Below are 53,516 nucleotides of genomic sequence, written 5' to 3'. Positions count from 1 at the left end.
ATAAATTTTAAACTGTAATATAATCATTTAAATATGCAATATTTTCAATCATTAAAATTGCTTTTATACAGTTTTGCATAAATGCCATCTTTATTTAATAAATCTGAATGAGAACCTTTTTCAATAATTTTTCCTTCATTCATAACTAATATTTCATCTGCATTTTCAATAGTTGATAACCGATGAGCGATAACGATAGATGTTCGCCCTCTTTGTAGTTCTTCTAAGGCTTTTTGTATTGCTCGTTCTGACTCCGTATCTAGGGCTGATGTAGCTTCATCTAAAATAAGAATTGGCGTATCTCGTAATAAAGCTCTTGCTATTGCAATACGTTGGCGTTGACCTCCAGATAATAATACTCCACTCTCTCCGACTATAGTATCAAAACCCTTTTCTAATCCTTTTATAAAATCATAGGCATAAGCTTTTTTAGCTGCTTCTTCTATTTGATCCTGAGAATATTCGCCTACTCTCCCATAAGCAATATTATTAGCCACAGTATCATTAAATAGATGAACATTTTGCGATACTAGTCCAATTTGATTACGCAAGCTATATAAAGTTAAGTCTTGAATATCATAATTATCGATTAAAATTTCACCTTCTTTTACATCATAAAACCGGGTGAGTAGACTTGCAATAGTCGTTTTCCCTGATCCAGATCGTCCAACCAAAGCAATAGTTTTATATGGTTCTACAACAAAATTTATATCTTGTAAAGCTGGCTCTTGTCTAGTTTCATAAGTAAAATTAACGTTCTTAAATTCAATATTCCCTTTGACGCGATCAATGTTAATTTTCCCATTATCTTTCTCGATTGGTTGCTCGAAAATAGCAAACAACGTTTGGCAAGCTGCCATCCCTTTTTGGAAGTCAGCATTAACACTAGTTAAACTTTTTATCGGTTGCATTAACGCAACAAGTGAAGAAAAAACAACAGTAAATTGTCCAGGAGTAATATTAAGATCAGGATTACTAGCCATTAATAGCACAAAAGCAATAGCAAATGAGATTATCAATTGCACAATAGGTGTTGATAGAGCCGAAATAGACACAAGCCGCATGGAGTCACGCCTAAATTTATTACTTACATTATCAAAGTGTCTTGACTCCTCATCTTGGGCTCCAAAGAGAATAATTTCGCGATGCCCCTTTAACATTTGCTCAACTGACATAGTAACATTACCCATTGAGTTCTGCATATTTTTAGCTAATTTTCTAAACTTTATAGAAATAAAAGTAATTAAACCGATAACAACAGGCGTAATGATGATCAACGACAAAGATAGCTGCCAGCTATTGGTAAACATGGTATAAAACAAGCCACAAATAAACGCAGATTCACGTACTATCGTTATTAATGCATCAGATGATGAAGATGCAACTTGATCGGTATCATAAGTAATTCGCGATAATAATCTTCCCGTAGAGTTTTGATCATAATAACTTACTGGAGCATCAACAAAATGATTAAAAAGGCGTTGCCGAATTTTAAGGACAACTTTAGTTGAAATTAACGATAAAAAGAAAGCATATCCATAATTTGCAACACCTCGCAATAAAACTAACCCTAAGATATATAAAGGTGCCATCATTAAAAAATGCTGATCGTTTTCCACAAATCCTTTATCAAGCAATGGTTGCAATAAAGCGATAAGAGAAGTATCTGCAAAAGCGCTAAGGATAAGTAATATAACAGATACAAAAAGAATAAATTTGTGTTTAGCAATATAAGGCCATAATTTCAAAAAAGTTCGCCAAGTTGAAGAATCTCGATCAATTTTATTGATTAATTGATTATTATCTTTTTTCATAATGTATCTTTTAGTTAAGTATTAAATTGTAATTGATGCATTTTGGCATAAAGACCATTTTGTGATAATAAGGTTTCATGAGTGCCTTCCTCAATTATTTGGCCTTCATCAATAACTAAAATACGATCTGCTCGTTCAATTGTTGATAATCGATGTGCAATAATAATAGAAGTACGGTTTTTTTGTAAATGTTCTATTGCTTTTTGAACTAATCGCTCTGACTCATTATCTAAAGCTGATGTCGCTTCATCCAAAATCAAAATTGGATTATCACGCAGTAGTACTCTAGCAATGGCGATTCGTTGACGTTGCCCACCCGACAATAAAACACCATTATCTCCAATTTCAGTATCCAAACCATGTTCTAATTTTTCAATAAATTCCATAGCATTGGCTTGTTTAGCTGCATTTATAATATCTTGTTGGCTATATCTATCTTTCGCACCATAAGCGATATTATCAGCTATCGTTCCATTAAATAAATGGACTTGCTGGGAAACATAGCCAATTTGATTACGTAATGATTTAAGAGTGTACTTTTTAATATCTATAGAATCCAATAATATTTCACCTATTGAAACATCATAAAATCTTGGTAACAAGCTAGCTATAGTTGATTTACCAGCCCCTGAGCGTCCTACTAGAGCAACCGTTTCACCTTCTTTAATTTTAAAACTAATATTATTTAAAGATGGGGATGAATTGGTTGGATAAGTATAAGTAACTTTTTCAAATTCAATGCGGCCTTTTGCTCTTTTTAATTCAATAGTACCATTATCCTCTTCTACAGCCGAATTTAAAAGACCAAAAAGCGACTCACAAGCAACAGAGCCTTTTTGCAATTCAAGATGCACACTTGTTAACTCTCTTAAAGGGCGCATTACTGCGACCATAGCTGAAAAAACGACAGTGAATGAACCTGGTGTAATATCTAGTGTTTGACTAGCAACAAGGAATAATATAAACCCTAAGGCCAATGTTGCTACTAATTGAATTATTGGTGTTGATAAACCAGAAACGAGGATAATTTTTAAAATACCTCGCCTAAAAATTTTATTAATTGAATAAAAATTATCTTTTTCATATTTCTGAGCATTAAAAATCAAAATTTCTTTATGTCCTTTTAACATTTCATCGGCAGCAATCGTAATAGTCCCTATTCCTTTTTGTATTGAAACAAGCGCATGTCGAAATTTTTTTGCTATAAATTGAGCAATAAAAATGACTAATGGCACGACAACAATTAAAACAGAAGCAAGCTTCCAATTCCCATAAAACATTACTGCACATAAACCAATAGCATAAGCTATTTCTCTAACTAATATAATAAGTGCATCTGATGATGCTTTTGATAATAACTGAGTATTATAGGTTATTACCGTAACCAATTCTCCAACAGGATTTTTGTCGAGAAAGCTAACAGGGCTTTTTACTAAATGGTCGAATATTAATTGCCGAAATTTAGTCACTACTTTTCCCGATAACCAAGATAGACAATAAGTAGAACAATAATTTGATAAGCCACGTAACGCAATTAGCCCAATAATACCAATTGAAAAAAGAATCAATAGTTCATAATTTTTATTCATCAATCCATTGTCTAATAAAGGTTTTGTTAATGAAATTAAAGTTGCATCCGTTGCAGCATTGAATAAAAGGGCTATAATTGCAACAATTAATGCCTTTTTATGTGGGTAAATAAACGGCCATAATTGTTTTATGGTTTTTAATGAGCTATATTTATTTGACATAAGGAAGAAAAAAGTTAATTGGGTATTGGATTATACTATATATCAGCTTAGATTTTAAAATTTTATTACAATTCTTTTTCAGCTAGAAAAAATTTATTTTATATATATAATGATAAATTCTTGAAAAAGCTTTAATTCTCTAGTTTATTAAAATATTCTTATTTTAATAATAAAACAATAACTGAATTTATTCAGGAATGACGCAATAGGAAATAAGCAATGTATTTCAATTCAGATAATATTATAAAGAGAAAAATAAGATTTACAGCCAGTGATAACGTTAAACCATTAAACATTGCATATGGAATTGATAAAAATTTTTTCTTGGGTTGCGCAATTTCAATTACGTCTATTTTATTAACCAACACTAATTTAGGTGTTAGTTTCCATATATTTACAAATTACACTAGCGATGATATTGAAAACAAATTAGAAGAGCTTGCAAATAAATATAATACAAATATAACAATTTATTTAGTGGATGACCATAATTTATCTAACCTGCCTACAACTAAAAATTGGACAATTGCAACCTATTTTAGATTTATAGTAGCTGATTATTTTTATAAAAAAACAGATAAAATTCTTTATCTGGATGCTGACATTATATGCAAAGGATCTTTACAAGAATTGGTTACATTACAGTTTGACAATAATATTGCTTATGTAGTGACAGAAAAAGATCCAATATGGTGGAATAAATGTGCAATCAGACTCAATGAGCATAAATTATCATCAGGTTATTTTAATGCGGGATTCTTACTGATTAATCTCGAAAAATGGAAAGAATTTAATATAAATGTAAAAGCTTTAAAGTTACTTTCCGATTCAGATCTATCAAAAAATTTTACCCATTTAGATCAAGATGTATTAAATCTATTATTACGAGAAAAAGTTAAATACCTTGATAGGAAATATAACCAACAAGTGAGTATTAATTACGAATTAAAATACAAAACAAAATTAAAAAGCTATACCTCTATTACCGATAAGACAATATTGATCCATTATATTGGTCCATCAAAACCTTGGCATAAATGGGCTAAAGAATACGATTGCTCTAAGTATTTCCTTAAAGCTAAGTCAAGCTCTCCTTGGAAACTGACGCCTTTATTACCACCAACAACATCTAAGCAAATAAGGTATTGTGCAAAACATAGATTACACCAAAAAAAAATATTTTCAGGTTTAATTTGTTATCTAGTGTATTTTTTTAAAAAAATACACTAGATAACAAAAAATAATAGTATTATATAAAAGCGTCTCTAATAGTATTTAACATTACATCTGCACTATACTCATACAGAATCTCTAAAGGAACAGGTGAAAATTCAGACGCCAAAAACTCACCGATATTGGCGATATTTTGATAATCGAGAATAAAAATTTGCTCGGGTGAATAAAAATCATATTTCTTTATAGAGCTATTAGTGGTAATTAATTTTTTATTAAATAAAATAGCTTCAATAGCTCTTAAAGTCACTCCAGTTTGACCAATTTGCCCAATTTCTAAAATTATATCACTATTTTTTACTCTTTCTATATTGTCAAAATAACTGATTTTATTTCCTAATTTATAATGCTCGGATTTGTTCATAGAAAAAGCAATTTGATTTGAGCTATAATCAATTAAATTAAAGTCAGTTTTATAACCATTTTTATGCAATATAGGTGCAATATTATTAATAATCCTCACCCTATCGTCCCTATATTCACCTATAAAAAAACAAATTTTCATACTATTACCGAAATGATTTGGCTCACACCTTAATTTTTGCATTTCTGAATAAGTGAACGGTAAAAATTGGTTTAAATATGTAAAGCTATATTTACGACAATCCTCAAAATCAAAACTATAAATCTTATCAAAATGTGGAGTAATTTTATCTATATAATCTTCATCTTGACAAAGCCATTTTTTTTGATTTTTCATACTCTTGTTTAACGTTTCTATAGTATCGCGCAATACTAGAATTCGATGGCATTGAAGATTTTTAACCAAGTCAATAAATCCAGAAACAGCAAAGCCACTACATAATAAAATGTCATCGGTCTTTAATGTTCTTAATTTCATAAATTGATGAAATTTAATAAACCACTGCCTAGGGAGTTTCTTTCTTTCTAATATAAAATTAATATCCCTAAAATGCTTCATTAATTTGTTAAAAAGCACAACGTCATATTCATATTTTAAAATACCCACCATATACTTTTCATAATCAGCATTCCATTCAGCAAAATAAACAGTCATCAAATAACCTAAATAGATTTAATTTTAGAAATACAAGAAATTAATTGTTCTCTCCAATTTGAGCCAGATAAATCATATTTTTTCAATTTTTCCATGCTCATGACCGAATATAGTGGTCTTTTAGCTTTAGTAGGAAAAGATATAGAATTGATTGGGTAAACATCAGGCACCTGAAGCAATAACTTTTGTTTTAATGCTACATCAAATATCTCTTTCGCAAATAAAAACCATGATATAGATTTATCTCCACAATAATGATAAATGCCTCCGTCGGCATTTTTTTTAAGTAATTTAATAACTACTTTAGCAATATCTCCTGCATAAGTTGGGTTGCCAATCTGATCATCCACAACAGACAGCTTTGTATTTTCACTTGCTAACTTCAACATAGTTTTAACAAAGTTATTACCGTACTCGCTAAATACCCAAGAAGTTCTAATAATAATCGCTGATGAATTATTAGCTAAAATAGCGAGTTCACCTTTGCGTTTTGTTTCCCCATATACATTAATCGGATTAGTTTTATCATTTTCCTCGTAAGGATAATTTTTGGTCCCATCAAATACATAATCGGTTGAAATATGAACTAGTTTTGCATTGCATTTTTTAGCAACAATAGCCAAATTTTCAGAAGCAACAACATTAACCTGATAAGCTAAATTATAATCATCTTCTGCTTTGTCAACTGCTGTAAAAGCTGCTGTATTAACAATACAATCAGGTTTATACGTAGAGATATAATCCTCAACAGCTAAGTTATCAGTTATATCCAATACCTTACGATCAGTAGCAAATAACTCCCAATCTTTAGGAAATATATTTTTAAAACAGTGTCCCAATTGACCATTGGCTCCAGTTAATAAAACTTTCATTAGCTATTTATAACTCCTTTAAAGTTTTACCTAATTTGTCTTTATCGGATAATATAGGATTTGATATTGGCCAACTTATATTTACAGTTGGGTCATTCCAAAATAAACATTCTTCGGATGACGGATCATAATAACTGGTACATTTATATTCAAAATCAGCTATATCTGACATTACCAAAAAACCATGTGCTAGACCTGGAGGTATCCATAATTGAGTTTTATTATCTTCCGATAAAATCACACCTACCCATTTTCCATAAGTTGGCGAGTCTTTACGGATGTCGACAGCCACATCAAATACTTCACCTCGAACAACTCTAACAAGCTTTCCCTGAGGGTTTTCTTTTTGAAAATGCAGGCCTCTTAACACCCCTTTTTGTGAACGAGAGTGGTTATCTTGTACAAAGTTAAGTTCAATCCCTAACATTTTTTGATAACGCTTCTGCTCAAAGGTTTCTAAAAAAAACCCCCTGTGATCACCAAAAACTATAGGTTGAACTATTTTCACATCAAGAATATCTGTTTGGATCACTTTCATTATAATACCTATGACTCAATTAACTTAGCTAAATACTTTCCATATAATGTTTTACCTAAATTGGCTGATTCCTTACGCACTTGTTCCATACTTAACCAACTATTCCTAAATGCGATTTCTTCTAAACAAGCTACTTTTAAACCTTGTCTTTTTTCTATTACTTGAACAAATGATGAGGCTTCAAGTAAGCTATCATGGGTTCCCGTGTCGAGCCAAGCAAAGCCTCTTCCAAGTATCTCAACATTTAATAATCCCGCATCTAAATACATCTGATTAAGAGTGGTTATTTCTAGCTCTCCTCTTTCTGATGGCTTAACTTTTTTGGCCATTTCAACAACATTTTCATCATAAAAATACAAGCCTGTAACAGCCCAATCAGATTTTGGTTTAATGGGTTTTTCTTCAATGGAAAGCGCTTTAAAGTTTTTATCAAAATCAACCACACCAAAACGTTCTGGATCCATTACCTGATAACCGAAAATAGTTGCACCTTCTTTTTGAGCCACAACTTTTTCTAGTTTTTTCCCAAAACTTTCACCAAAAAATAAATTATCACCTAAAATTAGAGCACAACGTTGCTTTTGAATAAACTCTTCGCCAATTAAGAAAGCTTGAGCTAAACCTTCAGGTTTCGGTTGTTCCGCGTAACTAAGCTTAATTCCAAATCGTGAGCCATCCCCTAATAATCGTTGAAACATGGGTAAATCATCTGGCGTTGTAATAACTAAAATATCGCGAATTCCAGCCAACATAAGTACAGATAACGGGTAATATATCATTGGTTTATCATAAATTGGTAATAACTGTTTCGAGATACCTCTTGTTATTGGGTAAAGGCGGGTTCCTGAACCACCTGCAAGCACAATTCCTTTCATAAATATACCTTATTTAATAATACTTTGCTTCGTTCGTATATATGAGCCATCCTTAATATGCTCACACCAACTTTTGTTATTCAAATACCAATTTACAGTCTTACGCATTCCACTTTCAAATGTTTCTTGTGGTTTCCAACCTAAATCTTTAAAAATTTTGGAAGCATCAATAGCATAACGTTGATCATGCCCTGGGCGATCTGTAACATAAGTAATAAGTTCCTTATAAGAACTAATACCATTTGGTTTATTTGGAGCTAACTCCTCAAGTAATTCACAAACCATATTTACTACATCAATATTTTTTTGTTCATTATGTCCACCAATATTGTAAGTTTCACCAACTTTCGCCTTGGTTGCTACCAGATAAAGGGCTCTAGCATGATCTTCAACATACAACCAATCTCTTACTTGCTGACCATCGCCGTATATAGGTAACTGTTTACCTTCGAGAGCATTAAGAATTGTTAATGGAATAAGTTTTTCAGGAAAATGATAAGGACCATAGTTATTTGAACAATTGGTAACAATAGTAGGTAAACCAAAAGTTCTATGCCATGCGCGCACTAAATGATCACTAGAAGCTTTTGATGCTGAATAAGGACTACTTGGAGAATAAGAAGTTTTTTCCGTAAATAAGCCATTAGTTCCATGCAAATCACCGTAGACTTCGTCCGTTGAAATATGGTGAAAACGGAATGTAGATTGTTTACTTTTATCTAATGTTTTCCAATACGCCAAAGCAGCTTCCAATAAAACATAGGTACCTATTATATTGGTTTCTATAAATGCAGAAGGGTTATCAATCGAACGATCAACATGGCTTTCAGCGGCCAAATGCATAATAATATCTGGACCAAAATCAGTTATAGTAAAGTCAAGAGATTTTCGATCACAAATGTCAATTTGTTTAAAATAGAATCTACCATTTGTTGATACATTAACTAACGACTCCAAATTTCCCGCATAAGTTAATTTATCAACGACCAATACTTCATCCTCTGTGTGATTAATGGCATACCTAACAACAGCAGATCCGATGAATCCAGCGCCTCCAGTAATTAAAATTTTCATAAAATCCCCGCAGAACAATTTAGCTAATAACTTATATAATATATTTAAATTGCTTGATATGCATCCATTTTTAGTGGAAAATTAATGAACAGCTATTTTATTAAACTATAAATCATACTATAATTCATATAAGAATATAATTATATAGTGAAAAAACACAATGATTAAGAGAATAACCTCACATACGGCCTTAAAAGTTAAATTCCTAGGAATTACAATATACAAAAGAACATTCACTCCTAATGAGCAATTTTTCTTTAAAAAATTGCTCATAATCGAAAGGAACGATACACATAAAGTAATTAAGCTGCTAGGCATTAAGATAGCTTCTAGAAAAAGACCGATAAAAAAGAATATACTTAGTATGAATGCTGACATAACTAAAACAGAACAAATCTCTTCTGACCTGCCGAATTCTTTATGGTTAACACCTAAATCCCCACTAGATCATTCGTGGGAAAGCCTCAAATCAGCTAAATATACAACTAAAACCCGATGTGTTGTAATACTACCAGTTTACAAAGGTTTAGACGAAACTTTATGTTCGATTTACCATGCATTGAAAAGCAGAGTAACAGATCAATATAGTTTATTGATTATTAATGATGCTGGCCCTGATGAAAAACTAAATGCAAAGTTAGAAGAATTAGCTACAAAAGGATTGTTTGATTACCACTTAAATAAGCTAAATTTAGGTTTTGTTAAAACAATAAATTATGCAATTACTAATTTATCTCATGATCTAGATGTGATATTGCTTAATTCAGATGCTTTTGTTTTTGAAGGTTGGTTTGAACGGATGATCCAGTATGCAGATCAAGATGAGTCAATTGCAACAATAACACCTATGTCAAATAATGCTACAATTTGCAGCTATCCTTTTACATGTCAAGATAACAATAAAAATCTTGAAATTTCACCTGCAGAATTGGATAGATTAGCCTCTAATATAAATAAAGGGATATATATCGAAACCCCAACTGGTGTAGGCTTCTGTTTTTATATGAGAAGAAAAGTAATCGATAAAATAGGTATGCTTGATGATAATGCTTTTAAAGTTGGATACGGAGAAGAAAATGATTTTTGTATGAGAGCTATCCATGCAGGTTTTAAAAATATTATTATTGGCGATGTGTTTGTATATCATGTAGGATCGGTTTCTTTCTCTGCTACTAAAGCTGAAAATATGAAAAAAGGGGAAAATGCATTAAAATTAAAACACCCTAACTATCTTAATTTAGTTCATAATTTTATAAATGTAGATCCCGTTTTTATATTGCGACGTAATCTGGACATAGCAAGGTTGAAGTTAAAAACTGGACAAAAGGAAAGTATTGTAATTGTTTCTCATGCATGGGATGGGGGAATTAATACATATCTAGAGAGGGTTGTAAATCAATATACTAATAGAGGAATTAATTGTATTTTATTAAAAGTTCACGATAAAAAATTATATTCCATTTACTCTCATGAAAACGATCAATTTAATCTTTGTAATTTAAAAAACTTATCGTTAAGTTGTGATTTTAGCTTTTTAGATCTATTTTTTAAAACCATTCAACCAACTTTAATACATATTAATAGCTTTGCTGGTCTTGATTGGCATCACCACGAGAAACTCTTGTCTTATTTTTCTTCATCTGATTGGAATTGCAAATTCATTATTCATGATTATGCCTGTATGTCATATGATTATAAATTGCTAAAACCCGAATATACCTATGAAAGCGTACCTTCCCTAGCTCGAAGAAACCAATGGTATAATGTAAAAAATGTTCCTCTTGATTACGATATAAGTATTACAGATGCCTATGCGCGACATAAAGCATATGAACATTTTTTAAAAAAATGTATTAAGATTGAATCACCATCTCATCGAACTAGAGATATAGTACTAATGGATTTTCCTGATTTAAACATTGATGTTGTTCCACATGAGGATATAATTGGTAATATTTTACCAGCCGAGAGAAAAAAAGATAAAAACAAAATAAAAATTGCTTCAATTGGTGCTCTTAGTATTGAAAAGGGATCTCAATTATTAGCTACATTAGCGGTTGACTCAAAAAATAGGGATTTAAATTTATCTTACTTTTTAGTCGGGTTTAGTAACCCAGGTGATCAGCATGTGATGGAAACAAATGGCGTTACAGTTACTGGAAAATATGAAAATGATAAAGAATGCATTAATAAAATTAGAGAAATCTCCCCAGATTTAATAATATTACCAAGTATATGGGAAGAAACGTTTTCATATACTCTATCAATCGCTTTAGCGCTAAAAATACCTACGTTAGTTTTTAATATTGGTGCTCAAGCTGAAAGAACAGAAAACATTAATTGGGTCGTAAAATTAGATCCATTATTAATGAATAACCCAAGAGGCATTTCTGATTTAGTCGTTAATCTAAATATTGATAAACTATGGAAAGAAGCCAGAAAAAAATAAATTTTAATTGGCTATTTTATGGCTGAAAACACTAGAAAAATCTTATAACCAATCTTTTAAAATGATTTACTAACTTCTTAAAAGATTGGTTTGCTAATTCAAAGTTAATACACATTTTTGTTATATAACTTTTTTATTCTTCTTGCTAATTTTTTCAGAAATGTATTCTTATATTTCAAATATCGGCTTTCTAATTTATTATAAGATCTTAACAACGCATCATACTTTTCCAAGTTAATACTGTTATCTGATAATAAACGAGCATTGTGAATTAAAAGATTGTCAATTGTAGATGTTGATTCATTAAATTTTCCTAAAATAATATTATTTTCTGAAATTAATTGTTCATTATTAGATGTTAATTGGCTAAATCTTGAAATAAGCTCGTTATGGGCCATTGTTAATTTATTGAATTTCTCCAAAACAATGTTGTTTTCTAAAATCAATTGTTCGTTATTAGATGTTAATTCGCTCAATCTTGAAATAAGCTCATTATGGACCATTGTTAATTTATTAAATTTCTCCAAAACAATATTATTTTCTGAAATCAATTTTTCATTATTAGACGATAATTCATTGATTCTTAAACTGGTATCATTATATTTTATAGATAATTGGTTATATGCATTATAGTATTGTTTAATAGACTTAACTATTTCTGATTCGGATTTTATTTTTTGGCAATCATCTGAACTTATAACTCTTGAAGTAATATTTAATTTGGATGCTTTAATTATATCCTTTATATAGAAATCTAAACAATATTTAGCTGAAACTTCATCTCTAATTTTATGAATTTCCTCTTTAGCTCTTTCGTATCCAACAAGTATTTCTTCAATTATCTGACATTCGGAAATTTTTCTTAGACAACATCTTCCAGAATAGTTAAAATCCTCAGCCTTTTTATAGTTATTTATCAATAACCACCCTATTCCACCAAAATGGTCATAACAATAAACGGGCGTATCCCCCACAATAGCATATTGAACTGTTTTTCCAATAGTAATAACAGCATCAGAATCTTCAATCATTTTAGGTGTTAAACGCTCTGTATTCCCTCTGACGCCAATATTCACTACATTTAATGAATATTTATTTTTTAGTATTTCCATAGCATTAAGGATTTCTTCTGGAGGATGGTTGCTGACTAGCAGTATATTTTTTAAAGTTTTCCCAGCTGTGTTTTTTTCACGAAAAAATTCAGATGGAGATGCATTAAATAAAATATCACTAATATTAGTCGGTAAACCAAAATTACATAATTGGTTAAACGTTTCTTTACTATTAGCAAAAATTTTATTGGCAAGTAATCTCTCAGTATATAAACCCAAAGTTTCTAAATGCTCGTAAGGAGATAAATGAGCGAATATAAAATATGTTTTATTATTAAAACTGTCAATATGGTGATTAACAAGAATCGGCAACACCTGATGTTGAGCCCAAACTATATCATAATCGAAAGGGTTGGGTAAATCGTCAGTGGTTAATAAGTTGATGCTAGAATTTCGAACAATATCAGAAAATGGGGAACCAATATAATTTGCAACAATATCAACTAAATAATTATTTTTCTTGAAAGCTTCGGCGATTTCTAATGCTACCATTTCAGAACCACCAATACTCGCCATATGATTAGTACATATTAATGCTTTTAACATAAACTATAACCACTCCAATTAGCTATATCCATCCATAAATAAAAACTAAAGCTTGATATTCATAATATCATATTACCATCGTAAAAAATAGGCAAATACCACTATAGTTCCCCCTAAGCTAGTACAGTAGCAAAGTAGAAAATTTTCTATGTTTAAAAGTGGCATGCCTACACTTTTAATACCAAAAATAAGGCTATGAATTCATTTTATATTCAATTGGTGACTTGTAAGTTAAAGACGAACCAATCTACCTCTTGCTCGCTACGATTATCTTGAGCGATAAACTCACCAATAGTTTGATATTTCTTCCATCTAATGCAGATTTAGTGAGGCCATACAAAACTACAATATTCACTCATTTTTAGCTTTTAGATACAGCATTACCATCTGTTTTTTTAAACTCATAAAAAGCTGCGTTCTTCTCTTCTTGAAATGTAATTTGTCATTATTGACTTCTTTTGTTTATCATAACAATACAATGACTTAATAAAACTAGTACTAATTAGTTGTAATCCATCCAGCGTTTCTATTATGATTTTATATCATAAAATTGGCATTTATCTGTTTTTTGGCGAGATCACTTCTAACATTATTTAGCAAAATCACCGCCCTATCCCATAATCCCTCAACTTATTAGCAATAGCCGTATGCGACACGCCGAGCCGTTTAGCGAGTTTTCGGGAGCTTGGGTATTGGTCATAAAGTTTTAATAAGATTTCTTTTTCAAACTGCTTGGTTATTTCATCCAGAGTTTTATTTTCGATATTGTTCACCCATGATACTTGTGATTTAGGTGCTGGCAATACGATATTTTTAACCGTTAATATTGGGGTAGTTAATTGGGCTAATGCAGAGTATAGGATATTTTTAAGTTGTCTTACATTGCCTGGCCATGAATAGTGAACAAAGTAGTCAATAAGGTCATTATCGATCGCAGGTGGTATGAACCCTTGTTTATTGGCAAATTCATTAACAAAGATATGCATAAGTGGCAAAATATCATCTTTACGTTCTTGCAATGAGGGTAAATTGAGCGACAGTACATTAAGTCGGTAGTAGAGATCTTTTCTAAATTTACCTTGTTCGACTAAATCAGCTAAATCGACTTTTGTTGCACAAATAATTCTTACATCGACATAGACTTCATTATCGTCACCTACTCGCCGAAAGTAACCATCATTAATAAAACGTAATAATTTGGTTTGCATTTGAAAAGACATTTCATCAATGCCATCAAGCAATACTGAACCACCATTAGCTTGCTCAAAAAAACCTTTTTTACTTTCAATCGCCCCTGGGTAAGCGCCTGCTGCGTGCCCGTATAATTCACTTTCTACTACCTCATCAGGCATAGCTGCACAATTTAATGCTAGAAAGGTTTGATCGCCGCGAGGGCTATATTGGTGACAAGCATTAGCTAGTAAGTCTTTACCAGTACCTGTTTCGCCTGATATTAATAAAGGTTCACTTTGCATAGAAAAAGCTTTAGCTTGTGCAATAAGTTTTTGCATAACTAAACTTTGAGTGGCAAAGATATCGAAAGCATGGTGCCCGACGACTTTGATTTTCGACAATCGTTTTTTTAAGTAAGCAATTGGTTGCACAACAAAGACTGTTTTAGATGGATCAACCATTTTTTGCAATAAAAAGTGCTGAGAATTTAAAACGATGATTGCATCATCTTGTTCATTTATATTTATTGTATTATCAAAATTAAATGTTTTTTGATAATCAAAAGGTTGATTTAATACTAAAACGTTATGAGGAAATAATGCTTTAGCCGTATCATTATACGCAACTAGAAGTTGGTTATTATCAATTTCAATCATTGCTGCTTGCATATTCTTCCCACTTTTCACTAAGTTTTTTTAAATTATCACGTCGATGTTGCCACTGAGAGTTGTTTTTTAATTCAGCATAAGTGATTTTTGTATTAGTTAATAGATGTTTCGCTTTATTTGATATTAATGGATGAATCTTATTTAGCTCTGCTAATCTTTCTAAAATGGCAATAGTGCCTTGTCGATTATTACAAGCTAACAGTAGATCACAGCCTGCCGCTAATGCTGCTTGGGCTCGCTCGGCATAGCCTCCCATTATTGCTGCACCTTTCATCGATAAATCATCGGAAAAAATCACCCCCTCAAAACGTAATTGCTCACGCAGCACTGTTTTAAGCCAATAAGGTGAACCACTAGCGGGCAGATCATTAAAAGCAGGATAGATAACATGAGCAGGCATAATGGCATCGAGTTTTTTATCAGCGATCAATTTGGCAAAAATTTGCATATCGTGTTCAATGAGTGATTTTTCACGATGATCAATAGGTGTTTCTTTATGCGAGTCAGCAAGCACATGACCATGCCCAGGAAAATGTTTACCGGTTGTTTTCATTCCTGCAGCATGCATACCATCAATCATAGCAGCAGCAACTTGATAGGCGATATTGGCATCTTGATGAAATGAACGAGTGCCGATAGCAAGACAATGATGACCTAAGTCTAAAACGGGCGCATAGCTAAGATCGATATCAAAAGCAATAAGTTCCATTGCAAGTACCCAACCCGCATCAAAAGCTAACGATTTAGCTTGCTCAAGCTCATTAAGAGCCGCAAAAGATTGCGCAGGTGGAATAGCAGTAAAACCATCACGAAAACGTTGAACGCGCCCACCTTCATGATCAACCGAGATTAATAAACGCTGTGTAGAAACTGCCCGAATCTGTTTTATCAATTCTCTTAATTGAGTTTGATCCTGATAATTGCGACTAAATAAAATCACCCCACCAACCAACGGGTTTTGTAATAATGCCTTATCTTCTTCGGTTAATGATTTACCTTCAACATCAATCAGCAATGGTCCCATTATTTGTTATCCTCAATAACTTGATTTGATCCCTCGTTAATATTGGGTTGTTTAGAAAAATCTTTAGAGGTAGATCTAGCTAGAATTTCTCCACTTTGTGTTGAAATTAATTCCATTGCAAGATCTGCTCCATGGCTTTCATCAGGCACTTTATAGATAGTGGTGAAAAGAACATAGTTGGCATTTATTGACTTAGCCAACCCAATCATCTTACCGCGAGAAACTAACTTATCATCAGCTGAAATACCCAGCGTTTGTTTAGCTTGATTTATGACCTGTTTATTAACCACTGTGAACGTGTTTTGTTTATGCATTAATTGGTGTAAAGCTTCATCAATTTGATTGCTTGCAAGATAATCACCGCTACGATTTTGAATATCGCTAATTAAAATAAGCTTATTATCAGAACTTGCAAGTGATGTATTAGCCAACTTATTGATAAAAGGCGATAAGATTAAATGCCAATCCGTTTGTTTAACAATTTGAGGAGGCATTTCAATGACCGCCGTATCGCTAGACTGCGTTTCATCTACTGGCGGTTTCACTTCCACTTTTGGGGTATTGCTAATAAGATGACAGCCAGTTAACGCAAAAATTAATGCACTAGTAACAAATATACCTTTGAACTGTTTCATATAATGATTAACCTATTAATCGCCCTAAATTTTTACCGCCCAATAGATGCATATGAATATGAAAGACCTCTTGCCCTGCATCTTTGTTGCAATTCATGATTAAACGATATCCGCTTTCATCAATACCTTCTTGCTTTGCAATTTTAGCAGCAACGGTCACCATATGCCCTAATATCACTTCATCTTGTTCAGTAACATCATTAATAGTTGGAATAAGTTTGTTGGGAATAATTAAAATATGCTTCGGCGCTTGAGGAGAAATATCACGAAATGCCGTCACTTTATCATCTTGAAAAACAATATCAGCAGGGATTTCTTTTCGAATAATTTTACTAAAAATAGTTTCCTTCAAAATAATTTCTTGAGCCATCAAATTCTCCTTACTATGCATATACCTACAATTAACATTTTACATACTCAAGCATAACATATTTTAACAATAAAAATGTATAGAAATCGTTACATTTTAAAATGCATTTTACACCCTAAAAACCGTTCAGAAAACCTATTGATTTTATTTGAGTTTTTATTGTGAGTTATATTTTAATATCTCCTATAATTTGAAATACGCAAATGCAGAAGGGCTTGCTTATAACAATCAAAGTAAGTATTAAAACCACTTGGCATATTCATTTGTCAAATATAATAAGTTGATATATAATGCCACGTCGATTTCAACCGCCTATTTTCATGTTCCTTGCTTTCAATGGGTTGCGGTTGCCCCGACAGAAAGCTGATTAATCCGTAGGGAGCGATAATGCGTCATTACGAAATAGTATTTATGGTTCACCCAGATCAGAGTGAACAAGTACCTGGTATGATTGAACGTTATACTGGTACATTAACCACTGATGGTGGTAAAATCCATCGTTTAGAAGATTGGGGTCGTCGTCAATTAGCCTATCCTATCGAAAAACTGCACAAAGCACATTATGTGTTAATGAATGTTGAAGCAACTCAAGAAGCTGTTAATGAACTTGAAGATAACTTCCGCTTCAATGATGCAGTGATTCGCAGTTTAATTATGCGCACCAAACACGCTGTAACTGAAACTTCACCTATGTTAAAAGCTAAAGAAGAACGTCGTAGTTCTGAAGAAGATTTTAACGAAGTAAACATGGACGATGATTCCGACGAATAATCGTTTAGTGTTATCGGGTATTGTAAAAAAAACACCGATAAGAAAAGTCAGTCCAAGTGGAATTTCGCACTGCCAATTTTATTTAGAACATGTTTCTAAACAAATCGAAGCAGAGCTCACAAGGCAAGCATGGTGCATAATGCCCGTAATTGCTAGTGGACAACAAGAGTTAAGTTACATAAAAAAAGGCAGCAAAATTTTAGTCAGTGGATTTATAAGCACCCACACTAAACGTAACCAAACAAGCCAACTTGTATTACATGCTGACCAGATTAAACTATTAGGAGAATAGCCAAATGGCACGTTATTTCCGTCGTCGCAAATTCTGCCGTTTTACTGCAGAAGGCGTTAAAGAAATTGATTATAAAGATGTTTCTTTATTAAAAAGCTATATCACAGAAAGTGGTAAAATTGTACCAAGCCGTATTACTGGTACTAGCGCAAAATATCAACGTCAATTAGCTCGCGCAATCAAACGCGCTCGTTACTTGGCATTATTACCATATACTGACAACCATCAGTAATTAGCAACAGAGGGAACATATAATGCAAATTATTCTACTCGATAAAGTTGCTAATTTAGGCAGCTTAGGTGATCAAGTTAATGTAAAAGCGGGTTATGCTCGTAACTATTTGATTCCACAAGGTAAAGCAGTAGCAGCGACTAAAAAGAATATTGAATTCTTTGAAGCTCGTCGTGCTGAATTAGAAGCAAAACTTGCTGAGACATTAAAAGCCGCTGAAGCGCGCGTTGCTGAAATTAATGCTCTAGGTAAAGTAACTATCGCTTCTAAAGCTGGTGATGAAGGCAAACTATTTGGTTCAATTGGTACTCGTGATATCGCTGATGCAGTTAAAGCTCGCGGTATTCAAGTATCGAAAAGCGAAGTTCGCTTACCAAATGGTGTATTACGCACAACAGGTGAATACGAAGTATTTTTCCAAGTACATAGTGAAGCTTTTGCTAAACTGACTGTTGAAGTTATTTCTGAACAATAATAACTCAACTTAAATAAAAAAACCCGTTTAATCTAAACGGGTTTTTTTATTATCTATTTTTCAGTGGCAGTGGCAATGATAAAAATAAAATTGAATATTTATTATATACATCAACATGAAAAATATTTTTATCTTACAACCATTGATTTACCTCTACCACGGATATCTGATACTGCTTCAGGTTTTTTATCTGTGATTTTTATCGCCTGAATATCACCGCTAAAATCTTGCTGCTCAAAGTGGTAGCCCATTTGCTTGAGTTTATCTTTTAAATCCTCTGGTACTTTGTTTTGAAAGCGTTCAATAAAAATAAGATTAGTTGGTAATAATTGATGATGATAACGAGGTGCATCCATTGCTGCTTTTAATGACATATGATTATCAAAAACATTAGTTACAACTTGAAAGATGGAGGTAAAAATTCTTGAACCACCTGGCGTACCAATAACCATTGCAACATCATTATTTTTAATAAAAATACTTGGTGTCATAGAAGATAAAGGACGCTTATTAGGCTCTATGGCATTTGCATCTTTGCTCACTACACCAAACTGATTAGCAACACCTGGCTTACTACTAAAATCATCCATCTCATTATTGAGTATAATACCTGTACCCTCAATCACAACCGCAGATCCAAACCAACCATTGAGAGTGTAAGTATTAGATGCAGCATTACCCCATTTATCTACAATAGAAAAATGCGTTGTCTGTAACTTTTCATGGTTGTTGTCCAAACCAGGTTTAACTTGTTCGGTAATAGAAATCGCTTTTGGGTTAACTTGTTTTGCTCTTTCTGCCAAATAATTAGCGTCAATCAGTTTAGCAACAGGGACCGAGATAAAATCAGGATCGCCCATATATTCTGCTCGATCAGCAAACACACGTTTTTCTATTTCTGCTAATAAGTGAATATATTGAGGTGAATTGACCTTAACATTCTTAAAATCATTCGCTAAATTTTGCTTCATTAATAATAGTTGAATTAAACCTACACCGCCTGAACTTGGTGGTGGTGCCGTTACAATTTGCATATCTTGCCAGTTAGCAACTAACGGTTCTCGCCATTTAGCTTGGTAATTAGCTAAATCATTTTCAGTAATTAAACCTGCATTTTCTTGCATCTGTTTTGCAATTAATTTAGCCGTTTCACCTTTATAAAAACCGTCACTACCTTGATCGGCAATACGCATTAATACCTTGCCAAGCTCGGGTTGCTTAAATAGTTTTCCTTCTTGCATAGAACCAAAGTATTGCTTAAAGTGGCCATTAGCCGGCGCTAGTGATTCTACTTCATGATACCGTTTAACGAGTAGTTTATCTACGGTAAACCCTTCATTGGCAAATCGTATAGCTGGCGCCATAACTTCTTTCCAAGATAATTTACCAAAACGTTGATGCACAGCCCACATACCAGCAACCGTACCTGGTACGCCTGAGGCTTTGTAGGAATATAGACTTAAATTCGGGATCACATTTTTATGATCATCAAGGTACATATCTCGATCAGCCTTATTTGGGGCAATTTCTCTATAATCGATAAAATAAGGCTTGCCCTCCATCCAAAGCGTCATAAAACCGCCACCACCAATATTACCCGCTTCAGGATAGGTAACAGCCAGAGTAAATGCTGTAGCTACAGCAGCATCAGCGGCATTTCCCCCTTTTTCTAATATCTCTTGCGCAGCTAGCGCGCCATAATAATCTGGGGAGGCAACGGCTCCAGCCTCAAATTTTTGTTTTAAATTGTCTACAGCAAATACTGGGCTTATCACTAAAAAAATAACAAGGCTACAATACGTTATCAGCCTGCGTTTAAGATAGAACATGTTGTACCTCCTAATAAAATATGATTTATTCGCCCCACTTAACACAAAATCGCATAAAAAAATAGGAAAAATTATGCAATATTTGGTTAAGGGGAATTATCAATATAGCATAGAAAATAAAAATGTTGAGTAAATATTGATCATATAGAAATTTCTATACTTGACTTTGTGATGATTTTCTTATTAATTTCTAATCAAGCCTGCTTAGATAATTTTGATTTGCCTATTTTTTGTAAAAAAGATTCAGGAATCTATGCCGTTTCAATTATGGTGAGGATTCAATACATGATTAAAAGAAAATACTTTCTTATTCATCACTTTTAGAATTGGATTTCGTGTAATTAGCTCAAAATAATTAAAAAAGAGTGTAGCAAACTAAATGGCATACACCCTTTAATATAAACTAATTAAAACTAAGCTGTTTGAGCTTGATTTGCTGATTTACCTTGTTCATCTTTATAAAGTTTATTGTCATATAGTTTGACAAAAGGAATATAAATTAGCAGAGCTAAAATGGCCGACACGACCGCAATAACAGCAGCTTTATAATCACCACCCGTACCAATAAATGCACCTATGCCCATTGGTGATGGCCATGGAATTAATGCAATGATTGGATGGATAAAACCCGTATTAATTGCAAAATAACCTAATGTTCCACACGCCATCGGCGCTAAGAAAAATGGAAATGCCAAGTAAGGATTATATACAATCGGCATACCAAAAATAATAGGTTCGTTGATATTGAATATTGCAGGCACTGCTGAAGCTCGTCCCAAGATTTTTAGTTGGCTAGACTTAGCGCAAAAAGCAATAAAGAATGTCATTAATAAGGTAGAGCCCGAACCGCCTAAAATCACTAATGAATTATTAAATTCCCCAGCAAAAGGAATATGTTCACCACCAAGTGCATTTTCGTTCATATTAGCTAACATAATTGGGGTGATAAATGCGCCAATAATAGTAGCGCCATGGATCCCAACAACCCATAACGCATGGATTAAAAAGAGAATGACCATAACACCTAGCCAACTTTTGGTTAAATTGGTCACAAAAGCAAATGGCACAGCAATAATATTAAAAATATCAGTACCAAAATAGATAAAAACGCCATTAATAATGATCACAAAAAACGCAATAATAAACGTTGGAATCAGCGCAGTAAAAGACCGCGAAACACCTAGCGGTACAGTTTCTGGCATTTTCACAACCCAATTTCGCCTAACACATAAAAAATAAAGATGAGTTGCCAAAATTGCCATTACGATTGCAATAAATATACCCGATGTACCTAAGCGGAAGATAAAAGGTTTTAAACGTAGCCCATTAAAGACTAAATTACTTTCATCATTAAGTAATGTAATCACGCCTTTTTGCATAACTAATTCAGGCAAAGTCATGAAAAAAGCAAAAATAGATAACATAGCGCCGTTAAGAGGGTTAACTTTAAGACCAGTTTCTTCTTCTTCGATTTTAGTCAGTTCATAACCAACAACAAAGTTAAAATAAAGAGCTAAAATGCCGATAGTTGCTGTGTTGGCAATCATATAAAGATCGCTCACTCTAAAAAAAGTATTTTCAAAAAAGCCTTCTAACCCTGTAAATGTCATTGGTAAGGTATTGAATACTAAAAACATAGATCCCACAATTGAGAAAGGCACTGAAGCCATCCCCGCGGCCATTACTGCTCGAACAATTTTAAATTGCGATACTTTAGCCATTGGCGCCATTAAAAATTTCTGTAAAATTACAAATCCCGTATTCATTTTGTTATCCTCATCTAATTAATGACCTGTTGGTAAGCTTGAATTCTTTGGAAAGATTTATCCTTATTAAGCTCAATCTTTTTTATTTTTTTAAGCAGTAAAAAATTAATTAATAAACTTGCTGTTAACACTATCATTACGCTATTTAAGACATATTGAGTGTTTTTAAAAAACGGAAAGAATAGATGAAATAAGGATGTATTTACCGAAATCAGCAAAACAATACAAATTATCGATAGTGTAGAATAAAGCGCCTTTGCATACGGTAAACGATTATTATGAATTCGATAAAGTTTAATCTGCTCATACATCGTTAATATCGCTAGCACAAGGATCGATAGTGGCAAAAAGGCCACAATAGATAATGATCCACTTAAAAATACAAACCAATACAGATTGATAAATAAAAAAAATGCCGTGCTATAACGAATAGCTAAAAAGCGATTAAAATAGAGGTTGGTTAGGCTCGTTTTTTGGTGCATTTCTAATTTTTTAGTTGTCATATGATGGATTCCCCCCCTAATTTGACTGCTAAGCGGTGGTTTTGCTCATACAAATGAGCCATCTCAAGTGCAATTTCGCGCATTGTCATTGTTGTCATTAAGTGATCTTGCGCATGTACCATAATAATTTCCATGGTGATTTTTGTACCGTTAGCATAATTTTGTAGTAACTCTGTTTGTGAGTAGTGAGCTTGTAAAATATCTTCATTCGCTTCGTCAAGAAGCTGGTTTGCGGTAATAAAATCGGCTTGTCTCATTGCCTTAAATGCATCATGAATTTTAGTTTTAGCATTACCGCTATATAAAATAATATTAAAAGCGATAAGTTGAATATCTTCTGAGCTCATTTCATCGTTCATTACTATGCTCCTTTTTCAATAAGTTGGATAAAAAGCCGTTTAAATTGGCCATAGTTATGCGTTTTCAACAGTTTTGATTGCATTGCTAAATCATCAATTAAATTAATAATGGCTTTAGTTATCATCGCTAAAGTTGAATTTTGATAAATAGAAGGGGAAATCATAAAAACAAAGCGAACCTGTGGGTAATTATCATCCCAAAATAATCCATCAGGGATCATCGCAACGCCAATTTTAGATAATTTCCCTACAGGAATTGCAGGGTGTGGCACCACTATCGCTTGGCTAAAAAAGATATCACCTAATAGCATACGATTTTGCATTTGCTTTATCATTTGTTGCTTATAATTGCTATCTTCATTTAACGCTAAAAGATCAAGTAAAGAATCTAAAATATGTTCTTTGCTTTGAGGTTGTCGGCATGGGTAGAAATAATCTGCAAATAAATCATCAATAATTTGCTCAATATCAATAAAATGATTGCAAGATTTTTGTGTTGCGAACATTGGAATTTGCATTCTACGCTCAGAGACAGGCATATTTCGTGACGCAAGATAACGGCGAATTTTTTGTACATCATCATCCGTTAAGAATACAGAAGCATGAAAAACAGGCACTTTAAATACTTGCGCGGATAAATCAACGGACGAAATAATAAAATCGACCTTATTTAACGTTTCTGGTTCAATTTCATAATATCCTTGTGTCGCAACAATTTTGATTCGTTCATCAAACTCACATTCAACTCGATTTTTTAGTAGCTGGGCACTGCCAAGCCCCGTTGCACAAATAATTAGCACTTTGGCTTTTTGTTCATTTTTTAATTTTTCAATCGAAGCTAAAAAGTGCAAAGTCAAGTAGCCCCACTCATCATCGTGAATCGTAAATTGATTAAGCTGAGGTAGCTGGCTAAGGTAGTTTTTAACTAATTCAAATAATTCTGGTGAATTAGCTTTAATTTCATTAAGTAATGGATTTTCTAATTTAATATTTTGTTGTAAACGAACGATCATCGGTTTTAAATGTTGAATAACGCCGTTTTTCAATTGTTCGTCATTTAAAAATAAATGCCCTGTCTGCTGCTCAATTTCGATTAATATATTAGTCACAGATAAATATAATTCGCAATCCACATCATTATGAGTAACATTTGATTTACTCATCAAATGTAAAGTTAAATACATTTGTTCTTGTTTGGGAAAACAAAAACCAATTACTTTTTCGACTCTATTGATAATTTTCTTAGCAACTTGATATTCCAATGTATTTTTTGTCGATTGTGGCATATCAAGATTTTGAATAGAAAGCCCTGATTGTAAACGTTTAATGCTGAGTGATAGATGTAACACGATATTTTGCATCATAACATCAGATAATTTTATCTTTGCCTCACGACATTCATCTAAAATAATAATGGTTAAGGAATCAAAGCTAATTACATCACTAAACTTGTTCAAATAAGTAAGGTGTTGTAAAAAATTAATTGATTCTTCATGAAAAAAATAACTTAAAATAAAATGCCTTTTAGCTTTTTCTTCGCCTTCAACATAAAATAAGGATCGGTTTTTTTTGACAGTAAGTCCATAAGGTTGAAGCTGGTGTTTGATTTCTAAAATATCTTTATTTAGTTGAGAAGAGCTAATAAATAATTGTTCTGATAACGCCTCTATATCAATTTTTTGGCTTTCTAATAATAATAGATTAAGAATATGGTGCTTTCTTTGACATGCTTCTCGGCAGTTTGCTTGCTCTTCGTTACGATCAAATAAATGATGTTCAATTAAAAATAGGTTGAAAGCCGTTCTATCTTTAATTTGTAATTGATAACCATAACCTTGTTTACTAACAATAGTTCCGCCATTGTTTTCAATCAACGGTTTTAAGTCCTTAAGGTAAGTACGAACAGTTCGATCTGATAATGATAATTCACTTGCCAGCAATGCGCTGCTTTTGAATAGATTTTTAGAGCGAACCATTAAACTAATTAGATCTCGTTGTTTGTTCTTAATCACAATCATCCGTACCTGTGACAGCTAAAACTAGGCTGTTAATCATAGTGTAGTTGCTCTGATATGTTAGATAAGCACACATCAAGCAAGTTAATAAGGCGCTGCCATGTCTGGTAATCTAATGACAACGCCAAGCCATTTTTCTAAAACAAAGGCTTATTTTGGGCTATTTGATATTGTCTTCGGTTAACTTAGCCAATTGCTCAATACCCGACGGTATAGGGATATAGGCCTGAAAAGGAATACTTACTACAGGCTTACCCACTTCATCACCCAAATTTTTCAACTTATCAAACATCATCATCGTTTGTGGACTGATTAAAAATAATGAGAAATCACTATTTTTAATCATATTGCTTCCTTCGGTTGCCGATACTGCATCAACCGAAATAGCTTTATCTTTACTAGCAAAATATTCTGTTACTTTTTTAGCCATTAATGATGATGACATTCCTGCTGCACAAATAATTAATGCTTTTTTCATGGTTTTTCCTCAACGCAATTATGATCCCTTAATAAAACTTTTATAGAGCTTCTGCTTTTATAGAGCTTCTATAAGTTTCTATAAAACTTCACCGTTTGAAGCAATGACATTCTTAAACCAAGCAAATGAATCTTTTCGGCTACGCTTTAAGGTTCCATTACCTTTATTATCTTTATCCACATAAATAAACCCATACCGTTTTTCCATTTCACCAGTGCCCGCCGAAACCAAATCAATACATCCCCAAGGGGTGTAGCCCATTAAATCAACGCCATCTTCTTCAACAGCAATCTTCATTTGTTTGATATGTTCTTTCAAATATTCAATACGATAAGTATCATGAATGCTACCATCTGCCTCGACTTTATCATATGCACCAAACCCATTTTCAACAATAAACAATGGCAATCGGTACATATCTGTTAACCAATTTAAGGTATAACGTAATCCTTCAGGATCAATTTGCCAGCCCCAATCAGATTTTTTAACGTATTGATTACCAATCAGATCCTTTTTTTCGTCATAGTTATAGCTGTTATCATTTTCCTTTTTCCTAATAGCATTGGACATGTAATAGCTAAAGCCAATATAGTCAACCGTGCCTTTAGTAAGTACTTCAAGATCCTGCGCTGTAATATCAAGCTCAAAACCATTGCGTTGCCAATATTTTTTAATATGATTTGGATACTCACCATGCACATGAACATCAGCAAAGAAGTATTTACGTTCCATCGCTTTTTGTGCCATCAAAATATCACCTGGTTTACAAGTTTCAGGGTAGATTGGTATTACCGCCAACATACATCCAATTTTAAAATCAGGGTTAATGGCATGACCGATTTGTACTGCTTTAGCACTAGCAACTAATTCATAATGGGCAGCTTGATACATAATCTGTTCGCGATTATCGCCTGCTTTATAGTAAATACCAGAATTAGTAAATGGTGCAAAATCTTCATTAAAATTAGCTTGATTATTAATTTCGTTAAAAGTCATCCAATATTTGACTTTATTTTTATAACGATCAAAACATACTTCAGCAAAGCGAACAAAAAAGTCGATCAATTGACGATTACGAAATCCGCCATATTCAGTGACAAGATAATAAGGCAACTCAAAATGAGAAAGGGTTACAACAGGCTCTATATTATATTTCAGACATTCATCAAATAGATCATCATAAAATTTTAAGCCCTCTTCATTAGGAGCAAGCTCATCTCCGTTTGGAAAGATACGTGTCCAAGCTATCGAAGTTCGAAAACATTTAAATCCCATTTCGGCAAATAGCTTAATATCTTCTTTATAGTGATGATAAAAATCAATTGCATCGTGGTTAGGATAATATTCTCCTTCAATAATGCCTTCGGTGATCTTACGATAACTTTTAGGCGACCCCACCGTCATCACATCAGCAACACTAATACCTTTACCACCCGCTTGCCAAGCCCCTTCTAATTGGTGAGCAGCAACTGCACCTCCCCACAAAAAATCTTTTGGTAACCCGTTATTTTTCATAATCAAATACCTACATTTATTAATAATTCAAATTTAGTATAAGAAGAAAAAAATAGAATTACTAACCAACTTTTTCCGTATTGATCAGGAAAAAGATAAATACATTGTGAAAAATTTTACTTAATAACATTATTAAACAATAATTTTATGCGACTAGTTACACACATTTAGTGTGTAACTAGCTTAGTGCATGATATCAAGAATATAGGCATGATGTGCCAGAGAGAAAAGCAAACTGGTCATGATAAAAATCAGTCAGAAAACTCATTGATTTTATTGAAGTTTTTATTTTAACAACAAATAACATTACTTCTTTTACTACAAACCTATCTTATGATGCAAGGCCCAATACATTAAATAAATACATTAAATGGGTAGTTTAATCCAGAAAAAACAATACAACCTTATAACGCATTTATATAGGTGGATGCTGCTAATATTTTGACTAGGATGAGATATTTTTTACAGGTGCATTTTGATACCAAATCCTTTTCTTACATAATTCACCCAATTCGGCATCTACTGTTATGACTTACTTTCTAAGCGCTGCCTGTCGCATTCTTGTTCCATAAGCTTGATAGTGATAATACCTCACCCACTTTAGCACTGAGCGCTTTGTTGTTTTTTCCAGATAAATTAGAATTAAGAATTAAATCGATCTCGTAGTATATCCATACTTTCCAGTAGCAAAAAGATAACATCATGGAAATAAACACTAATTAGGATAGCCTATCCAAGCAATAATTTTGTGGAATTTAATGATTTATCGAAATGCGACAAACACAGCTACACTAACTTTTAGCTATATAATTAGCTTTTCAATAAGCAATATATCATCACAAATTCTTTTCTGCTCAATCAATGAGAAAGGGTATATAGGTCAGTATATCGATAAAAATAGTAGATTTTCTCACTAATCGGGCAGAAAAAATTAAAGATGTTTAGTTTTATGGTTCAACTTAAATTATTTAGCAACCCAGTTACCCTCTTCATCTTTATGATAGGTCTTTTCAACAGCCGCCCAAGCTACTTTGAAGGCAATCGTTTCTGGATCACTATGATCACGCCTTTTGTGGGGATCTTGATATTCTTTTATTGCACTATTAAATGCTTCTTTAAAAATATCTTGCGCATGCGTTGGCAAAACATGACGCACAGAAGCTGGCAAATCATCACGAGTTTGATACGGCATATAGGTTTCCTCCATAAATTAATCTTTTATGGTTAAAAATTCCAAATAGCAATCGCAGACATCATTTGCAAAACAACTTATAAGCGTCAAATTTATGCCTTTTTAGAAAGAAACACAAGCATTATTAATAGCTAATAAACAGTATATTTTCTTTTCAGTTTTCCAAAATTAATATATAGCACTAAAATAAACACATATTTTATTGGAAAAAAATAAAAAAAAATGTAAAGTGTCAAATTATTAAACTAATAATAACATTAAGGAAAAAAGATGCAGAAAAAATTCTTAACAATATTTATTGCTGGGCTTTTAATGATTGGTTGCAATGATCAATCAGAAAGTAAAACCGCTCAGTCGACCACAGTTTCCGAAGCAAAAACTTCAGAAAAAACTTCAGAAAATACTTCACAACAAATAGCAGCAAAAGCGAATAAAGGTAATCTGTGGTTAAGTGTTTTTAACACCAATTTTACTTTAGCCGAGCAACAGTTAACAAACAGAGTTTCCTTGCCATCTACACTGATTAATCTTGATAAGGAAGTTGACAGATATTTAAAACAATTTCAAGACAAAAATGGTAACATCGATTACAATCGCATAAAAAATGATCCAATAAAACGTATAGGTCTTTTTGTCGGTTCCAATCCTTCTCCTGAAGATCTTGATGATTATAAGCAATTGATTAATAAATTAATAGCAATCAAACCAGAACTTCCCGAGCTTGATAATGCTGGCAAAGTCTTAGGTGATAAATTTGTTGAGTTAGGCTTAGCTTATGACAAAGCTGCTAAATATTATACAACGAATGAATATAAGTTAGATGAACTGGCTAAATTACCTGAACTATTCAACAATCTAGAAAATGCCTATAATCAATATATTGAAGCAGAAGATATTGCTTTTATCGCTTACGATAAATTATATAAAGAGATCCACGCATTTCAAAAAGCAGAAATTAAAAATCAAGGATTAATGCTTCACTACAATTGTATTGAATTCATAGATATATCTGAAGAAGTTGTAGCATTAATTAATCGAAATTTTGCTGAAAATAATGACTTTAAAAATCTTGATAAATCAATAATTGAACCAAAAATTGAACAACTAGAATCTATAGCCAATGAATTAATTGCCAATAAAGGCAAAACTGACTTGATCAAAAAACAAGCTTTGAACAATATTTATTATGATAAGTTTGCCGATACATTACCTCAATTGGTTAATCAAATGAAAGTTGTTTTAAAAGAGTTACAGACTGCCAAGATAGAAAATGAAGTCAAGTCTTTGAATGGTACACTTGACCATGTTATTGACCGCTATAATTCGGTAATCAATTAAAATTACGTTATAAACTAAGTTGGTGGTAATGCTGCACCACCAACTTTTAAGCGTTTGAGTGACTACAAGCGCTATTGATCAATATAATAGCCCAATATTAGCATCCTAAGTCGATTTGTTTACATCAACAACACAACGCCCCTTTATTTGCCCAGCTATCATTTTATTTGCTGCCTCAACACATTCAGTTAATGAAATTGTATTGCTAATATGCGATAGCAGTTTTTCATCTAGGTAATATGCCAATAAATTCCACGCAGCAATACGCTTATCATAACTCGCCATCACACTATCTATACCAGTTAATGTAACACCGCGTAAAATAAACGGTGCAACCGTTGTTGATAAATCTATACCTTGAGCAAGTCCACAACAAGTTACAATACCACCATATTGGGTTTGCGCACAAATATTGGCTAAAGTATGTGACCCAACAACATCCACAGCAGCTGACCATTGCTCTTTTTGTCATGGCTTACCTGTTTCTTTTAATGTTTGGCTATCAATGATATTAACTGCGCCAAGTTGACGTAAATAATACTCTTCATCAATTTTACTAGTCGATGCGGTAACTTGATACCCAAGTTTGGCCAGTAACGCAACGGCAATTGAGCCAACGCCACCTGTTGCACCTGTCACTAAAATCAGACCATCTTGTGGTTGTATACCAAAATCAATAATTCGTTGAACACAAAGTGCAGCAGTATAACCCGCTGTGCCAATAGCCATTGCCTGATGAGCGGTAAACTGATTGGGCAAAGGTATTAACCATTCAGACTTTAAATAAGCATATTGTGCCAAGCACCCCCAGTGAGTTTCACCGCACCCCCAACTATTTAAAATAACGAAATCACCAGACTAATAACGGCCACTTTGACACTCAAAAACCCTACCATCAATGCCCGGCACCATTGGCCATTGTCTAACAATAAGGCTTGTATTGGTCAATGCTAATGCATCTTTATAATTGATACTCGAATATTCAATTTGAACTAAAGTATCGCCTTGTTGTTGGCATAATTGCTATTTAGTGATAGTTTTTAGCGAATTTGAAAATCCATTAACCTCATCTTTTTCTAAAACAATAGCATTGAAAGGCATATATATTCCTTATTTTGTATTATGCGAATATAAATAATTTAATATTAACTCATAATAAATAGTCATATCACTAAAAGCAATAATTTGCCTTTTGATTAAAGAACTCAATTAACAAAAAAGCCTAATATCGATCAGGCTTAATTATCAATAGTCACTAAATTATAAATAAGTTATGAAAAAGAAGACATTTCCTTTCTTTTATCGCGTTTTAGTTTTGCCGAGACGGCACCAATAAAGACCACATCACTTGACGAGTTAAGTGCTGTTTCAACAGAATCTTGAACGACGCCAATCATAACACCAATAGCAACAACTTTCGCTGAAATATCATTCGGTATGCCAAACATACTACAAGCCACAGGAATAAGCAGTAAAGAGCCGCCCGCAACCCCTGATGCACCACAGGCACACACGCTAGAAACAATACAAAGTAATACAGCAGAAAATATATCAATATGTATATCCATTGAATATACCGTTGCTAATGTTAGCACTGTGATAGTAATGGCTGCGCCAGACATATTAATGGCAGCACCTAATGGCACAGCAACGGAATACGTATCCTCATCCATGTCTAATTTTCTACAAATTTCAATATTCACTGGAATATTTGCAGCAGAACTGCGAGTAAAAAAAGCAGGAATAGCACTATCTTTTAGTGATGTTAAAATCAATGGATATGGATTTTTTCGCATGACCAAAAATGCTAAAAGTGGATTAATAATCAGAGCTACGATGAACATACACGAAACTAACACTACCAATAAATGCGCATATTTTTTGAGTTCATCAAAACCAGTTTCAGCCAATGTAGAAGATACCAGGCCAAACACACCAATTGGCGCAAAGCGAATAATAATTTTAACGATAAACGAAATGGCTAAAGATAGATCGTGCATCATCGTTTTGGTTGTTTCACTCGAATGCCTTAACGCAATCCCAATACCTACACCCCAAACAATCAACCCAATATAATTAGCATCAACAAGTGCATTGACAGGATTGTCGACCATCTTATTCAATAACGTTGCTAATACCTCAATAATACTCCCTGGTGGCTCTACTTTGATTTGATCAATATCTGCCCCCAATGAAATTTTAGAAGGGAAAATAAAGCTAGCTACCGCTGCCAATAATGCTGCCATCATCATACCTGCAAAATAAAGTATAAGTAATGTGCCCATGTTGGCGCGTTTACCATGTTGATGATTAGATATTGAAGCAATAACTAAAATAAGTACCAAGATAGGAGCAACTGATTTGAGCGCGTTAATAAAAAGAACACCAATAAAGGACATATTTAATGCAACGTCTTTATAAAAATAGGCTAATGCAATACCTAAGGCTAAGCCTAAAATAATTTGTGGTATTAGCCCAATTTTAAAATAAAAACGAATCAAAGGATTAGTTGAGTGTGTCACAGTATTTTCTCGTTATATAAAACAGTCCTAAAACCTTAACATAATTTGACAACATTTTTATAGAGAACAGTTATCATCATAATGTTTTTTTATATAACAATTTGAATAATTACTAAATTTAATTATTTACAAATTAAACATGCTTTACATTACCAAATATATTTTTAATAAATAACTACATTACTTAATAAACTCAAGCAATTGTCTTGCTTTATTTACTGCCGTTGATTTTACTTTTGCATGGGCTATGTCGGCTAATCCTTGCCAATGGGAATCAGATTCAGAGAGATAACCACGCTTTGTTGCTTCTTGTAAATAAGGCACATAAATGAATGAAATATCTAAAATTCGATTGATCCAAGCAGGTATTTTTTCACCTCGTTTTGCTATTTTTCCTACAAACTTAATGCTCTCAATTAATACAGGGTAAAATACTGATAGTAAATTAGGCTTTTTTTCCAGTAATCGGATTAATTTAGCTGGGCTAAAATCGGGATAGTCAAGGAATAAGATAATTGCTTTACGCATGATATCAGCGTCAATGACGCCTTGTTCAACATTTTGTTCAAAAATTGAATTTGTGTGATAGGTATCACTATCTTGCGCTAATAATCCAATAATCACCATTACCAATGCGTTAGAAAAAATTAAGTTATTGGCATTTTTACAATTTTCCAACCAATATCGGCTCTTTTCAACAACCAGACATTGGCTCGCTTCACTCCAGTGTAACCAAACGCTTTCTGTTTGAGAATCAATGCAAAATTCTGAATGATTCAATGGCGCGGGATAAGCTTCGCATTGCCATTCGTTTTCTAAATCATAATACCAATCACCTTTAACAATCTGGAAAACTTGATTTGCTACATTAGGAAGTTTCAAAGTAAATAATAACGATTTAGACAAACGTTTAGAAAATTGAGAAGATGGGTTAATGACAGGTTTACTCACAGAAATAGAAACATTATCTTCAGGTACAACGCTAATTTTTTCCGTCTTTACCCATACTTGATCAAAATCATCAGGCGCCAGCATAGACACTTCTTGTTTTAAAGGCGCTGGTGCTATATTAGGGAGCTTGTCAACTATCGCTTGGGCTTTCTTTATTGCATTAGCACTACCTTTTTTACTGGCTAACATCCTGATGCCTAATAATTGTAATTGGCTTGCATCAGCTATACCCTGATCAACAGCATATTGAACTTCAGGTAAAAATTCAGCGATGGCATCGACCGTTTCAACAGTGCCTGATAACATTCTTAGCGCATTGCATGAAGCAATAATTAATTGATCGAAAATGGGCCAAACTACCGAAAGCATCCCTTGTTTTCCAATATCAGCTAATACAGCAACTAAACTTGCTATACGGGAAGGGGGCGAGCCTAAACGCTCCAATAGCAAAACATCGGCCACTCCAGGTATAAGCAATCCTCGTTGCCATGCTTGATTCACGGCTTGTGCTATATTACCAAGCACATGAGGGGAATGAGCTCGCTGTGCTGCTAAAAGTGTAATTGCTGAACGAGGGGGAAAAGGAGAGCGTTTTTTAACAAGTTGCTCAAACACAAAACCTTGATGATATGATTTGGCCCAATCAATATCGGAAGGTATAGCACTATCGCCCCATAAAGGAAAAATAGAAAAAAGCTCAGCAGTATACCAACTATTGCCTATTCGTTCTGGAAAATCACTTAATGATTGAGGAAGAAACGACACATCATTAATATTAGCATTTAACGCTAATTTTGGTTCAATCACGGGATCATTAAGATACTCTAAGATCAAAGCCTCGGCATTTTGCGACATTTTTTGCCCTGACGGCAAAGTGACAGTAATTTTTAGTTTACTAAGTTTTTCTTTCGTTGATGATTGTGTCGATACATCAAGACGAGTCAATGCTAAAAATAGATCCGCTTCTAATACATCAATATTTAATTGCTGATAAGTCTCTAATCGCTGACAAAGATCATCCACAGTTATTGACAGATCACTCATACTTGGCGTTGACAGTAAACAAGGGATTTTTCCTAAGTTTTTACAGACAATATAATCGCGCGCAGTTAATAAACAAGTAAAATTATCGTGATACGGGATCTCTTTGCCTTTGCGCCAATAAAATATAAAACCGAGTAACTCGTCAGCTCGCAATTTTACGCCGACTAAACTCGCTTTTGCGGCTTGAGGATCGTTATAAGCGATCGTATTGGCGACAGCTAAAAACCGTTCCATCACACAATCATGGGCAGATACGTCCCTTTTTACCAATTCAGAGGCTAGCTCTGTTAATATATCGGGTGAAATAGGCGCTAACTCGAAAGGTGGTAATTGCCAAAGCGATGGCGTTGGATGCCAAAGTTGCTTTAATGCCACTGGGCTAGCTTGCGTAAAATCACCATCAAGCTGCCACTGTGTAATTATTTTTCTGGTTAAAGCAACAATCGAGTCATCGGTTTGGGTAAGTAATAAAGTAAATAAAGGCATAAACCGATCAGCATTTTGGGGTATATTACGGTTGAGTGCTGTTTTTAACACCAATTTTTGCGTCGATTTTATTTTAGACGATAAACTGGCCGTCATCACTTCAACTAGTAATTCATCATCAACAAACGGAATTAAAACAGGTGCTAATCGATTAATCATCGCAGCCTCCCCCGTTGTTAGCAATGGAATTAAAGCAGATGCCCGTTGGCAAAATTCAGCATCAGTAATACCTAAACCATCAAGTGCATAAAGCCATGCTTTACGATCTACAGGGCGAGAGGCGATATCTAGGGCTAAAAAAAGAAGTTCTTTTGCTTGCTCATACTCAAGCCAACCTAATGCTACCCCTAAACTAAATAACTGAGTAAAAGATTGTGTTGCTGGTATATTTAACGCTATAGCAATATGAATGTGTTCAAAAAATCGGCGCTGACATTGCGCTAAATTTGGCGGGGTTTTATCGTAAAAATGCTTTACAATATCGTCACCCCGCATAGCAACGGCTGCGTACAAAGTCCAATTACTTATATAATTGGGATTTTCTGGAATCGCTAAATTTAATTGATCGACTAACTGAGCAACAAGATCTGTTGGTGCTGATGCTGATTGTACAAATTTCTGCGCATAATTCTCACCGCACGCCATAATAACGGGCAATAACAAAGAGGAATGGGCATAACGCACAAGCTTTAGTGCTCGGCTGGCTGATACCCCAATCCTAATAGCATACAACACTAAATATGCTTTATTACACTTAACATAGTCTTGTAGCTCGAAAGAGTCTCCCCTACGAACATATCCATCCCATTCGCCACTTTTTAATCCAGAAAGGGCAATTTTTTGCTGTTCCTTACTGCCTAACGGCTGTTGCAAAATATTATCTGGTGTAACATTATTCCAGTTTAATGAAGTAAAAATAGCTTCTGCTTTTTCTAAGTTAGCATTCATAAATATTTTCCTTAATTTGAACCGCTAAAATATGTTTGCAAGGTCCTTTTTTAAGCTGATGATTTAAATACCATGAGCAATTACATTGCGATACCATTTCATTATTCTGTCTAACTAAACGGACTTGATAATCTTCATCATTAGAATGAACAATCCAAGTGGTTTCATCAATCTGATCAATAAATTCAACTAGCTTATAGGCCGATTTTAAACGTGGGTTATCTTTTATGACTCGATTAGGATCTTCAGGCAATTGGCGATGAAAATAGCTTTTTTGATAGGCATCAAAACCAAGTTTGCCTGAAACAGCAAGGTAAGCCAACGCACTATCGATATTCCGAGCATCTAAATGAGTTTTTGAAGATAATTGCGCCGGATCAATCTGCGAATCAAATTGCAAAATAGATTGAACAAGTTGAACATTTTGTAATTGCTGTTTTGGCACAAGCGATTCAAGTAATGCTCCTTCACCTGAATACCCCTGCCATGGCTGAGCAGTTAAGCTTAAGGTAAGCCTTGCACCATCAAGAGCGACTTCAACCATACATGGCCCTTGTTCTCCGCTTTCCAATCGATAAAACGTTAAGCTTTTTATGTTGGTCATTAACCGCTTCAGTGCACTTAATCTATGTAAGCCAGAAATATAGACACTATTAATATCACCTTGAGACGCCAATTTAACGCCCGTATTAGATGGAACGACCCAACTTGCTTGTTGTTTGCTTGTTACTGCTGGCAATCTTGCAATAAAAGTTTGCGCATGAATTCCCGCTACAGTAAAAACAGCCGCCATTTTAGTATGAATTTCAGTAAGATTGCCAAGTGCTCGAATCCACCTATCGGGCATTTCAACTGGGCGCTCAACAACAGTTTTTATACTGATCACATCGTGATCTTGTTGTTGGATATGGCGCGTTGCTAAGCCTTGCTCACCAATATTGAGGTGAAGTTTATCCTTACTATTAACCTGATTTAGTGCTTGCCTTAAACCAAGGCCAATATCGACATTGGTTGTACCGCGTAATATTTGCCCATCGAAGCCTTGTTGTAATAAATCCAAACGAGCATAAACACTATTACAGGCAGAAAAAACCTCAGCTCTTAATTGATCCCCCTGAGCAGATAAAATAGGATCTCGCAAAGCCACTGGTACGGGTTTAAAATATCGGGTCGCAGTAATATCTGCTAATACAAGTAAACATCTAGCAAGAATTTGTGGATAAAGTGCGTAACCAGTAAAAAATTGAGGGTTATCAATAATCCCATTAGGTGTTAAGGCTGATGATAATGCTAAAGCTAAAGCCCCATTTGTTAACGTTGATTGCTGAGAAAACTTCAATATAAATTATCCTACATATGAACATAGACAAACTATCTGACGCAACGAGTATAAAATAAGCTTAATATATCGTCTATATTTGATTATTTCAGTGATTTTGATAAAAAACATGATTGTTTTTTCTGTTTAATCTATACAATTTCAGCAATGGCAACATCCGCATTGACATAGTTACCTTCTTTGATTATTTGTTTTAAAACACCATGTCGATGTGCTATAACTTGCACTTCCATTTTCATGGCTTCCATAATAGCAATCACATCCCCTGCATTTACCTTTTGATTATCGTTTATCACCCATTTAAAAAGGCTACCTGAGACAGGCGATGGGACAATTAACTCAGAAAGCGCCGCTTTGCCACAAGAAGGTGTAGCCAAATTAACATCTGTTTGCAAAGATAATCCAGCTAATAATTGTGCAGGTAAACCAAGTTTACAACGCTTACCATCAATTTCAATAAAAGTATGTGTAAGTATTTCTTCTTTTTGTGGTACTTGCCTTTTTGCTGACGCTATCGCGGTATCAAATTCAGTTTCGATCCAACGTGTATGCACGTTAAAATCATCACAAAAATCAGGGTGCTCAATGACCGCACGATCAAATGGTAATACACACGCAACGCCCTCAATTGAAAATTCCGCTAATGCACGCCGAGCTCTTGCTATAGCTTGCTGTCGGTTATTTCCAACAATAATAAGTTTTGCAATAAGTGAATCAAACATTGCAGGAATGGACGATCCCGCAACTACGCCACTGTCTAAGCGTACACCAGGACCTGTTGGCGCATCAAAACGCGTAATCGTTCCAGCTACGGGTAAAAAACCATTTGCCGCATCTTCAGCATTAATACGAAATTCAATAGCATGACCTCGTGATTTAGGCGTTTGAGTAATACTAAGTGGTAAGCCTTGAGCAATGCGTAGCTGTTCAATAACAAGATCAACACCGGTTGTTTCTTCTGTGACAGGGTGTTCAACTTGCAACCGAGTGTTGACTTCAAGAAAAGATAATTTGCCATCTTGGCTAAGTAAAAATTCAACTGTACCAACACCTACATAGTTTGCTTTGGTACAAATAGCAATTGAAGCTTGAATAATTTGTTGTTCTACATGCTCGGAGATAAAAGGTGCGGGTGATTCTTCAACTAATTTTTGATTGCGACGTTGCAATGAACAATCACGTGTTCCAACAACTACGACATTTCCTAACTTATCAGCAATAATTTGTGCTTCAATATGCCGAGGGTTATGTAAAAATTGTTCTAAAAAGCATTCTCCACGCCCAAATGCCGCTGTCGCTTCACGTACAGCGGAATGGTAAAGCTCTTCAACCTCGTCCTTATGCCAAGCAACTTTTAAGCCTCTACCACCCCCGCCAAAAGCAGCTTTAATCGCAATCGGTAAACCATGAGTATGAGCAAACTCAACCACTTCTTTAACATCTTGTACTGGCGCTTTTGTTCCAACCACTAAAGGAGCGCCAACTTGCAAAGCAAGCTGTCTGGCTTTCACTTTATCGCCCAGTATGTCAATCGTTTCTGGATTAGGACCAACCCATATTAAACCAGCTTCTTGTACTGATTTAGCAAATTCAACACGCTCTGATAAAAAACCATAACCAGGATGTACCATTGTGGCACCTGCTTTTTTTGCTATCGTAATGATTTTAGCAATATCAAGATAAGTTTCACTTGGTAGATTACCTAACAACCCATAAGCCTCATCAGCCATTTGCGCATGAAGTGCATCAATATCTGCATCGGCATAAACTGCGATAGACAAAAAACCCATATCACGACACGCTCGTATAATACGTACGGCAATCTCACCTCGGTTAGCAATCAATACTTTATGAGTTATTTTTTGACTACTTTCAGACATGATCAACATCACTCCCTTCAAATTCTTTAAATATCCCGATAGGATTAAATTTTATTCTAGCATTAACTGGAATTTGACCGGCTAAATCTAAATGATAATTACACACAGCGCCAATAACAGGATATCCCCCAGTTAATGGGTGATCATTTAAAAATAGCACGGGTTGCCCATTAGCAGGAATTTGTATTGCACCAACACAAGTTCCTTCGCTTGGTAATTCTTGTTGCTTGTCACGACTTAAAGCTATGTCACCAGATAAGCGTAAACCAATGCGATTAGAGGCTGGTGTAACCTGCCATAGTTGCGAAGAAAGTAATTCTACGGCTTGCTTAGTAAACCAGTCAGTGCGCGGCCCAAGCACAATATCTAATACAATAACATCATCACAAGTAGGATAGCGCATAGCGGGGGTTTCCATTAATGACACCGCATTTAAGTTTTGATTGTGCTTAATAGCTAGCGTTTGACCAACATTAAGCGGTGATGGCCCAACTTGCGCAAGAGTATCATAAGAACAACTTGTTAAAATAGGCGATAGCTGAAAACCACCGCGTACAGCAAAATAACTACGTACACCACATTTTGCGCTGCCTAAGCTAATAATATCACCGGTTTCCAATTGGATCGGTTGATACATTGCAGCATGATACATTTCACCCGCTGATGTTGTAATACTTATTTCACATTCAGCCCCTGTGACGGCAACTAACATACTACGATTTATCTGTGCTTTAAACCCACCTTGCGTAATTTCTAATACGGCTTCATTAATTGGATTTCCTAAAATACGATTGCTACTGTGCAGAGCTCCCTTATCCATGGCGCCAGACTCAGAAATACCTAACGCTGCCTGACCAATTCTACCCTTATCTTGTATGAGTGTTTGTAATCCCGTTGCTAATATTTTAATATCTTGTTGTTGGCTAATGCTTTTATTGGCTTTTTTAGCAGCCGGTAAATAATATTTTTTAGATGACTTACTAGCATCAATGAAATTAACGCGGTTACCCGGCTTCAATAACGCAGGTTGATCACGGTTTAAGTCCCACACTGCTGTATCAGTTGTTCCAATAAGTTGCCAACCACCAGGGCTTGCTTGGGGATAAACACTGCTAAATTCACCCGCTAATGCAACAGAGCCAGCAGGAATACGAACTCTTGGTGATTGACGGCGTGGCACGTTAAGTTCAGCATTTTTAGCTACCATATAAGCAAAGCCTGGAGCAAAACCACAAAAAGCCACTTGATATTCATTATTGGTATGTCTGGCAATGACTTCACTAACGGTTATCCCTAGATATTCAGCCACTTGGGATAAATCCTCGCCATTATACCTAACTGGTATTATGATCAATTCGCCAGATTGCATTACATGTTCTGCAATATCCAATTGAGCAATATGCTTAGCAAGCGTATTAGCATCAGTCACAATGGGGTTATAACGAATTAATATCGTGCGTGCAGCGGGGATTATTTCTTCTATATTCCAATGTGGAATAACATGTTGAAGTGCATCAGTCAACGCCATTGTTTGTTCAAGGCTTTTGAGTTCAACAATAAGCGCATCAAGATTAACGGGTAAAAATCTCATTAAGCACCTCTATACATAGATCAAGTCCTAATTACCAAATATATAAATTTTATTTTGTTATATCATGTTAAAAGATACATTTATAGCCAACTTAAGCAGCAACCTTCTTGGCAAATGGGGTTATTATGATGCCATTTTGTTGTAATTTCTCCCGTACTTTTTGTGCCATAGCTAAGGCTCCAGCACTATCGCCATGCACACAAATTGATTCAGCATTAATATCCACAAACTGCCCTTCTACAGAGATAACTCCCCCATCATTAACAAGCTGTAGCATACGCTCAGCTACTAAATCAGGATCGTGTAATACAGCACCAGCTTCTTTGCGAGAAACTAATGTTCCATCAGCACAGTACGCTCTATCAGCAAAAGCTTCAGCAACTACACACAAACCACTTTCTTTAGCCCATCCAATGAGTGGTGATCCAGCAAGAGCAACCAAAATCAACGAAGGGTCCATAAGGCAAATCGCATTAATTACCGCCATTGCCTGACGTTTATCATGTGCTATAGTATTATATAATGCGCCGTGTGGTTTCACATACCGAACGTTGGTACCAATCGATTTTGCTAATCCTTTAAGTGCACCAATTTGATAAATTACATCAGCGCTTAGCTCATCGGTGGCAATGTCCATATTACGGCGACCAAAACCAACTAAGTCAGGATAACCGACATGGGCTCCCACCGTCACATTATTCGCCTTAGCGGCTTTTAAGGTTTTTAAAATACCCTCTGGCGAACCAGCATGAAACCCACAAGCAATATTAGCACTACTAACAACATTTAGTATTGCCTCGTCATTGCCCATTTTCCATTGTCCAAAACTTTCGCCAAGATCACTATTTAAATCAATAAATTTAGTTATTGTCATATTGTCCTTCTATTTTAAATAGTTAAAGATAGTGGCTACAGACATCGCCCCCATATACCAAGTAATGGCACAGACAATCAGACCTGACCACAATAACCATCTAGGATAATGATAGCCTGACATAAGATCGGCACGCTTCCAACCAATATAAATAAAGATAGTTAAACCAATTGGCAATACTAGACCATTAAAACCACCGGCAAAAACCAATAATGATACAGGTGCGGTTCCCATTGCTAAATAAATAGCCAGAGAAGCCATAATAAAAATAGTGGTTGCAAATTGGCGTTGCTTTTCAGTAATAGAACGCCTAAAAGGAGTAATAAAAGTCATTGAGGTATAAGCAGCACCAATAATACTAGTTATTGCAGCAGCCCATAAAATTAATCCAAAAATCCGTAATCCTAATTCACCCAAAGCTGCCTGAAAGGCTTGCGATGCAGGATTGGCAGCATAACTTGAAATATCAATAGTGACACCACTTGCTACCACGCCTAAAATGGCTAAAAATAAGATATAACGCATCAAACCCACAACTATAATTCCTTTTGTTGCTGCGCCTGAAACATATTTAATATGCTGAGCGCCAACCATCCCTTTATCAAGTAAACGGTGAGCTCCAGCATAAGAGATATAACCACCAACCGTACCACCAACAATGGTCGTAATTGAGGCAAAATCAATATTGCTTGGAAAAACGGTTTCTTTTAAAGCTTGTCCAATTGGTGGATGTGATGCAAATACCACAAATAAGGTCAAAATAATCATCAACAAACCAAAACCAATCATTAAGCGATCAATAAAATTACTGGCTTTGCGTGATGAAAATATATAAACCGCTACTAATGCGCTGATTGCACCACCCCACTTAGGATCAAGCCCAACAAGTGCATTTAAACCTAAGCCTGCACCCGCTATATTACCAATATTAAACACCAACCCACCAAATATGATCAGTACTGCGAGTACATAACCACTGAATGGAATAGTCGCATTAGCAATATCCGAAGAGTTCATTTTAGTTAATGCAACAATTCGCCAAATATTTTGTTGAACAACAAAGTCGATAATAATAGAGGCTAAAATACCAAAACCAAAAGCAGTGCCAAGGGTAACAGTAAAAGTCGCTGTTTGAGTAATAAAACCTGGGCCAATTGCTGAAGTTGCCATTAAAAAAATAGCACTGATTAACGAAGCTCGCCGATTTTTAACAAAAGCAACGGCGCTACTGCTATGATCTTGATCTTTCATGTGCTTATCTCCTTTTAATTTGTTTTTTTTAATTATCGACACGGCCACCCTATTTACGAATTTTTACTACTTTTGTAAGTAATGCAAACATTATGCCATAGGCTAACAACATCTATTAATAACAAGAATGGTTCCTATAATTACTGTTTTCGAGTAAAAAAACTAATTAAAAATAATTATAATTACCTACCACCAAGGAATGATAAGCGAATAATTAACACACAATAACGCTAATTTGCACCAAAATGAACATTAATAACTTAATTTAGTGCATCTTGCGTTAGTAAAAGTTAGTAAAATTTTCTATCTTGGTATGTGATACCCAACTTTTATTAGTTTTATTCATTATTGATAAAATCCTTAATCAGATAATTCTCCATATAACTTTAAGTTATAACCATGTGAATATTTGCTATTTATTCATTTGATTCTTTATTGATAGACTTTAAACGTAGATAAAAACCTTTATAGTGGAGAATCAAGATGAAATTATTAACCAAATTACTTACGGCTATTACCTTAATAAGCACACTATTAGGTACCAGTTCTGCCTACGCAGATCGGCTTGATGATATTGAAAAACGAGGCGAAATCAAAATAGCGGTATTTGATAGTAACCCGCCGTTTGGGTACATTGATGAAAAGACCAATAAAATTACAGGACTTGATGTTGATTATGCTAACGAGATAGCCAAAGGGTTAAACGTTAACGTTAAGCTAATCCCAACTAATCCCGCTAATAGAATTCCGTTATTGACATCAAAAAAAGCTGATTTAATTGTCGCTAATTTTACCATTACTGATGAAAGAACAAAAACAGTTGATTTTAGTCTGCCTTATTTTGCGACTGGTCAAAAATTTGTAGCAAAAAAGGGGGTATTAAAATCAGCTGACGATTTGAAAAATCTTCGTATTGGTGCTGATAAAGGTACAGTTATGGAAATTACATTACGTGAAAAATATCCAACGGCTAAGGTGATTTCTTATGATGATACGCCATTTGCATTTGCAGCATTACGTAATGGTGTTGTGCAGGCAATCACTCAAGATGATGCAAAATTAATTGGCTTATTAGCCAATTTACCTGAAGAGCAACGAGCAGCATTTGAAATTTCACCATTTAGTATTACTGAAGAATATCAAGCTGTTGGTATACCAAAAGGGGAAACTCGTTTAAAAGATAAAGTAAATCAAATTTTGTTAACGCTTGAAAAAAATGGCGAAGCATTAACAATTCATAACCGTTGGTTTGGACCTGAAACAACATCGGCTATGCCTCGTGGTGATTTTAAAATAGGTAAAGGTCAGTAGTTATGTACGAGCAATTACTTGAACCACGTTATTTGTGGTGGTTATGGGATGGTTTTTTAGTTACGTTGGCTATTTCATTGCTTACCATTATTTTTTCAACATTACTGGGTTTTTTACTAGTTATTGCTCAACAAAGTCGAATTAAAATCATTCAAATAATCGTAATGGGGTATAGCGCAATTTTTCGTTATTCTCCGTTACTACCTCAACTCTTTTTTTGGTATTTTGGGGTAGGTAGTTTATTGCCAGTCGAATTTAAATTATGGTTATTTGAAGAACCACAAATTCAATTGTTCTTTTTTTCAGTGAAAATGCCATCATTTGAATTCATCATAGGCTCAATTAGTTTAACTTGTTATTCCTGTACTTTTATTGCCGAAGAGTTTAGAGCTGGTATTGCTGGAGTTAGAGGAGCGCAAGGGCAAGCCGCATTAGCATTGGGTTTAAGTTGGTGGCAAAGTATGCGTTTTATTATTTTACCACAAAGTTTTCGCATTGCTTTTCCACCTTTAATTGGTCAGTACATGAATATTATTAAAAATTCGTCATTAACTATGGCTATTGGTGTGTTAGAACTTTCTTATGTCTCGCGCCAAATCGAAACTGAATCATTAAAAACCTTTCAAGATTTTGCTATTGCAACTTTACTTTATATTATAACGATAGTAATAGTTGGAACTTTAGGCAATATTTATCAAACAAAACAATTGCAAACAGGTAGGGTGTAATTATTTATGGGCTTTAAAGGATTTGAAGTTATTTGGCATAATTTAGGTTACTTAATGTGGGGAAATTTCCCTGGAGGTATTTTCTTAACATTATTAATAAGTATTATCGCTATCTTGTTTTCAACAATTTTAGGTATTTTGGCAGGGGTAGGATTAACGGTTTTAAAAGGAATTTTACATAATTTATTAATTAGTGTGCTTAGTTTTTTTAGAGCTATTCCGGTTATTATGCTTATATTTTGGAGTTACTTTCTGTTACCTATGGTGCTTCATGTTGATATACCAGCAATTGCAACCGTGATATTTGCTCTATCTTTAATAGGTGCTGCATACATTGGTCATTCCGTTCATGCCGGCATGATTGCGGTGGCTAAAGAGCAATGGCAAGCAGCGTTTTCATTAGGTTTAACTAAACAACAGGTGATTATATTTATTATATTACCTCAAGCCGTTAAAATGATGTTACCGTCTTTTGTTAACCAATGGGTATCACTTATTAAAGATACTTCTTTGGCTTATATTGTCGGGGTGGCTGAATTTACTTTTGTTGCAACACAAATTAATAATCGTAGTATGGTCTATCCAACCGAAATCTTTTTATTTGTCATTGTAGTTTATTTTATTATTTGTGCCACACTTGATCTTGCGGCTTCGATTTTACCAAAATACTTATTATGCTTTTTTAAATAATACATTATCTATTTTCTATCCTTATTTCTTAATTGTTTTTTTATTTTAAGGTTGCCTTAAGGTTTTTGCGTTAAATTATTACTAGGTTAAATAGATCTAGAAAATAGTTTATTTGCATAATTTACAAGCAACCTTTTATTTTTGATTAACGAGTCAAAATATAAATTCCAATTATTTTTATGTGACATGTTTTGGATATTCAATTGTCATTAGGGGTTATTGTTGGATTTATTGTGAGCCTCATATCCGCATGTTTAATTAAAAGCTTGGGATAAATATTCATAAATTTCTTAATCGATTGTCGCTTTATTGGACTAAATAAACAGATTTAGCAATGTAAAGCCCAATATAAAATAAATTATTGCGCATGTTCAATAATGCTAAAATCGGTATTAAGGTAATGAACAATGAAGATATTAATTGTTGAAGATGATAGTTTGTTACAAAAAGGTCTATACGGCGGTATAACTTCAAACGGTTATGTCTGTGAAGTTGCACAAAATGGTAATCAAGCTGAACAATATATCCAATTTGGACAATTTAGCTTAATCATTTTGGATTTAGGGCTACCTGATTGTGATGGACTTGAATTGCTAATGCATTGGCGAAAAAATGGTATTACAACACCAGTTTTGATTTTGACGGCACGAGATACAAGACTACTAACACGTAATTTAGTTGAAAATAGTTATCAATACAGCCCCAATGAGACTAAAATCTTGGTAAGTTGCAATAAGGATAAAAAAGACATCCTTATCACTGTACAAGACCAAGGTAACGGCATTGATGAATCTAAAAGCGAAAAGCTAACCCAAACCTTTTTTCGTATGGCTCGCAAACATAATGGTATAGGGCTTGGTTTAAGTATTGTTAATCGTATTGCTAAATTACATCAAAGCCTATTTACCTTAAAAAATAGAACAGATAATGCAAAAGGTGTTATTGCAGAATTCAGGATGACTGCTTCACTTCATCAACTAAACGAGTAATTAATCGATTATCGCTATTCTCTTTAACAATTGAGTTTAAAAAACGTTGCCAAGTTCGTTCAATTTTCGCTTTAGCAAAAAAAGAAATGTAATTAGCAATAGGGATAAGCGTCGAATTACCAATATTATCAATAATAATCAAACGACTTTTATCAGCACTTAAGTGCTGAAACAAGATATTCTTGCTTTTTATTGTCATAGTAATAATACGGTTTTTTAATAAAGCCGATTTTAAATTTTTTAATGAAATAACTAAATCAGCATAATATTGTTGTGTTAACTTTTCATCAGAAAGGTATTTTTCAAGTGATGTCGCTGTTTTTCCATCGTAATCACGGATAAGTTCAAAAACATGACCTTGACCATAATTGGTTAACACCGAGCCATAATATTTAGCTAACGCTTCAAATGAAATATTGCGCCTGATCAGATGTTTATAATAGGCAATTTCGCGGTTAGTTTCCTCTTCGGCACCATCATTATAATTTACTTTAATACACTTATTAAGATCACTAGGATGATGATAACATTTACGATGCAATCCTTTGTTAATATAATCTTTTTCTGAAAGTTGAATAGTTTTGTTCATTTGTATAAATATTGTGTTATTTAATGTTGATTTTAAGTTTATCAGTAAGGCTTCTTTCTCGCCATGATTTTTTATTTTTACTCTAGCGCTTTTATATTATTTCTGTATAATATCGCCACCCACGTTACGACAACGTTTTTCCCAATGTTGTTTTAGGTTGTGAGCATTAATATAACCACTCGAAGGGGTGTGTTGATTAATAGTAACAATCAAAAAGTGTAAATAAATCAACTGATTTATTAACGTGAGATTAATTAAAAATTGGATAATTACGAATGAGTACTTTTTCAGCTAAACCAGAAACAGTTAAACGCGACTGGTACGTTGTTGATGCAGCAGGTAAAACGTTAGGTCGTTTAGCTACTGAAATCGCAAGCCGTTTGCGTGGTAAACACAAAGCAGAATACACACCACATGTTGATACAGGTGATTATATTATCGTTATCAATGCAGAAAAAGTTGCTGTAACAGGCAAAAAACGCACTGATAAGATCTATTATCGTCACACGGGTTACATCGGTGGGCTAAAAGAAGCGACTTTTAAAGAAATGATTGAACGTCATCCTGAACAAGTCATCGAGATTGCTGTAAAAGGCATGTTACCGAAAGGTCCTCTTGGTCGTGCAATGTACCGTAAACTAAAAGTTTATGCTGGTAATGAGCACAATCATGCGGCACAACAACCGCAAGTATTAGATATTTAAGGGGATAGAAGATGGCTGATAATCAATATTACGGTACAGGTCGCCGCAAAAGTTCTGCTGCTCGTGTATTTATCAAACCAGGTAGTGGTAACATCGTTATTAACAAACGTTCATTAGAGCAATACTTTGGTCGTGACACAGCTCGTATGGTTGTTATGCAACCGTTAGAGTTAGTTGAAATGACTGACAAACTTGATCTTTACATCACTGTTAAAGGTGGTGGTATTTCAGGTCAAGCTGGTGCAATTCGTCACGGTATTACTCGTGCATTAATGGAGTATGACGAAACTTTACGCTCAGCGTTACGTCAAGCAGGTTTTGTTACTCGTGATGCTCGTCAAGTTGAACGTAAAAAAGTGGGTCTACGCAAAGCGCGTCGTCGTCCACAATTCAGCAAGCGTTAATACAACTTTACAAAAGTTCTCAAAACCCGGCCAAGGCTGGGTTTTTTTTCGTAAATACATCCACATAACTAAAAACACTATTTTCATTGGAATTAACTTATATAGTAAAAATCATTTTCTACTAAAACGTATATACCATCTGATATTTTATTGCCATAAAACAGTTTCTTAAAATAAAGATAACAATAAAATTCATTTTTTTAACAAATTTGTTATTCAATTTGTTAGAATAGTAATCAATGAAGCTTATTTTAATTTTTCATATTTGGAGTGAATATGGTTGTTGCTGTTAATAAACGTTCTGTGATGACATTATTTTGTGATACAACAGATATTTACGGGCATCAGATTCGTTTTGTGCTGGCAGAAAAAGGGGTAACTGCGGAAATTGAGTTTGTAACGGCAGATAATTTACCTCAAGAATTATTGGATCTTAATCCATATGGTTCAATCCCAACATTAATTGATCGCGATCTAACGTTATATGAACCACATATAGCATTAGAATATCTTGATGAACGTTTTCCCCACCCACCATTAATGCCTGTTTATCCTATTGTTCGTGCTAACTCTCGATTAACAATGTATCGCATCAAAAAAGAGTGGTATAGTGCTTATGAAACTATTGTTAATGATCCTAGTAGTAATGAAGCACAGCTTGCACGTAAAAATTTACTTGATGATCTTGTTTCTATTTCGGTCATATTTAAAGAAAAGCCTTATTTTATGAGTGATGATTTTACGTTAAGTGATTGCTATTTTGCTCCATTATTATGGCGTTTACCGATGCTTGGTATTGAGTTACCTAAAGTTGCTGAAAAAAATTATTTGGCATATATGGCACGAATTTTTGAACGACCAGCTTTCATTAATTCATTAACAGAAGACGAAAAAAAGATAAGATCATAATAATAATTTTATCTGACTTATAATAATCGTAAACAAGGTGGCTTTTTATGGAACTTGAGCAAATGACTCCTCGCCGGCCTTATTTATTTAGGGCTTTTTATGACTGGATTTTAGATAATGAATTAACACCTTATATTGTGGTTAATACTTCGAAATATGGTGTGATAGTTCCTCAAGAGTTCATTCAAAATAATCAAATTGTATTAAATATTGCTCCTCATTCTGTAGGTCAATATTGTGCAACGAACGAACAAGTAGAATTTAATGCTCGTTTTTCGGGTGTCCCTCAACACATTGTTGTACCGATGGCGGCTATTGAAGCAATTTATGCGCGTGAAAATGGCATTGGTATGGGATTTGAAGATGAACCGCAGTATCATCAAGACCAATGCGAAACTCCACCTCAACACCCGAAACCAAAAACTAATCCATTTCGTGTTGTAAAATAGCTATTTTATTTGTTATTACGCCCATGCACATATTAGTAAATGGGCGACATAATATTAATTAGTGTAAAAATATCACTACATTTAACTAAATTGATTCTACTACTTTTTGGCTGTACTATTTTAGGGGGTAGTTACAAGAGCTTAATCTTAGCGTAAAGAATATACAGAGCTAAATAAATGCCCCCCCAAAAAAGCTATCCATCAAAGTGTAATTATTCGGGGGGGGGGAGAACAATAAGTAATTATTAGAATACTGTTTTAAATAGTGTAATTGACGTTAAAAAATAACTTCCGCTAATTGCTAGACCATAAGGTAATGTGACTCCTGCTTTTGGTTTTTTAATATATTTATATATTATTGCTATAATTGCAATCGGCAGCCCAAGTAATGTAATTAGCGCTAAAAAACCCCAAACATCATTCGGTGGAATAGATATCAAGAGTGCTGTAATTAATTTTATATCTCCTGCTCCAACTAATCGGCAATAAAACATAAATAGACCACAAATCAAAAATATTCCTGATGCTTTATAATTTAGTTGGCCTGCACCAAAAATAAAATTCAAAATAGCGAGGATGAATATTATACAAACAATATAATTTGATATTATTCTGCGTGTTAAATCAGTATAACACGCCACTAATAAACATCCCCAAATTGTTAAAATAATAACATCATTAATTAATAGTTGATTCATCATTATTACTGCACTTGCCCTGGAATATAATCATTACCATAAACTCTTTTCATCTCATCAGTAAGAAATTCCATTTCCAATCCTGGCCAATCTCGTCTTCTATTACTATTAGGACTAAATTTTTTACCCGAACCGTAACCAACACCAAAAACTTGTCCTTTTTCATTCCAATAAAAAAAGTGTTGATGACCAACATCTATTTTGGTCAAAGGCCCATGAATATTATCTCTAATTGTCGGATGTGCCCCATATAATATATTTTTATAAAGTCCTAATCTATGTCCCCATGTCACTAATTTATTATCATTAGTGATAGCAACACAACCACGAAAACGGCAGAAAAGTGAGTGAATATGTTCTGTAACCAACGTTGGGACAGGATGCGTAGAGCCTTTAACTTCTCTTTTTGCATTTTCCTCATCTAACTCTTCTGGTGTTAACTCTTTATTATAGTCATCTTGGTCATCTTCAATTTCATCATTATTTTCATCCAAATCATCACCTTCTCCGTCATCATTATCTTCTGGTAATTCTTCATCTTCTTCATATGGACCTTGAATACCTAAGCGACTAGATTTTCCCATACCATAAACTCTGCCATTATCAAGCAAAATCATAGTATAAGCACTTCCACCACCAATATACAAAATCTGTTTACCACTAGAAAAATGAGGTATACCCGCTCTCAGGTTCTGTGTAATAACTTTAGGTTTAGCTTGAAATCTCTCTCTGCCGACTAGCTTTTCACCAAAAGCACCACGATCTCCGTCTCCCCAAGCGAACACCTCCCCGTCTTCACTAATGGCATAACCACTATCATAGCCAGCGCCAATTTTTACTATCTTTTTACCATCAAATCCAGTAATTTTTGTAAGTGTAACTTTAGAAGAACGAGTACCCGTTCCCGCTTGACCATGAGGATTCCTTCCCCAAGAATATACATCCCCACTTCTTGTCAAAGCGAAAGAGTTATATCTTCCACACGCAATTTCAATAACATCTTGATCCTGCAAAACAGGAACAGGTTGATTGACATATGTGTCATCTTTCCGCCCATCCTTTTGTTGACCGCCTGTAGCTTCATGGTGTAAGTTTCTACCCCACCCCCAAACATCACCACGATCATCAAGAGCAATAATATGATATTTACCCGCAGCGACTTGAGTAATAGATAGCCCAGCTCGAACAAAAGTATGAACCCTAGCGGGCGGACGGTCACGACGAACATGAGTAACCCCATTACCTTGTTGTCCTGTATATCTGTAACCCCAAACCCAAAGATCGCCATTTTCTATAGTTAGACCTGTTTTCCTTAAACCAGTTCTTGCAATTGGATCTGCTTCTGACGTATTCAGAAAAACTAATGCATCTGTACGTTTATCTCTTGATTGTCCATTATCCGCTAACAATGGGAAACATATGCAGGTCATAAATAACATAATGATTTTTGTAATTCTCATTTTTGGTAACTCCTATTCATCATTATTTTGCTTACTCACTTTTATTAATAAAGTTACCTGTCTCTACCTCAATAATTCTATTTATTGCATCAAATAATGACTGGTAATCTCGAGCTTCAAATAGATAATTTTTATTATTTTTCATACACTTAGTAAACCACTTGCCGTACATAGCCTCATATTCTGCATCAGTTGTCAAGTTACTAGCGTTAGGATCTAATTTTATATAATAAATAGCGGCTGCATTAGCAGGCTTTTTAATATAACCTTTATTATAGTTTTCCTTAGATGTTAAACCTTCTGTTATACTCTGGCAAACATTACCATCTAAAAAATCATCTCTAAGTTGATCCGCACCTTTGTCATCTTTGCCATCAGTAATAATAATCATAATTTTATTATTAGAGCTTTCTTTAGCCATCACAGGGACCGTTCTCAGTAAAGCAGTCATAGTATCCGTTCCACCGCCAGGCTGCCAAGTTACATTATTATCACTAATAAATTCTCGAAGCTCTCTATTGTGAGCTTTATGATCTTCATTATCATCACTTAAAGGGACTAAATGAGGTAATGCTTTAAAATTTCTAACATGGTTTGCTGCTTCAGCAAACCTTTCCGAATCTGACATATTAATCATTTTTTTACTCATGACACCATTACTGTATAAAGGCGATTGACACATCCCTTGAAATGGAGAAAAACTAGTCATGGTAGGCGATATAATACGGTTAAACGTTATTATATTCTGATTCATTCTAGTAAATAATGACTCGATAGTTCCATCGACATCAACTGTCTTAGTGTTGGCAAATGAACTGTGCACATCATCATAGTCACCAGAAAACATATAATCATATAATTGAACTATTTTAGCATATTGTCTCTCAACTTTTCTTCTGTTTCGAAGGGATAATGGGTAGTCATCAGGGGCTTTCTTATTGCAAGCATATCGAGAAGATCCCATATTAACCTGTTCAATATTATGCCTATATTCACAAAGGTTTTTATCTACTAAATCACTATCACTATGAGCACCTACCGCAGGACCGATGATTTTTGAATAATAAAGATAATAATAATAATCCAGATAGTAATATACTGTATTTTTGTTAAATCTATTGAAATAGTTATAGGTTAAATAATCATCAATTAGATTTACTTTTTTCAACTTACTCCATTTTGGATATGCGATATTTTTATTTGCCCAGAAATTATAGTCAATTGAATCGTAAGGCGCCTGCATTTTGTACATAACCGAGCACGAGTAACCTTCACCATCAGCTGGATTGTTAACGTTTGTTAAAACAGGGACACCAATATCATAAGGAACCAAAGCAAAATTATATATGGGATACTCTTCAAATCTGCTAATAGCGTCTCCTATTGCCTTTCTCATATAATTAAGGCGCCGTGTATCACTATTTCTAACAACTGAAGTATAATCATTACATTGTGTATTACTGTACTCACATGTTGCTGAACCTGAAAAATCACTAATAAACGCAATAGCAACTGTATCACCAACATCATATTTTTGAGTATTGCCATAGCTTTCCGTTTTATTACTTACAGAAATCGCTTCACTTTTCCTATTGGCAGTGTAATCGTTACGAGTAATTAAAGAATTAAAAATTTGATTATAGGCAATATCATATTCTTTTTTATCTGCTTTATATTCTATTTTTATATTAGCACCATCTAATTTATCACTACTAATTTTTTGATGAACAAAATAATTAATATAATTCAATGCCATTTGCTGATTTTGTTCAAGTGCTGTCT

Annotated in this window: 47 protein-coding genes and 1 pseudogene; 15 read left to right on the top strand and 33 right to left on the bottom strand. The window is 34.1% G+C overall.

The window, feature by feature from the left end; all coding sequences use genetic code 11:
* Positions 1-44: 44 nt before the first annotated feature.
* Both msbA (A9G28_RS05680) and msbA (A9G28_RS05675) read right to left on the bottom strand, forming a co-directional pair.
* The gene (msbA, locus tag A9G28_RS05680) at positions 45-1,814 is read right to left on the bottom strand and encodes a lipid A ABC transporter ATP-binding protein/permease MsbA (protein ID WP_065580036.1); all 1,770 of its coding nucleotides are present in this window, start codon (positions 1,812-1,814) and stop codon (positions 45-47) included.
* 14 nt (positions 1,815-1,828) lie between these two features.
* On the bottom strand, positions 1,829-3,565 hold the full coding sequence (gene msbA / locus A9G28_RS05675; RefSeq protein ID WP_065580035.1) for a lipid A export permease/ATP-binding protein MsbA: 1,737 nt from the start codon (positions 3,563-3,565) through the stop codon (positions 1,829-1,831).
* A 219-nt stretch (positions 3,566-3,784) separates the two neighbouring features.
* Here msbA (A9G28_RS05675) and A9G28_RS05670 point away from each other — a divergent pair, with 219 nt between their 5' ends.
* The gene (locus A9G28_RS05670) at positions 3,785-4,795 is read left to right on the top strand and encodes a glycosyltransferase (RefSeq protein WP_065580034.1); all 1,011 of its coding nucleotides are present in this window, start codon (positions 3,785-3,787) and stop codon (positions 4,793-4,795) included.
* A gap of 19 nt (positions 4,796-4,814) precedes the next feature.
* Here A9G28_RS05670 and A9G28_RS05665 read toward each other — a convergent pair whose 3' ends face one another.
* The 5 genes from A9G28_RS05665 to rfbB are packed head-to-tail and all read right to left on the bottom strand — an operon-like array spanning position 4,815 to position 9,175.
* The gene (locus A9G28_RS05665; RefSeq protein ID WP_065580033.1) at positions 4,815-5,816 is read right to left on the bottom strand and encodes a hypothetical protein; all 1,002 of its coding nucleotides are present in this window, start codon (positions 5,814-5,816) and stop codon (positions 4,815-4,817) included.
* Positions 5,817-5,824: 8 nt separating this feature from the next.
* Positions 5,825-6,688 (bottom strand): dTDP-4-dehydrorhamnose reductase, encoded by an 864-nt coding sequence (gene rfbD / locus A9G28_RS05660; RefSeq protein ID WP_065580032.1) that lies wholly within the window; start codon positions 6,686-6,688, stop codon positions 5,825-5,827.
* Positions 6,689-6,695: 7 nt separating this feature from the next.
* Complete coding sequence (gene rfbC / locus A9G28_RS05655; RefSeq protein ID WP_065580031.1) at positions 6,696-7,226, bottom strand: dTDP-4-dehydrorhamnose 3,5-epimerase; 531 nt, start codon at positions 7,224-7,226, stop codon at positions 6,696-6,698.
* 8 nt (positions 7,227-7,234) lie between these two features.
* Positions 7,235-8,101: a glucose-1-phosphate thymidylyltransferase RfbA gene (rfbA, locus tag A9G28_RS05650; protein WP_065580030.1), complete on the bottom strand. Its 867-nt coding sequence runs from the start codon at positions 8,099-8,101 to the stop codon at positions 7,235-7,237.
* Between the two features lie 9 nt (positions 8,102-8,110).
* Entirely contained in the window at positions 8,111-9,175 is a 1,065-nt protein-coding gene (rfbB, locus tag A9G28_RS05645) for a dTDP-glucose 4,6-dehydratase (protein ID WP_065580029.1), read from the bottom strand.
* A gap of 160 nt (positions 9,176-9,335) precedes the next feature.
* On the opposite strand from rfbB, the gene A9G28_RS05640 reads away from it, so the two are divergent.
* Entirely contained in the window at positions 9,336-11,624 is a 2,289-nt protein-coding gene (locus tag A9G28_RS05640) for a glycosyltransferase (protein WP_081301512.1), read from the top strand.
* Positions 11,625-11,728: 104 nt separating this feature from the next.
* Here A9G28_RS05640 and A9G28_RS05635 read toward each other — a convergent pair whose 3' ends face one another.
* From A9G28_RS05635 to A9G28_RS05615, 5 genes and pseudogenes are all read right to left on the bottom strand, one after another.
* Complete coding sequence (locus tag A9G28_RS05635; protein WP_065580027.1) at positions 11,729-13,282, bottom strand: hypothetical protein; 1,554 nt, start codon at positions 13,280-13,282, stop codon at positions 11,729-11,731.
* A 602-nt stretch (positions 13,283-13,884) separates the two neighbouring features.
* Positions 13,885-14,748, bottom strand: a pseudogene (locus A9G28_RS05630) (sigma 54-interacting transcriptional regulator); the annotation flags it as partial.
* 355 nt (positions 14,749-15,103) lie between these two features.
* Positions 15,104-16,147 (bottom strand): beta-N-acetylhexosaminidase, encoded by a 1,044-nt coding sequence (gene nagZ, locus A9G28_RS05625; RefSeq protein WP_065580025.1) that lies wholly within the window; start codon positions 16,145-16,147, stop codon positions 15,104-15,106.
* On the bottom strand, positions 16,147-16,782 hold the full coding sequence (locus A9G28_RS05620; protein WP_065580024.1) for a hypothetical protein: 636 nt from the start codon (positions 16,780-16,782) through the stop codon (positions 16,147-16,149). Before A9G28_RS05620 ends, nagZ begins: the two co-directional genes overlap by 1 nt.
* A gap of 7 nt (positions 16,783-16,789) precedes the next feature.
* On the bottom strand, positions 16,790-17,137 hold the full coding sequence (locus A9G28_RS05615) for an HIT domain-containing protein (protein WP_065566941.1): 348 nt from the start codon (positions 17,135-17,137) through the stop codon (positions 16,790-16,792).
* A gap of 402 nt (positions 17,138-17,539) precedes the next feature.
* Here A9G28_RS05615 and rpsF point away from each other — a divergent pair, with 402 nt between their 5' ends.
* The 4 genes from rpsF to rplI are packed head-to-tail and all read left to right on the top strand — an operon-like array spanning position 17,540 to position 18,922.
* Positions 17,540-17,923: a 30S ribosomal protein S6 gene (rpsF, locus tag A9G28_RS05610; protein WP_065566923.1), complete on the top strand. Its 384-nt coding sequence runs from the start codon at positions 17,540-17,542 to the stop codon at positions 17,921-17,923.
* Positions 17,907-18,215, top strand: coding sequence for a primosomal replication protein N (gene priB / locus A9G28_RS05605; RefSeq protein WP_065566922.1), 309 nt, complete (start codon positions 17,907-17,909; stop codon positions 18,213-18,215). The genes rpsF and priB overlap by 17 nt, the downstream gene beginning before the upstream one ends.
* A gap of 4 nt (positions 18,216-18,219) precedes the next feature.
* Positions 18,220-18,447: a 30S ribosomal protein S18 gene (gene rpsR / locus A9G28_RS05600; RefSeq protein ID WP_025314965.1), complete on the top strand. Its 228-nt coding sequence runs from the start codon at positions 18,220-18,222 to the stop codon at positions 18,445-18,447.
* Positions 18,448-18,469: 22 nt separating this feature from the next.
* Positions 18,470-18,922, top strand: a complete 453-nt coding sequence (gene rplI, locus A9G28_RS05595; protein WP_065566921.1) for a 50S ribosomal protein L9 — start codon at positions 18,470-18,472, stop codon at positions 18,920-18,922.
* 128 nt (positions 18,923-19,050) lie between these two features.
* Here rplI and ggt read toward each other — a convergent pair whose 3' ends face one another.
* The 8 genes from ggt to A9G28_RS05555 form a co-directional block, all read right to left on the bottom strand.
* The gene (gene ggt / locus A9G28_RS05590) at positions 19,051-20,751 is read right to left on the bottom strand and encodes a gamma-glutamyltransferase (protein ID WP_065580023.1); all 1,701 of its coding nucleotides are present in this window, start codon (positions 20,749-20,751) and stop codon (positions 19,051-19,053) included.
* Positions 20,752-21,164: 413 nt separating this feature from the next.
* Complete coding sequence (celB, locus tag A9G28_RS05585) at positions 21,165-22,517, bottom strand: PTS cellobiose transporter subunit IIC (RefSeq protein WP_065566917.1); 1,353 nt, start codon at positions 22,515-22,517, stop codon at positions 21,165-21,167.
* A 14-nt stretch (positions 22,518-22,531) separates the two neighbouring features.
* Entirely contained in the window at positions 22,532-23,020 is a 489-nt protein-coding gene (locus A9G28_RS05580; protein ID WP_065580022.1) for a hypothetical protein, read from the bottom strand.
* A complete protein-coding gene (locus A9G28_RS05575) occupies positions 23,017-23,379 on the bottom strand; it encodes a PTS cellobiose transporter subunit IIA (RefSeq protein ID WP_065566915.1) in 363 nt (120 codons plus the stop codon). The genes A9G28_RS05580 and A9G28_RS05575 overlap by 4 nt, the downstream gene beginning before the upstream one ends.
* 2 nt (positions 23,380-23,381) lie before the next feature.
* Positions 23,382-25,397, bottom strand: a complete 2,016-nt coding sequence (locus tag A9G28_RS05570) for a BglG family transcription antiterminator (RefSeq protein ID WP_218057333.1) — start codon at positions 25,395-25,397, stop codon at positions 23,382-23,384.
* Between the two features lie 157 nt (positions 25,398-25,554).
* On the bottom strand, positions 25,555-25,872 hold the full coding sequence (locus A9G28_RS05565; protein WP_065566914.1) for a PTS cellobiose transporter subunit IIB: 318 nt from the start codon (positions 25,870-25,872) through the stop codon (positions 25,555-25,557).
* 78 nt (positions 25,873-25,950) lie between these two features.
* Positions 25,951-27,387 (bottom strand): 6-phospho-beta-glucosidase, encoded by a 1,437-nt coding sequence (locus A9G28_RS05560; protein WP_065580021.1) that lies wholly within the window; start codon positions 27,385-27,387, stop codon positions 25,951-25,953.
* Positions 27,388-28,351: 964 nt separating this feature from the next.
* On the bottom strand, positions 28,352-28,579 hold the full coding sequence (locus A9G28_RS05555; protein ID WP_065566912.1) for a ChaB family protein: 228 nt from the start codon (positions 28,577-28,579) through the stop codon (positions 28,352-28,354).
* Between the two features lie 270 nt (positions 28,580-28,849).
* Between A9G28_RS05555 and A9G28_RS05550 the strand changes: the two genes are divergently transcribed.
* Positions 28,850-29,917, top strand: coding sequence for a DUF3829 domain-containing protein (locus A9G28_RS05550; protein WP_065580020.1), 1,068 nt, complete (start codon positions 28,850-28,852; stop codon positions 29,915-29,917).
* A gap of 105 nt (positions 29,918-30,022) precedes the next feature.
* On the opposite strand, the gene A9G28_RS13750 is transcribed toward A9G28_RS05550, so the two are convergent.
* The 9 genes from A9G28_RS13750 to A9G28_RS05510 form a co-directional block, all read right to left on the bottom strand.
* The gene (locus A9G28_RS13750) at positions 30,023-30,361 is read right to left on the bottom strand and encodes a hypothetical protein (RefSeq protein ID WP_218057331.1); all 339 of its coding nucleotides are present in this window, start codon (positions 30,359-30,361) and stop codon (positions 30,023-30,025) included.
* A gap of 24 nt (positions 30,362-30,385) precedes the next feature.
* Complete coding sequence (locus A9G28_RS13745; protein ID WP_218057330.1) at positions 30,386-30,718, bottom strand: hypothetical protein; 333 nt, start codon at positions 30,716-30,718, stop codon at positions 30,386-30,388.
* Between the two features lie 470 nt (positions 30,719-31,188).
* Positions 31,189-32,439, bottom strand: coding sequence for a serine/threonine transporter SstT (sstT, locus tag A9G28_RS05540; protein WP_065566216.1), 1,251 nt, complete (start codon positions 32,437-32,439; stop codon positions 31,189-31,191).
* 180 nt (positions 32,440-32,619) lie between these two features.
* Positions 32,620-35,868 carry a hypothetical protein gene (locus tag A9G28_RS05535; RefSeq protein ID WP_065580019.1) on the bottom strand — a complete coding sequence of 1,083 codons (3,249 nt, stop codon included), beginning with the start codon at positions 35,866-35,868 and terminating at the stop codon, positions 32,620-32,622.
* Positions 35,858-37,207 carry an SWIM zinc finger family protein gene (locus A9G28_RS05530; RefSeq protein WP_218057329.1) on the bottom strand — a complete coding sequence of 450 codons (1,350 nt, stop codon included), beginning with the start codon at positions 37,205-37,207 and terminating at the stop codon, positions 35,858-35,860. Before A9G28_RS05530 ends, A9G28_RS05535 begins: the two co-directional genes overlap by 11 nt.
* A gap of 131 nt (positions 37,208-37,338) precedes the next feature.
* A complete protein-coding gene (locus A9G28_RS05525; RefSeq protein WP_065580017.1) occupies positions 37,339-39,087 on the bottom strand; it encodes an acetyl/propionyl/methylcrotonyl-CoA carboxylase subunit alpha in 1,749 nt (582 codons plus the stop codon).
* Entirely contained in the window at positions 39,080-40,678 is a 1,599-nt protein-coding gene (locus tag A9G28_RS05520; protein ID WP_065566220.1) for an urea amidolyase family protein, read from the bottom strand. The genes A9G28_RS05525 and A9G28_RS05520 overlap by 8 nt, the downstream gene beginning before the upstream one ends.
* A 91-nt stretch (positions 40,679-40,769) precedes the next feature.
* Positions 40,770-41,546: a LamB/YcsF family protein gene (locus A9G28_RS05515; RefSeq protein ID WP_065580037.1), complete on the bottom strand. Its 777-nt coding sequence runs from the start codon at positions 41,544-41,546 to the stop codon at positions 40,770-40,772.
* 15 nt (positions 41,547-41,561) lie between these two features.
* A complete protein-coding gene (locus A9G28_RS05510; protein WP_065580016.1) occupies positions 41,562-42,803 on the bottom strand; it encodes an NRAMP family divalent metal transporter in 1,242 nt (413 codons plus the stop codon).
* A gap of 477 nt (positions 42,804-43,280) precedes the next feature.
* Here A9G28_RS05510 and A9G28_RS05505 point away from each other — a divergent pair, with 477 nt between their 5' ends.
* The 4 genes from A9G28_RS05505 to A9G28_RS05490 all read left to right on the top strand — a co-directional run bounded on the left by A9G28_RS05505 (position 43,281) and on the right by A9G28_RS05490 (position 46,521).
* On the top strand, positions 43,281-44,114 hold the full coding sequence (locus A9G28_RS05505; protein ID WP_176702118.1) for an ABC transporter substrate-binding protein: 834 nt from the start codon (positions 43,281-43,283) through the stop codon (positions 44,112-44,114).
* A 2-nt stretch (positions 44,115-44,116) separates the two neighbouring features.
* Entirely contained in the window at positions 44,117-44,842 is a 726-nt protein-coding gene (locus tag A9G28_RS05500; protein WP_065580014.1) for an amino acid ABC transporter permease, read from the top strand.
* A gap of 6 nt (positions 44,843-44,848) precedes the next feature.
* Positions 44,849-45,532: an amino acid ABC transporter permease gene (locus A9G28_RS05495; protein ID WP_065580013.1), complete on the top strand. Its 684-nt coding sequence runs from the start codon at positions 44,849-44,851 to the stop codon at positions 45,530-45,532.
* Between the two features lie 407 nt (positions 45,533-45,939).
* Entirely contained in the window at positions 45,940-46,521 is a 582-nt protein-coding gene (locus tag A9G28_RS05490; RefSeq protein WP_065580012.1) for a response regulator, read from the top strand.
* Here A9G28_RS05490 and A9G28_RS05485 read toward each other — a convergent pair.
* Positions 46,484-47,110: a YrbL family protein gene (locus tag A9G28_RS05485; protein WP_065580011.1), complete on the bottom strand. Its 627-nt coding sequence runs from the start codon at positions 47,108-47,110 to the stop codon at positions 46,484-46,486. The genes A9G28_RS05490 and A9G28_RS05485 overlap by 38 nt on opposite strands.
* A 275-nt stretch (positions 47,111-47,385) precedes the next feature.
* On the opposite strand from A9G28_RS05485, the gene rplM reads away from it, so the two are divergent.
* The 4 genes from rplM (at position 47,386) to A9G28_RS05465 (ending at position 49,576) form a co-directional block, all read left to right on the top strand.
* Positions 47,386-47,814: a 50S ribosomal protein L13 gene (rplM, locus tag A9G28_RS05480; RefSeq protein WP_065566227.1), complete on the top strand. Its 429-nt coding sequence runs from the start codon at positions 47,386-47,388 to the stop codon at positions 47,812-47,814.
* 11 nt (positions 47,815-47,825) lie between these two features.
* On the top strand, positions 47,826-48,218 hold the full coding sequence (rpsI, locus tag A9G28_RS05475) for a 30S ribosomal protein S9 (protein ID WP_034915459.1): 393 nt from the start codon (positions 47,826-47,828) through the stop codon (positions 48,216-48,218).
* Between the two features lie 276 nt (positions 48,219-48,494).
* Entirely contained in the window at positions 48,495-49,127 is a 633-nt protein-coding gene (gene sspA / locus A9G28_RS05470; RefSeq protein WP_065566228.1) for a stringent starvation protein SspA, read from the top strand.
* A 47-nt stretch (positions 49,128-49,174) separates the two neighbouring features.
* Positions 49,175-49,576 carry a ClpXP protease specificity-enhancing factor gene (locus tag A9G28_RS05465; RefSeq protein WP_065580010.1) on the top strand — a complete coding sequence of 134 codons (402 nt, stop codon included), beginning with the start codon at positions 49,175-49,177 and terminating at the stop codon, positions 49,574-49,576.
* Positions 49,577-49,821: 245 nt separating this feature from the next.
* Here A9G28_RS05465 and A9G28_RS05460 read toward each other — a convergent pair whose 3' ends face one another.
* The 3 genes from A9G28_RS05460 to A9G28_RS13545 all read right to left on the bottom strand — a co-directional run.
* Positions 49,822-50,277: a prepilin peptidase gene (locus tag A9G28_RS05460; protein ID WP_065580009.1), complete on the bottom strand. Its 456-nt coding sequence runs from the start codon at positions 50,275-50,277 to the stop codon at positions 49,822-49,824.
* A 2-nt stretch (positions 50,278-50,279) separates the two neighbouring features.
* Entirely contained in the window at positions 50,280-51,734 is a 1,455-nt protein-coding gene (locus A9G28_RS05455) for an RCC1 domain-containing protein (protein WP_065580008.1), read from the bottom strand.
* Positions 51,735-51,765: 31 nt separating this feature from the next.
* A partial coding sequence (locus tag A9G28_RS13545) for a hypothetical protein (RefSeq protein WP_176702117.1) occupies positions 51,766-53,516 on the bottom strand: 1,751 nt, incomplete at its 5' end.

The organism is Gilliamella sp. Fer1-1 (genome assembly GCF_001690825.1).
GTDB lineage: Bacteria > Pseudomonadota > Gammaproteobacteria > Enterobacterales > Orbaceae > Gilliamella > Gilliamella apicola_C.
This window is presented reverse-complemented; position numbering and strand designations above follow the sequence as displayed.

Coding starts and splice junctions, on each gene's coding strand:
- msbA (WP_065580036.1), bottom strand. CDS start 1,814: ATGAAAAAAGATAATAATCAATTAATCAATAAAATTGATCGAGATTCT.
- msbA (WP_065580035.1), bottom strand. CDS start 3,565: ATGTCAAATAAATATAGCTCATTAAAAACCATAAAACAATTATGGCCG.
- A9G28_RS05670 (WP_065580034.1), top strand. CDS start 3,785: ATGTATTTCAATTCAGATAATATTATAAAGAGAAAAATAAGATTTACA.
- A9G28_RS05665 (WP_065580033.1), bottom strand. CDS start 5,816: ATGACTGTTTATTTTGCTGAATGGAATGCTGATTATGAAAAGTATATG.
- rfbD (WP_065580032.1), bottom strand. CDS start 6,688: ATGAAAGTTTTATTAACTGGAGCCAATGGTCAATTGGGACACTGTTTT.
- rfbC (WP_065580031.1), bottom strand. CDS start 7,226: ATGAAAGTGATCCAAACAGATATTCTTGATGTGAAAATAGTTCAACCT.
- rfbA (WP_065580030.1), bottom strand. CDS start 8,101: ATGAAAGGAATTGTGCTTGCAGGTGGTTCAGGAACCCGCCTTTACCCA.
- rfbB (WP_065580029.1), bottom strand. CDS start 9,175: ATGAAAATTTTAATTACTGGAGGCGCTGGATTCATCGGATCTGCTGTT.
- A9G28_RS05640 (WP_081301512.1), top strand. CDS start 9,336: ATGATTAAGAGAATAACCTCACATACGGCCTTAAAAGTTAAATTCCTA.
- A9G28_RS05635 (WP_065580027.1), bottom strand. CDS start 13,282: ATGTTAAAAGCATTAATATGTACTAATCATATGGCGAGTATTGGTGGT.
- nagZ (WP_065580025.1), bottom strand. CDS start 16,147: ATGGGACCATTGCTGATTGATGTTGAAGGTAAATCATTAACCGAAGAA.
- A9G28_RS05620 (WP_065580024.1), bottom strand. CDS start 16,782: ATGAAACAGTTCAAAGGTATATTTGTTACTAGTGCATTAATTTTTGCG.
- rpsF (WP_065566923.1), top strand. CDS start 17,540: ATGCGTCATTACGAAATAGTATTTATGGTTCACCCAGATCAGAGTGAA.
- priB (WP_065566922.1), top strand. CDS start 17,907: ATGATTCCGACGAATAATCGTTTAGTGTTATCGGGTATTGTAAAAAAA.
- rpsR (WP_025314965.1), top strand. CDS start 18,220: ATGGCACGTTATTTCCGTCGTCGCAAATTCTGCCGTTTTACTGCAGAA.
- rplI (WP_065566921.1), top strand. CDS start 18,470: ATGCAAATTATTCTACTCGATAAAGTTGCTAATTTAGGCAGCTTAGGT.
- ggt (WP_065580023.1), bottom strand. CDS start 20,751: ATGTTCTATCTTAAACGCAGGCTGATAACGTATTGTAGCCTTGTTATT.
- celB (WP_065566917.1), bottom strand. CDS start 22,517: ATGAATACGGGATTTGTAATTTTACAGAAATTTTTAATGGCGCCAATG.
- A9G28_RS05580 (WP_065580022.1), bottom strand. CDS start 23,020: ATGACAACTAAAAAATTAGAAATGCACCAAAAAACGAGCCTAACCAAC.
- A9G28_RS05575 (WP_065566915.1), bottom strand. CDS start 23,379: ATGAACGATGAAATGAGCTCAGAAGATATTCAACTTATCGCTTTTAAT.
- A9G28_RS05570 (WP_218057333.1), bottom strand. CDS start 25,397: ATGATTGTGATTAAGAACAAACAACGAGATCTAATTAGTTTAATGGTT.
- A9G28_RS05565 (WP_065566914.1), bottom strand. CDS start 25,872: ATGAAAAAAGCATTAATTATTTGTGCAGCAGGAATGTCATCATCATTA.
- A9G28_RS05560 (WP_065580021.1), bottom strand. CDS start 27,387: ATGAAAAATAACGGGTTACCAAAAGATTTTTTGTGGGGAGGTGCAGTT.
- A9G28_RS05555 (WP_065566912.1), bottom strand. CDS start 28,579: ATGCCGTATCAAACTCGTGATGATTTGCCAGCTTCTGTGCGTCATGTT.
- A9G28_RS05550 (WP_065580020.1), top strand. CDS start 28,850: ATGCAGAAAAAATTCTTAACAATATTTATTGCTGGGCTTTTAATGATT.
- A9G28_RS05535 (WP_065580019.1), bottom strand. CDS start 35,868: ATGAATGCTAACTTAGAAAAAGCAGAAGCTATTTTTACTTCATTAAAC.
- A9G28_RS05525 (WP_065580017.1), bottom strand. CDS start 39,087: ATGTCTGAAAGTAGTCAAAAAATAACTCATAAAGTATTGATTGCTAAC.
- A9G28_RS05520 (WP_065566220.1), bottom strand. CDS start 40,678: ATGAGATTTTTACCCGTTAATCTTGATGCGCTTATTGTTGAACTCAAA.
- A9G28_RS05510 (WP_065580016.1), bottom strand. CDS start 42,803: ATGAAAGATCAAGATCATAGCAGTAGCGCCGTTGCTTTTGTTAAAAAT.
- A9G28_RS05500 (WP_065580014.1), top strand. CDS start 44,117: ATGTACGAGCAATTACTTGAACCACGTTATTTGTGGTGGTTATGGGAT.
- A9G28_RS05495 (WP_065580013.1), top strand. CDS start 44,849: ATGGGCTTTAAAGGATTTGAAGTTATTTGGCATAATTTAGGTTACTTA.
- A9G28_RS05490 (WP_065580012.1), top strand. CDS start 45,940: ATGAAGATATTAATTGTTGAAGATGATAGTTTGTTACAAAAAGGTCTA.
- A9G28_RS05485 (WP_065580011.1), bottom strand. CDS start 47,110: ATGAACAAAACTATTCAACTTTCAGAAAAAGATTATATTAACAAAGGA.
- rplM (WP_065566227.1), top strand. CDS start 47,386: ATGAGTACTTTTTCAGCTAAACCAGAAACAGTTAAACGCGACTGGTAC.
- rpsI (WP_034915459.1), top strand. CDS start 47,826: ATGGCTGATAATCAATATTACGGTACAGGTCGCCGCAAAAGTTCTGCT.
- sspA (WP_065566228.1), top strand. CDS start 48,495: ATGGTTGTTGCTGTTAATAAACGTTCTGTGATGACATTATTTTGTGAT.
- A9G28_RS05465 (WP_065580010.1), top strand. CDS start 49,175: ATGGAACTTGAGCAAATGACTCCTCGCCGGCCTTATTTATTTAGGGCT.
- A9G28_RS05460 (WP_065580009.1), bottom strand. CDS start 50,277: ATGATGAATCAACTATTAATTAATGATGTTATTATTTTAACAATTTGG.
- A9G28_RS05455 (WP_065580008.1), bottom strand. CDS start 51,734: ATGAGAATTACAAAAATCATTATGTTATTTATGACCTGCATATGTTTC.